Origin of the sequence: Coraliomargarita sinensis (assembly GCF_003185655.1) — a bacterium.
GTDB lineage: Bacteria > Verrucomicrobiota > Verrucomicrobiia > Opitutales > Coraliomargaritaceae > Coraliomargarita_B > Coraliomargarita_B sinensis.
In genome coordinates, this window is sequence record NZ_QHJQ01000002.1 from 56,812 (window position 1) to 111,697 (window position 54,886).

General features: G+C 55.9%; 60 protein-coding genes and 1 tRNA gene (2 of these 61 running past the window's edge). 40 read left to right on the plus strand and 21 right to left on the minus strand.

Features of this window, described 5'->3' with window-relative positions:
• Both DDZ13_RS02790 and DDZ13_RS02795 read right to left on the minus strand, forming a co-directional pair.
• Window positions 1-372, minus strand: the 5' portion of a protein-coding gene (locus DDZ13_RS02790; protein WP_110129910.1) for a hypothetical protein. It extends 666 nt beyond the left edge of the window; 372 of the gene's 1,038 nt are visible here — the first part of the coding sequence; the start codon lies at window positions 370-372; its stop codon lies off the left edge, out of view.
• A 163-nt stretch (window positions 373-535) separates the two neighbouring features.
• Window positions 536-1,966, minus strand: coding sequence for an alkaline phosphatase D family protein (locus DDZ13_RS02795; protein WP_110129911.1), 1,431 nt, complete (start codon window positions 1,964-1,966; stop codon window positions 536-538).
• Between the two features lie 392 nt (window positions 1,967-2,358).
• On the opposite strand from DDZ13_RS02795, the gene DDZ13_RS02800 reads away from it, so the two are divergent.
• The 3 genes from DDZ13_RS02800 (at window position 2,359) to DDZ13_RS02810 (ending at window position 6,127) form a co-directional block, all read left to right on the plus strand.
• Window positions 2,359-2,874: a transposase gene (locus DDZ13_RS02800; protein ID WP_110129912.1), complete on the plus strand. Its 516-nt coding sequence runs from the start codon at window positions 2,359-2,361 to the stop codon at window positions 2,872-2,874.
• A 366-nt stretch (window positions 2,875-3,240) separates the two neighbouring features.
• Window positions 3,241-4,689 (plus strand): S1C family serine protease, encoded by a 1,449-nt coding sequence (locus DDZ13_RS02805; protein ID WP_110130264.1) that lies wholly within the window; start codon window positions 3,241-3,243, stop codon window positions 4,687-4,689.
• A 7-nt stretch (window positions 4,690-4,696) separates the two neighbouring features.
• A complete protein-coding gene (locus DDZ13_RS02810; RefSeq protein WP_110129913.1) occupies window positions 4,697-6,127 on the plus strand; it encodes a PDZ domain-containing protein in 1,431 nt (476 codons plus the stop codon).
• 95 nt (window positions 6,128-6,222) lie between these two features.
• On the opposite strand, the gene argS is transcribed toward DDZ13_RS02810, so the two are convergent.
• On the minus strand, window positions 6,223-8,004 hold the full coding sequence (gene argS / locus DDZ13_RS02815; protein ID WP_110129914.1) for an arginine--tRNA ligase: 1,782 nt from the start codon (window positions 8,002-8,004) through the stop codon (window positions 6,223-6,225).
• Window positions 8,005-8,274: 270 nt separating this feature from the next.
• On the opposite strand from argS, the gene DDZ13_RS02820 reads away from it, so the two are divergent.
• Window positions 8,275-9,609, plus strand: coding sequence for a thymidine phosphorylase (locus DDZ13_RS02820; RefSeq protein ID WP_110130265.1), 1,335 nt, complete (start codon window positions 8,275-8,277; stop codon window positions 9,607-9,609).
• A 1,293-nt stretch (window positions 9,610-10,902) separates the two neighbouring features.
• Here DDZ13_RS02820 and DDZ13_RS02830 read toward each other — a convergent pair.
• From DDZ13_RS02830 to DDZ13_RS02860, 7 genes are read right to left on the minus strand one after another with little or no spacing between them, the layout of a single operon-like run.
• Entirely contained in the window at window positions 10,903-11,637 is a 735-nt protein-coding gene (locus tag DDZ13_RS02830) for an SH3 domain-containing protein (RefSeq protein WP_110129916.1), read from the minus strand.
• A complete protein-coding gene (locus DDZ13_RS02835; RefSeq protein ID WP_110129917.1) occupies window positions 11,634-13,433 on the minus strand; it encodes a BatD family protein in 1,800 nt (599 codons plus the stop codon). The genes DDZ13_RS02830 and DDZ13_RS02835 overlap by 4 nt, the downstream gene beginning before the upstream one ends.
• 7 nt (window positions 13,434-13,440) lie before the next feature.
• Entirely contained in the window at window positions 13,441-15,423 is a 1,983-nt protein-coding gene (locus DDZ13_RS02840; RefSeq protein WP_110129918.1) for a VWA domain-containing protein, read from the minus strand.
• On the minus strand, window positions 15,420-16,457 hold the full coding sequence (locus DDZ13_RS02845) for a vWA domain-containing protein (RefSeq protein WP_110129919.1): 1,038 nt from the start codon (window positions 16,455-16,457) through the stop codon (window positions 15,420-15,422). The genes DDZ13_RS02840 and DDZ13_RS02845 overlap by 4 nt, the downstream gene beginning before the upstream one ends.
• On the minus strand, window positions 16,454-16,987 hold the full coding sequence (locus DDZ13_RS02850) for a DUF4381 family protein (protein WP_110129920.1): 534 nt from the start codon (window positions 16,985-16,987) through the stop codon (window positions 16,454-16,456). Before DDZ13_RS02850 ends, DDZ13_RS02845 begins: the two co-directional genes overlap by 4 nt.
• On the minus strand, window positions 16,988-17,890 hold the full coding sequence (locus DDZ13_RS02855; RefSeq protein ID WP_110129921.1) for a DUF58 domain-containing protein: 903 nt from the start codon (window positions 17,888-17,890) through the stop codon (window positions 16,988-16,990). It abuts the gene before it with no gap.
• 42 nt (window positions 17,891-17,932) lie between these two features.
• A complete protein-coding gene (locus tag DDZ13_RS02860; protein ID WP_110129922.1) occupies window positions 17,933-18,928 on the minus strand; it encodes an AAA family ATPase in 996 nt (331 codons plus the stop codon).
• A 117-nt stretch (window positions 18,929-19,045) separates the two neighbouring features.
• Between DDZ13_RS02860 and DDZ13_RS02865 the strand changes: the two genes are divergently transcribed.
• From DDZ13_RS02865 to DDZ13_RS02875, 3 genes are all read left to right on the plus strand, one after another.
• On the plus strand, window positions 19,046-20,413 hold the full coding sequence (locus DDZ13_RS02865) for a sigma-54-dependent transcriptional regulator (RefSeq protein ID WP_110129923.1): 1,368 nt from the start codon (window positions 19,046-19,048) through the stop codon (window positions 20,411-20,413).
• Between the two features lie 112 nt (window positions 20,414-20,525).
• On the plus strand, window positions 20,526-21,398 hold the full coding sequence (locus DDZ13_RS02870; RefSeq protein ID WP_110129924.1) for a PstS family phosphate ABC transporter substrate-binding protein: 873 nt from the start codon (window positions 20,526-20,528) through the stop codon (window positions 21,396-21,398).
• 74 nt (window positions 21,399-21,472) lie between these two features.
• Window positions 21,473-21,548, plus strand: a tRNA-Gly gene (locus DDZ13_RS02875).
• Window positions 21,549-22,169: 621 nt separating this feature from the next.
• On the opposite strand, the gene DDZ13_RS02880 is transcribed toward DDZ13_RS02875, so the two are convergent.
• Window positions 22,170-22,796, minus strand: a complete 627-nt coding sequence (locus DDZ13_RS02880) for a superoxide dismutase (RefSeq protein ID WP_110129925.1) — start codon at window positions 22,794-22,796, stop codon at window positions 22,170-22,172.
• Window positions 22,797-22,885: 89 nt separating this feature from the next.
• Window positions 22,886-23,416: a nucleoside deaminase gene (locus DDZ13_RS02885; RefSeq protein WP_110129926.1), complete on the minus strand. Its 531-nt coding sequence runs from the start codon at window positions 23,414-23,416 to the stop codon at window positions 22,886-22,888.
• A gap of 164 nt (window positions 23,417-23,580) precedes the next feature.
• On the opposite strand from DDZ13_RS02885, the gene infA reads away from it, so the two are divergent.
• The 3 genes from infA (at window position 23,581) to DDZ13_RS02900 (ending at window position 26,066) form a co-directional block, all read left to right on the plus strand.
• Window positions 23,581-23,862 (plus strand): translation initiation factor IF-1, encoded by a 282-nt coding sequence (gene infA / locus DDZ13_RS02890; RefSeq protein ID WP_110129927.1) that lies wholly within the window; start codon window positions 23,581-23,583, stop codon window positions 23,860-23,862.
• 152 nt (window positions 23,863-24,014) lie between these two features.
• Window positions 24,015-24,974: a cysteine synthase A gene (cysK, locus tag DDZ13_RS02895; protein WP_110129928.1), complete on the plus strand. Its 960-nt coding sequence runs from the start codon at window positions 24,015-24,017 to the stop codon at window positions 24,972-24,974.
• A gap of 81 nt (window positions 24,975-25,055) precedes the next feature.
• Complete coding sequence (locus tag DDZ13_RS02900) at window positions 25,056-26,066, plus strand: hypothetical protein (RefSeq protein WP_110129929.1); 1,011 nt, start codon at window positions 25,056-25,058, stop codon at window positions 26,064-26,066.
• Between the two features lie 207 nt (window positions 26,067-26,273).
• Here DDZ13_RS02900 and proC read toward each other — a convergent pair whose 3' ends face one another.
• The 4 genes from proC to folD all read right to left on the minus strand — a co-directional run bounded on the left by proC (window position 26,274) and on the right by folD (window position 29,912).
• Entirely contained in the window at window positions 26,274-27,080 is an 807-nt protein-coding gene (proC, locus tag DDZ13_RS02905; protein ID WP_110129930.1) for a pyrroline-5-carboxylate reductase, read from the minus strand.
• Between the two features lie 117 nt (window positions 27,081-27,197).
• Window positions 27,198-28,310, minus strand: a complete 1,113-nt coding sequence (locus DDZ13_RS02910; protein ID WP_110129931.1) for an ATP-binding response regulator — start codon at window positions 28,308-28,310, stop codon at window positions 27,198-27,200.
• 97 nt (window positions 28,311-28,407) lie between these two features.
• Window positions 28,408-29,046 (minus strand): RDD family protein, encoded by a 639-nt coding sequence (locus tag DDZ13_RS02915; protein ID WP_110129932.1) that lies wholly within the window; start codon window positions 29,044-29,046, stop codon window positions 28,408-28,410.
• Complete coding sequence (folD, locus tag DDZ13_RS02920) at window positions 29,043-29,912, minus strand: bifunctional methylenetetrahydrofolate dehydrogenase/methenyltetrahydrofolate cyclohydrolase FolD (RefSeq protein WP_110129933.1); 870 nt, start codon at window positions 29,910-29,912, stop codon at window positions 29,043-29,045. Before folD ends, DDZ13_RS02915 begins: the two co-directional genes overlap by 4 nt.
• Window positions 29,913-30,061: 149 nt before the next feature.
• Here folD and DDZ13_RS02925 point away from each other — a divergent pair, with 149 nt between their 5' ends.
• From DDZ13_RS02925 to rpsJ, 5 genes are all read left to right on the plus strand, one after another.
• On the plus strand, window positions 30,062-30,937 hold the full coding sequence (locus DDZ13_RS02925) for a TraB/GumN family protein (RefSeq protein WP_158279759.1): 876 nt from the start codon (window positions 30,062-30,064) through the stop codon (window positions 30,935-30,937).
• Window positions 30,938-31,147: 210 nt separating this feature from the next.
• Window positions 31,148-31,522, plus strand: a complete 375-nt coding sequence (rpsL, locus tag DDZ13_RS02930) for a 30S ribosomal protein S12 (protein ID WP_110129935.1) — start codon at window positions 31,148-31,150, stop codon at window positions 31,520-31,522.
• A 42-nt stretch (window positions 31,523-31,564) separates the two neighbouring features.
• A complete protein-coding gene (gene rpsG / locus DDZ13_RS02935) occupies window positions 31,565-32,038 on the plus strand; it encodes a 30S ribosomal protein S7 (RefSeq protein WP_110129936.1) in 474 nt (157 codons plus the stop codon).
• Between the two features lie 69 nt (window positions 32,039-32,107).
• Window positions 32,108-34,255: an elongation factor G gene (fusA, locus tag DDZ13_RS02940; RefSeq protein WP_110129937.1), complete on the plus strand. Its 2,148-nt coding sequence runs from the start codon at window positions 32,108-32,110 to the stop codon at window positions 34,253-34,255.
• Window positions 34,256-34,329: 74 nt separating this feature from the next.
• A complete protein-coding gene (gene rpsJ / locus DDZ13_RS02945) occupies window positions 34,330-34,638 on the plus strand; it encodes a 30S ribosomal protein S10 (protein ID WP_110129938.1) in 309 nt (102 codons plus the stop codon).
• Here the strand turns inward: rpsJ and DDZ13_RS15670 are convergent.
• Entirely contained in the window at window positions 34,635-34,811 is a 177-nt protein-coding gene (locus tag DDZ13_RS15670; protein ID WP_233246063.1) for a hypothetical protein, read from the minus strand. The two genes, rpsJ and DDZ13_RS15670, sit on opposite strands and share 4 nt — an antisense overlap.
• A gap of 146 nt (window positions 34,812-34,957) precedes the next feature.
• Here DDZ13_RS15670 and DDZ13_RS02950 point away from each other — a divergent pair, with 146 nt between their 5' ends.
• Window positions 34,958-35,311, plus strand: a complete 354-nt coding sequence (locus tag DDZ13_RS02950) for a single-stranded DNA-binding protein (protein ID WP_110129939.1) — start codon at window positions 34,958-34,960, stop codon at window positions 35,309-35,311.
• 469 nt (window positions 35,312-35,780) lie between these two features.
• On the opposite strand, the gene DDZ13_RS02955 is transcribed toward DDZ13_RS02950, so the two are convergent.
• Window positions 35,781-36,851, minus strand: coding sequence for a GntR family transcriptional regulator (locus DDZ13_RS02955; protein ID WP_110129940.1), 1,071 nt, complete (start codon window positions 36,849-36,851; stop codon window positions 35,781-35,783).
• 152 nt (window positions 36,852-37,003) lie between these two features.
• Between DDZ13_RS02955 and DDZ13_RS02960 the strand changes: the two genes are divergently transcribed.
• Window positions 37,004-37,729, plus strand: coding sequence for a hypothetical protein (locus tag DDZ13_RS02960; RefSeq protein WP_110129941.1), 726 nt, complete (start codon window positions 37,004-37,006; stop codon window positions 37,727-37,729).
• A gap of 44 nt (window positions 37,730-37,773) precedes the next feature.
• Window positions 37,774-38,565, plus strand: a complete 792-nt coding sequence (locus DDZ13_RS02965) for a hypothetical protein (protein WP_158279760.1) — start codon at window positions 37,774-37,776, stop codon at window positions 38,563-38,565.
• A gap of 117 nt (window positions 38,566-38,682) precedes the next feature.
• Here the strand turns inward: DDZ13_RS02965 and DDZ13_RS02970 are convergent, their stop codons facing one another.
• The 3 genes from DDZ13_RS02970 to DDZ13_RS02980 all read right to left on the minus strand — a co-directional run bounded on the left by DDZ13_RS02970 (window position 38,683) and on the right by DDZ13_RS02980 (window position 41,570).
• Window positions 38,683-39,345: an esterase/lipase family protein gene (locus DDZ13_RS02970; RefSeq protein WP_110130266.1), complete on the minus strand. Its 663-nt coding sequence runs from the start codon at window positions 39,343-39,345 to the stop codon at window positions 38,683-38,685.
• A gap of 174 nt (window positions 39,346-39,519) precedes the next feature.
• Window positions 39,520-40,998: an FAD-binding oxidoreductase gene (locus DDZ13_RS02975; RefSeq protein ID WP_110129943.1), complete on the minus strand. Its 1,479-nt coding sequence runs from the start codon at window positions 40,996-40,998 to the stop codon at window positions 39,520-39,522.
• Window positions 40,995-41,570 (minus strand): TetR/AcrR family transcriptional regulator, encoded by a 576-nt coding sequence (locus DDZ13_RS02980; RefSeq protein ID WP_110129944.1) that lies wholly within the window; start codon window positions 41,568-41,570, stop codon window positions 40,995-40,997. The genes DDZ13_RS02975 and DDZ13_RS02980 overlap by 4 nt, the downstream gene beginning before the upstream one ends.
• A gap of 513 nt (window positions 41,571-42,083) precedes the next feature.
• Between DDZ13_RS02980 and DDZ13_RS02990 the strand changes: the two genes are divergently transcribed.
• From DDZ13_RS02990 to secY, 22 genes are all read left to right on the plus strand, one after another.
• Window positions 42,084-44,738, plus strand: a complete 2,655-nt coding sequence (locus tag DDZ13_RS02990; protein ID WP_110129946.1) for a DUF2339 domain-containing protein — start codon at window positions 42,084-42,086, stop codon at window positions 44,736-44,738.
• A gap of 158 nt (window positions 44,739-44,896) precedes the next feature.
• A complete protein-coding gene (gene rplC / locus DDZ13_RS02995) occupies window positions 44,897-45,541 on the plus strand; it encodes a 50S ribosomal protein L3 (protein WP_110129947.1) in 645 nt (214 codons plus the stop codon).
• A 26-nt stretch (window positions 45,542-45,567) separates the two neighbouring features.
• Entirely contained in the window at window positions 45,568-46,203 is a 636-nt protein-coding gene (gene rplD, locus DDZ13_RS03000; RefSeq protein ID WP_110129948.1) for a 50S ribosomal protein L4, read from the plus strand.
• A gap of 2 nt (window positions 46,204-46,205) precedes the next feature.
• A complete protein-coding gene (rplW, locus tag DDZ13_RS03005; RefSeq protein ID WP_110129949.1) occupies window positions 46,206-46,496 on the plus strand; it encodes a 50S ribosomal protein L23 in 291 nt (96 codons plus the stop codon).
• Between the two features lie 21 nt (window positions 46,497-46,517).
• Complete coding sequence (rplB, locus tag DDZ13_RS03010) at window positions 46,518-47,363, plus strand: 50S ribosomal protein L2 (RefSeq protein WP_110129950.1); 846 nt, start codon at window positions 46,518-46,520, stop codon at window positions 47,361-47,363.
• A gap of 13 nt (window positions 47,364-47,376) precedes the next feature.
• Window positions 47,377-47,640, plus strand: a complete 264-nt coding sequence (rpsS, locus tag DDZ13_RS03015) for a 30S ribosomal protein S19 (RefSeq protein WP_110129951.1) — start codon at window positions 47,377-47,379, stop codon at window positions 47,638-47,640.
• Between the two features lie 19 nt (window positions 47,641-47,659).
• The gene (locus DDZ13_RS03020) at window positions 47,660-48,031 is read left to right on the plus strand and encodes a hypothetical protein (protein WP_110129952.1); all 372 of its coding nucleotides are present in this window, start codon (window positions 47,660-47,662) and stop codon (window positions 48,029-48,031) included.
• 5 nt (window positions 48,032-48,036) lie between these two features.
• Window positions 48,037-48,372 carry a 50S ribosomal protein L22 gene (rplV, locus tag DDZ13_RS03025; protein ID WP_110129953.1) on the plus strand — a complete coding sequence of 112 codons (336 nt, stop codon included), beginning with the start codon at window positions 48,037-48,039 and terminating at the stop codon, window positions 48,370-48,372.
• Between the two features lie 21 nt (window positions 48,373-48,393).
• Window positions 48,394-49,026, plus strand: a complete 633-nt coding sequence (gene rpsC, locus DDZ13_RS03030; RefSeq protein ID WP_110129954.1) for a 30S ribosomal protein S3 — start codon at window positions 48,394-48,396, stop codon at window positions 49,024-49,026.
• Window positions 49,027-49,064: 38 nt separating this feature from the next.
• Window positions 49,065-49,484, plus strand: a complete 420-nt coding sequence (gene rplP / locus DDZ13_RS03035) for a 50S ribosomal protein L16 (protein ID WP_110129955.1) — start codon at window positions 49,065-49,067, stop codon at window positions 49,482-49,484.
• A gap of 25 nt (window positions 49,485-49,509) precedes the next feature.
• Complete coding sequence (gene rpmC / locus DDZ13_RS03040; RefSeq protein ID WP_110129956.1) at window positions 49,510-49,713, plus strand: 50S ribosomal protein L29; 204 nt, start codon at window positions 49,510-49,512, stop codon at window positions 49,711-49,713.
• A 20-nt stretch (window positions 49,714-49,733) separates the two neighbouring features.
• The gene (gene rpsQ / locus DDZ13_RS03045; protein WP_110129957.1) at window positions 49,734-50,018 is read left to right on the plus strand and encodes a 30S ribosomal protein S17; all 285 of its coding nucleotides are present in this window, start codon (window positions 49,734-49,736) and stop codon (window positions 50,016-50,018) included.
• A gap of 34 nt (window positions 50,019-50,052) precedes the next feature.
• Window positions 50,053-50,415, plus strand: coding sequence for a 50S ribosomal protein L14 (gene rplN / locus DDZ13_RS03050; protein ID WP_110129958.1), 363 nt, complete (start codon window positions 50,053-50,055; stop codon window positions 50,413-50,415).
• A 1-nt stretch (window position 50,416) separates the two neighbouring features.
• The gene (rplX, locus tag DDZ13_RS03055; RefSeq protein WP_110129959.1) at window positions 50,417-50,659 is read left to right on the plus strand and encodes a 50S ribosomal protein L24; all 243 of its coding nucleotides are present in this window, start codon (window positions 50,417-50,419) and stop codon (window positions 50,657-50,659) included.
• Between the two features lie 100 nt (window positions 50,660-50,759).
• Window positions 50,760-51,359: a 50S ribosomal protein L5 gene (rplE, locus tag DDZ13_RS03060; protein ID WP_110129960.1), complete on the plus strand. Its 600-nt coding sequence runs from the start codon at window positions 50,760-50,762 to the stop codon at window positions 51,357-51,359.
• Window positions 51,360-51,380: 21 nt separating this feature from the next.
• Window positions 51,381-51,686 (plus strand): 30S ribosomal protein S14, encoded by a 306-nt coding sequence (gene rpsN / locus DDZ13_RS03065; protein ID WP_110129961.1) that lies wholly within the window; start codon window positions 51,381-51,383, stop codon window positions 51,684-51,686.
• A gap of 45 nt (window positions 51,687-51,731) precedes the next feature.
• The gene (rpsH, locus tag DDZ13_RS03070; RefSeq protein WP_110129962.1) at window positions 51,732-52,130 is read left to right on the plus strand and encodes a 30S ribosomal protein S8; all 399 of its coding nucleotides are present in this window, start codon (window positions 51,732-51,734) and stop codon (window positions 52,128-52,130) included.
• 15 nt (window positions 52,131-52,145) lie between these two features.
• Window positions 52,146-52,682: a 50S ribosomal protein L6 gene (rplF, locus tag DDZ13_RS03075; RefSeq protein WP_110129963.1), complete on the plus strand. Its 537-nt coding sequence runs from the start codon at window positions 52,146-52,148 to the stop codon at window positions 52,680-52,682.
• A gap of 20 nt (window positions 52,683-52,702) precedes the next feature.
• Complete coding sequence (gene rplR / locus DDZ13_RS03080) at window positions 52,703-53,059, plus strand: 50S ribosomal protein L18 (RefSeq protein WP_110129964.1); 357 nt, start codon at window positions 52,703-52,705, stop codon at window positions 53,057-53,059.
• A gap of 8 nt (window positions 53,060-53,067) precedes the next feature.
• A complete protein-coding gene (rpsE, locus tag DDZ13_RS03085; protein ID WP_110129965.1) occupies window positions 53,068-53,595 on the plus strand; it encodes a 30S ribosomal protein S5 in 528 nt (175 codons plus the stop codon).
• A gap of 13 nt (window positions 53,596-53,608) precedes the next feature.
• Complete coding sequence (gene rplO, locus DDZ13_RS03090; RefSeq protein ID WP_110129966.1) at window positions 53,609-54,106, plus strand: 50S ribosomal protein L15; 498 nt, start codon at window positions 53,609-53,611, stop codon at window positions 54,104-54,106.
• Between the two features lie 38 nt (window positions 54,107-54,144).
• Window positions 54,145-54,886, plus strand: the 5' end (the start) of a protein-coding gene (secY, locus tag DDZ13_RS03095) for a preprotein translocase subunit SecY (protein WP_110129967.1). It continues 770 nt past the right edge of the window; 742 of the gene's 1,512 nt are visible here — the first part of the coding sequence; it begins with the start codon at window positions 54,145-54,147; the stop codon falls past the right edge of the window.

Here is a 54,886-nt window from a genome sequence, read left to right on the forward strand (position 1 = left end):
AACATGGATTAAGAGGATGCGCTCGTTCGTGAAGATGAATGCATTGTGATTGTAGTAATACATCAACCAGCCGATGAAAAGTTGCTCGGCGCTGTGTACCTTGACCCCGTCGGTTAGATAGATGACTTCTTCTCCCTCGTGCAGCATGCCACGAATTACAGGGTCGAGTACCTTGAGTTGCTTCAGTTTCTTTTTTGCCAGGCTGCGCTGTCCGCGTTTCTCGATCGGTAGCATTTGTTCGAAATCGTACGGGCTCCCCTCGATCGTCATATCGAAGAGTTCGTCTGCCTTTTTGATTTCCTCAATTTGAAAAGGAATTGCGTTGTCGGGGTAGTTTAATGACGTGGCTTCTTCGGGGGTCGGGGTGTGCATTAGCTACATTGATGTTGCGGTAAGTTGTGGTGTCACGCTTAAAAGCATAGACAAAGTAAGTCAGTCTTTCCCCGAGTGCTTCTTGCGCGCTGTTTCTAATCTTACAGCCTTGCGATGTTCAAGGTAGGGCAATGAGACAGTCGCCAGCAGCCTGCCCTGAGGCTTAAAGAACTTCCCGGTGGCGAACGACAGGCACGGGGCTATTGGGGTAGTCCGGATCGTCGCCGAACCATTCGGCGCGGGCTTTGCCGTCCTCGACTGTGATGCCGAGGAAGCCACCCTTTTCGCTGAAGAAGCGGTGAAACTTCGCCTTGTAACCGGTATTGCCGCCGTAGCTGTGCTGGTCGTTGATCGGGCCGCAGCCCATTTCGACAAGGCCGGTCTTCGGATCTTCCGAGCAATACTGCCAGTGGCGGTCCCCGCAGATAACGTAAGTATTGTCCAGTTGGCTGAGGAAGTCGCGAAGCTCCCGGCCCTCGTGCGAAAAACCGGCATTGGAGTGGTTGTCGTTTTTACCCCGCTTGTCCGGGCCGACTATTGGGCCCGGTGTAATCACAAATTTGTAAGTCGCGTCCGACTCTTCCAGGGTACGCTTCAGCCATGCTTTTTGTGCTTCACCCAGAATGGTTTTTTGGGGGCCGTCGGGCATGTTGTTGGGCGAACGGAAGTCGCGGTTTTCCGTCATCCAAATCTGCACGTCCTTGCCCCAGCGGAAGGTGCGGTAGGTTTTTTCTTTCATCGGCACCTGTTCGCGAAAAAGAGCGAGCCCTTCTTCCCAGGTGAGATCGCCGTAGGTCTGCCCCGGCCAGCAGTCGTTTTTGAGGGTGTCGTGGTCGTCCTTCATGAAGTACGAGGTCACGTTCTGGTGAAAGCGGCGGTTGTGGCCATAAGCAAACATGAGGTTCCACTTGGCGCGGGCCTCGGCCGCGTTCTTCGCCAGCGGTGCCCTGTCGTAGTAAATAATGTCGCCCGTGTGGACGAAGAAATGGGGATCAAAGCCCAGCATCTGATGGTAGCTGTGGTGCCCTTCCGGGCCTGAATCGATACTGCGCACCGCCTGGCAAGTGGTGACGACGAACCTGACCGGCGCTGCATCCTCATGCTTTGGTGCGGTATGGAAGCTCCCGTTGATAACCGCGCTGCATGTTGACGAGGCCTCCGGTCGCGCCTGGACCCGGTAGGCATATCTGGTGTTTGCAGACAGCCCGTTGAGTTCGACTTGTTTGATAAAATCGCGCTCAAGATCTACGCGGTGCCAGCCCGTGTGGTGTGTTTGATTCGAATCAGCATTCTCGGCCCAATACTCGATCATGACCTCGCCCGTCTGGCCGGGAAGAATGTCGGTGGGCATATGGCTGTTGTCCCTTGTTCTCTTCTCCAGACCTCCCGTCAGGATCGGCAGGCGGTCAAAGTCCGCCGCCGGTTTTGCGGTCAGTCGTATCCAGACCAGGGCACTGTCCTGATCAACTTCACCCACCTTGACGCCGTTGCCGAGGTAGGGGCCTGCCGCAGAGCAACAATGAGCGAGCAAAAGAAGAAGGATAGATCGATGCAGCATATCGAGCAATACATCATCCGTGTGGTCGGATGACAATGTGATATGATCGGTACAGGGTGAATCAAACGGAAGATCTTTGGTCGAAAACTTGAATGTAGCCGAAGCCCTTCGGCTTTGGACGGTAGGCCTTGCGGTTAAGAAGTGGTCGAGGACCAAACTACGAAACTAGAGTATGGACCAAACGCGAAGACGTTCGCCTACGTGGGTAGGTTAGCGATTACTTAGGAAAAAGTCGCCCCCGGTAGAAACTTGAATTTAGCCGAAGCCCTTCGGCTTTGGGCGGTGGGCCTTGCGGTTAAGAAGTGGTCGAGGACCAAACGCGAAGGCGTTCGGCTACGGCATGGAAATTTCAGACTATACTACGGGTTTCATGCTCTTCAAAATATCCGAGCCTTGCTCGTGGCTGCTTTTTTCCTTTTGTCCACTCTATGAAGCGTAAACTTCCCAGGCTGGCTCCGGAATATTATCGTGGAAAAGCCTATGTTTTTTGGACGCATACCACGGAAAAGCGGGAACAGTTTGGTTTGAATCGGGAATTTCATTTGAACTTCCGAGAGGTTTTATTGCACGCCTGTATTCGCTATCAGCTGGCGACTCCGGCTTACTGTATTATGCCGGATCATATTCATCTTTTTTGGGTGGGCACACGTTCCGAGAGTGATCAAATCAAAGCATGCTCATTTTTTAGAAAGTACCTTGGGGAGCGTATCCGTCCGGTGCGCTGGCAACGGCAGGCACACGATCATGTGGTTCGTGAAGATGAACGTACGACGGGCCGCTACGCGGATTCGGTCAATTATATCCTGATGAACCCCGTGCGAGCCGGATTGGTCGAGCATTGGCAGGATTATGCCTACTTGGGCGCGCTATTGCCCGGTTATCCGGATCTGGACCGCAGAGATCCGGCCTTTAACGATCTTTTTTGGAAATTGCTGGCCCAGTAGTCAGTTGCCTGTCTGCCAATGGCTGAAACGCTCGAAGTGAGTATCTGAATGTAGCCGAAGCCCTTCGGCTTTGGACGGTAGGCCTTGCGGTTAAGAAGTGGTCGAGGACCAAACTACGAAACTAGAGTATGGACCAAACGCGAAGGCGTTCGGCTACGTGGATAGGATGGGCCGGACCAAACGCGAAGGCGTACGGTTGCGCAGTTGGATTCAGCAAAGAGAATTTCTTCTTGGTTTGACGGAGATTGGGCCTCCGCGTTCTTTAGGGGATGCAAATAGAGATCACGGTCTACTTATGACTTTTGAACATAGCCCATCCGTGTGTGTCGATTGAGCGCAGACGAAGAAAATTTTTTGAGATACGATATGCATCAAAAACCTATACTTTTAATAATATTCTTCTGGGCCTTTATTCATATCGCATCGGCGGGGCCGGAGCAGTCGGTCGTCCAGATTACCAACTACACGCAACAGCCGGACTGGGTGGAGCCCTGGCGCTTTTCTCCCGTCAGTGGAGGCCTGGGCAGCGGGTTCGTCATCGAAGGCCAGCGTATTATGACGAATGCTCATGTTGTCAGTTGGTCGAAACAGCTCATCGTTTACCGTTTTCAGGATCCCCAGCCCTATCGGGCGACGGTGGAATACATCGGGCACGACTGCGACCTGGCGGTGTTGCGGGTGGACGATCCCACTTTTTTTGAGGGCATCCCCGCTCTTGAGATCGGCGAACTCCCCGGTGTGCGTTCGGTGGTCACCACCTACGGCTATCCTTCGGGCGGTCGCCAGATTTCCTACACAAGCGGTGTGGTTTCACGCATTGAGGTGCAGCGCTACATGCAGCCGAGTAACCGTAATCTGCTTACGGTGCAGACCGATGCTGCGATCAATCCCGGCAACAGTGGTGGCCCCGTCATCCAGGACGGCAAAGTGGTCGGTGTCTCTTTTCAGGGGAAACCGGGTCTGGAGAATGCCGGATTTTTTATACCCCCGGTTATTATCAGCCATTTTCTGGAAGACATTGCGGACGAAAGGTATGACGGCTTTCCCGACGCGGGGATCAGTATCGTCAAGCTGACAAATCCGGCATTTCGCGAGGCGCTCGGTCTGCCGCAGTCGAACACCGGGGCACGAATCGACAGTCTGCTGCACCCATTCCCTAAGACGCACGAATTGATTCGGGAAAACGACGTACTGCTGGAGGTTTCCGGCTACGAGGTCGGCAGTGACGGCACAATTCTTTATCAGGGGAATCGAGTGCACTGCTCCATCCTCTTTGACGAAGTGCAGCACGGTGAATCGATCGAGCTCAAAGTCTGGCGCAAGAATGAAGCCCTCGATATCGAGCTACCACTCTACGTGAACCGCGAAGACCGTATTTCGGGGAACCAGTACGAACCACCGCCCTACATTATCGTCGGTGGGCTGGTCTTTACCGAACTCAGTAGTAACTACCTCGGCTCGCTGGGCCGTAACTGGCGCAACAAGATCAGTCCGGAAATTCTCTACGAGCTGATCTACCGGAACCGGTTGGGGGAGGACGAGGCCCGCGAGAAACCCATCGTGCTGTCGAAAATCCTGAAGCATCCCAGCAACGTGGATTTTGCCGTGGGCTCGCGCTCTATTCTCACCGAACTGAACGGCAGCGAGATTACCAACATGGCGGATTTCAAGGCAGCCCTCGAAAATACCGAGGATGAATTTTATCGTTTCCGTTTCCTTTCCGGGGCCGAGGAGGCGCTGAACCGGGCCGATGCCTTGGCAGCCGACCGGCAACTCATCCAGCAATACAACATTCCATCCGCACAACGCCTTTAAGATCACTATGAAGCAAATCGCTGGAATTATTCTTTTCTCTCTCTCATTGGCTCCGCTGGCAGCCTTCGCGGCGTTGAATCCGGAAACGTCGCTTGTCGAAATCGAAGTCACCAGGAAGGATTACGATTACAGAACGCCCTGGATCACACGGAATGATCAGGTCCGCAAGAATGGCATCCTGATCGGGGCCAATCGAATTCTCACCACGGCCGACGGTCTCTCGGGGCAGTATCTCTGCCGGATCAAGAAGGGTGGTGTGAGCCGGCAATACACCGCCGATCTGGTCTGGGTCGACTATTACGCCAATGTGGCCATTCTCGATGTGCCGGAGCCGGACTTCTGGAAGGGTATGGAGCCGGTTGCACTGGCCAAAACCATTCCCCAGAGCGGTGAACTGCAAATCTACCGTTGGCGCGGGGGACGGATCGAGGAACGGGTCGCCGAGATTATCCGTCTCTTCAGCGGAACCAGTAAAATGAGCTATTTGCAGCATTTGGTGCTGACGGTCTCTTCCACCATCAGCTCTGCCGGTTGGTCCGAAGTTGTTTTCGATGACAACCAACTGGTGGGCCTGACGGCATCCGCATCCAAGGACACCCTGACGATTCTACCCGCGCAGTTTATCGCCAAAGTGATTGAGCGCCACAATCGCGAAAATGATCCCGGGCTGGGTTATTTTGATTTTAAATACATAAGGGGCAAAAATCCGGCCTTGCTGGCATCGAAGGGCTTAGAGCGTCGTGATGTCGGTGTGGTGGTCACCGAAATCGGAGGCAAGGGCTTGTCTTCGGATGCGCTGCAGGTCGGCGACGTGATTTTAGAGATCGATGGATTCGAGATTGATAGTGAGGGGAAATACATCGATCCCGATTACGGCCGGCTTTCCATGAGTGGTCTGGCTACGCGGGCGCATGCGGCCGGTGAGAGCATTGCCTTCAAGATCTGGCGTGACGGTAAAGAACAGCGCGTGGACTACACTCTGCCGCGGGCCGACTTCGAGAAGGGCCTGATCCCGGATCGTCGCTACGATGCCCCGCCGCAATATCTGATTGAAGGAGGTCTGGTTTTCCAGCCGCTTAACGGGCCTTTGCTTGAAGCGCTGGGTAAGAACATCCCGCCTTTGCTCGACTACTACAGCCAGCAAAAAGGAGTCAACGGGCGCAAGGGGCTGGTTGTCCTGAGCGGTGTCCTGCCCGATGATTATAACCTTGGCTACGAAGACCTCCGCTACGTGCTGGTCGACGAGATTAATGGTCGAACAATCAACAATCTGAATGATATCCAGACTGCTCTGGAAGAACCCGAAACCGCCTACCACAACATCCGTTTCATGCCCGAGGAGCGCATCCAGCATATTGTGCTCGATGCCCGGGAGATGGAGGACGCCACCAACCGGATTTTACAAAATTACCGGATTCCGAGTGGGAGTCAGTTGTAGCTTTACGGGATACGTGATGCGGGATACGTGATGCGGGATACGTGATGCGGGATATGCGATGTGGGTGATTGATCGCGGGCTAGCTTCCGGTCGCATTACATCTTTTCCAGCGTGCGGATACCCAGTAATTCGAGGCCGGTTTTCAGAACTGTGCGTGTTCGGGCACAGAGTAGCAGCCGGCGTGCTTTAATCTCCGGCTCATCCACCAGAACACGGTCGGCGTTGTTGAAACTGCTGTAGGCGCTGGCCAGTTCGTACAGGTAAGTGCAGAGGAAGTGGGGGCGCAAGTCGTTCAGCGTCAGTTCCAGCGCGTTGACAAAGCCCATCAGCTTCCGGGCGAGCGCATGCTCGGGCTCGGTTTCAAGCGGACTGGCCTCGGCAAAGCTGTCTTCGGGGCTCGCTCCCCCTTTCCGGAAGATGCTGTTGATCCGGGCGACCGCATAAAGAAGGTAGGGTGCGGTGTTCCCTTCAAAGCTGAGCATACGGTTCCAGTCGAAGACATAATCCTGCGTGCGATTGCTGCAAAGGTCGGCGTATTTGAGTGCGCCGATGCCGACGGCATCGGCGATATCGCGCCGCTCGTCTTCCGAGAGGTCGGCATTCTTTTCCGTGACCACGGAATAAGCGCGTTCGCGGGCCTCATCCAGGAGGGCCTGGAGTTTGATCGATTCCCCGGACTTGGTTTTGAAGGGTTTTTTATCCTCGCCCAGAATCGTGCCCCACCAGACGTGGCTCATCTCGGGCAATGGATAGCCCTTGGCCTTAAACCATTTCTCCGTGGTCAGAAAGAGCTGCTGGAAGTGGTCCTGCTGACGCGCGTCGGTCAGGTAGATCACCTCGTCGGCCTTGAATTCTTCCACGCGGTAGAGAATGGTGGCGAGGTCGGTGGTGGCGTAGTTGGAGGCGCCGTCTTTCTTGCGAATATTGAAGGGGTAGGGGCGTTCGTTGTCGCGGGCAAATTTTTTTACCTCGTCGTGCCAGACCACCAGTGCGCCTTCACTCTCTTCGGCCAGACCGGCATCGGTGAGCTCCTCGTAGATGCGCTCGACTTTGTCGCGGTAGAAGGACTCGCCCAGGGCCATGTCCACGTGTACCCCCATCTGCTCGAAGAGCTTGTCAAAGGCCGCCATTGAGATGTCGACGATCTGCTGCCAGAGCGCGGTGTTGTCCGGGTCGCCGTTCTGCAGCTTGACCAGCTCGTCGCGCGAGACGTCGCGCAGTTCGGGCTGTTCCTTTTCCAGGGCCGAACCGTCCTTGTAGAGCTGGTCCAGTGTGGCCAGCGCACTTTCGCCCTCAAGCGTATCCAGGTCGATGTTGTCGCGCTTGATCTTCATGATCAGGGTGCCGAAGTTCGTGCCCCAGTCGCCGATATGGTTGTCGCGGATGGTGTCGGCGCCGCAGAAGTCGAGTAGACGGGCGATGGCCTCTCCGATCACCATGGGGCGGAGGTGCCCGATGTGGGCCTGCTTGGCGGTATTGGCACTCGGGTAGTCGATGACCACTTTGCGGCCGTGTTTCAGTTCGCGCGCGCCGGACTGGTAGTCGTCCGGGGTGGAGTAGGCCTGCAGCCATTGCCAGAGGAAGGCACTGCTCAGCTTGAAATTGATGAATCCGGGGCCAGCCAACGAAAGCTCGACCATCTCAGGATCGAATACTCCGGAGGCTAGCAGCGCGTCGATTAATTTTTGCCCGAGTTCGCGCGGATTGGCTTTCTGCCGCTTGGCATGACCCAATACGCCGTTGACCTGAAAGTCACCGAACTTGGGATCGGCCGGGCGTACCACCGGGTCGAATTCGGGACCGAAGTCTTCGAGCTCGGCAGCGATGCTGCGAACGTGTTGATCAATAACGAGCGATGGGTTGAACCAAACCTGCATCTGGCCAAGCAAGAATGCAAATGCCGGGGGTCAAGCCTGAAGGTGGTTGGGTGGTGGGTTGTTGGGGAGTGGATCTCTTGTTGTTGAGTGATTTGGCGCGATCGGGAATCAAAAATCGGTCCTTAGTGGCTCTTTGCGGGGCAGTCATGGACCGCGGCTGATTCAACCGGCTGGTCACTTTAGGCTCGACAATGAGCGCAGAATCCTATGCAAAAAAAGGCTTATGCCGTCTCGAACGGCTTTCACCAACATACATACACAACTCATTCAATGAGAAAAAAGATCATTAGCGCGCGTAAGTTTATCAAGCCGTCCTACAGCTATCTTCTGGAGAAGAAGCGTGACGGCGGCGAGTTTTCCGACGAGGAAATCCGTTATATCGTCGATTCCATTCTCGACGAGGAAATGCCGGAATATCAACAAGCTGCCTTTGCCATGGCGGTTTATTTCCAGGGCATGTCGGCTCAGGAAACCGCAGTTTTTGCCGAAGAAATGATGCTCTCCGGCGAAGTAATCGATTTGACACGGATTACCCGTCCTAAGATCGACAAATATTCCACCGGCGGTGTCGGGGACAAGACGACACTGGTTCTGGCCCCGCTTGCCGCGGCCGCAGGTGTGGTGATGCCCACCATGAACGGGGTCGACGAAGAGCATGTCATCAGCAATCTCGACAAGCTCTCCGCCATTCCGAAATTCAACCCGGTTCTGGACCTCAAGGGTTTTAAGGCTCAGCTTAAGAAAGTCGGCTGCACCTTTATCCAGCAGGATGAGGAGATCGCACCCGTGGACAGTATTCTCTACAAGATGCGCCTGCAGACCGGTACGATCCCGAGCTTGCCGCTCATCACCGGTTCGGTGCTCAGCCGTAAGCTGGCGGAAGGGGCCGAAGGGCTCGTCATCGACGTGAAGTGGGGCAACGGTTCCTTCATCAAAGATGTGGAGCAGGCCAAACAGCTCGCCCGTTCCATTACCCGCGTCGGCCGCTCGATGAAGCGCCGCTGCGTGGCACTGGTGACGGATATGAATCAACCGCTTGGCGACACCGTAGGCACCGCCCTCGAACTGAAGGAGGCAATCGACCTTCTCAAGGGCGAAGGTCCGGAAGATTTGCAGGAGCTTGTGCTCAAGCTCGGCATGGAAATCGTCCGTCTCGCCGGTGTGGCCGGGTCCACTCTCTCGGCCAAGCAAACCGTCCAGCGTCACCTCAAGGACGGCTCCGCCCTCGAAAAGTTCAAGGAGATGGTCGAAGCACAGGGAGGTGATACTTCCGTGATTGATGATCCGGACAAGTTCCCGACCGCGAAGCACATCCGTAAACTGCCCGCACCGAAGCGCGGCTACGTGCACACCATTAATGCCGGGCTCATCGCCGAAGGTGTGGCCAAGCTGGCCAAGAAGAAGAACGGCAAGTACGATCCGGCCGTCGGTGTTTCCGAAATCAAGAAGGTGGGTACGCAGGTCAAGCAGGGTGAGCCACTCATGATGATCCACTACAACGATGAAGCCAAGATGGAAGAGGCCCTCGAGTTCCTCAAGACCGCCTACCGCCTGGCACCGAAGCGCCCGAACCCACCGGAGCTCATCGTCGAGCGCGTGGCTTAATCAGTCCCGGAACATTTTTTCAAAACCCCGTCTTCGGACGGGGTTTTTTGTTTGCTCGATAAGCAGGCCAGTTAAGGCTCCTGAATAATACCGCGACCGACCCGTACCACGTAGCATTCGCTCGTCAGAGGAATGACGCATTCGCTGTTTTGTTATCAAACTGCTAACACACACGAAAAATCCTCAAGTCGCTGTACATTAGTCTCTTGTGAATAAAAATCACATCACGGAACCCGGGGATCTTTCCTGATATTGCGTCATTCGTCCCGAAATGGGCTTCTGAACGACGTATTTCGTGGAAATACCAAGGCTGAGAAAAAAGTTTTGCTAGTCCCGGGCAACCGGATAAAAATCGCGCGAAACTCGATTTTTGCTGACCATACTAGCTATAGTCCGTAAAGTTTAACGGTTTATCGCTTATGTATTCCGCAAAAACGCCCCCATGATATGCGTCATTCAATGACGCTGTTAACACTGTTGGCAGAATGAAATGAATTTCGACAAACCGCTAGCCAGACCGATCCGGGTTCTGCTGAAGCCAAGTCTATATGCTTTGCCAGCTTCGGCAGCCTGCCTAATAATTAGCCGTTTTCTCCCCTACGAATATTCAGAAATAGTCTTTCCTTCTGCGTTTGCAGTATTCTCGTGCTGCATCGTCCTTTGGACTCCCTACCTGATAGCAACCGGAGCTTGCTTCTACATGATGAGCCAATTGGAGTTTCCAATGTCTTTGGCAATCGAAGAATGGAGTTTGCACGTATTATTGCTTTCCGTGATCGCGATTATGCTATGGCGAACCTACAGGCATTGGCCTTTCGATAAGAAAAAGAAAGGGAAGACAGCTCCATGGTGGGCATTTCTTTTAGGTGGCTCCGCAGCACTCGGTCTATTTGCTCTAATGGCATATTTCCTACATTACCAAGATCTATGAAAATAATGGTGCCAACCAGTCGAGGTAGTCAATGCGAGTGCCGCCGCTGGAAACCCCGGGAACCACTTGCACGATTGACCCGTTAGGCTCGCATCGACTACTCTTAACGTTCGGTCGATGGTATCAAATGGCGTTACGCAACCTTGGGATTTATACCTGGACTGGTGTTTTCAGTAGCTATTACTGCGATATTTTTCAGTTTTAAGACAACCCGCAGCTTAAAATTCGGCTCTTTGATGTGTCCTGAGAAAAGTGGACATGGGGTTCTCTTAGCCGAAGGATCGGGAAAAATAGTGGCACCCGGCCCTGACGGGCCGTATCATGGTGAAGTGTTATGGGGCTGAGCTGCTGGTAATGGTGGCTCAATCGCGGGAAATAGAAGCCAGGACCCGTCGGTAGTTTTGTTTACGGACCCATCCTTGAGCGCCGCCTTCGGTTTTGATTTCGACGTAGTCGCCGTGTTGGTCGACTTTTTGTCCGCGTTCACCGGGGCGGGCGAGTCCGACCTGCGGGGCCGCGCTGGCCGGTGCGGCGTGCAGGGTAACTTGGGACGGTCCGAGCACGATACCCTGGGTGGGCAGCTGCCGGCTTTGATACAGAGCACCGGCGGCAACGATCAGTCCGATGAGGCCGAGGGTGCGGGCTGCCTTAATCTGCAGGCTGATGCGGCAACCGCCGGCCGTGGGCAACCAGATAGCGGCCAGGGTGAGCCAGAAACAGGTACTGAGAAGGATGATCCAGCCCTGCTGGCTGAGTATTCTGCTGGCGAGCTCGTGCCATTCGGGCCTGGCATTGGGCAGCCCAAGCTGTTGTCGCAGGGCACCGAGTTTGAACTGGTATTCCACGTTCTCGGGTGCGAGCAGGGTGGCCCGCTCCAGATGCCAGACCGATTCGCTGACCTTACCTTCCCGGTAGAGGGCAAGTGCCAGATTGTGTTGTGCGGCTGCGGTTTCCTTGTCGGCCACGGCTTCCGTGAAGGCACGGCTGGCCTCCGCGTATTCGGAATCGTGATAGGCATCGATGCCTTGCTGGAAGGCGTCTTCAGCTAATGCCGCGGCACCGCTGAGGAAAAAGAATAGCAGGATTCGAATCTTCATAGCGCTTTGAGGATCCTTTCGATTTGTTGTTGGGCATCGGTGTAAGCTTTTTCTGCGTTTCCCCCGAAGCGGTGGGCATTGGCAGTTTCAAAGAATGCCCGGCAGTCCTCTGCGGCCTGCCCGGAGAGAAGAGCTTCGATTTGAGCGCTTTCGGCACTCTGCATGGATCGACCGGTTTTCACCGTAGCGGCATGGCGGACGGCCAGCTCCCCCTGTTTGTAGAACGTTTCCGCATCATCCGCCCGAAGCGCTTCGAGGTAGCCCTGTCGGGCGGCTTTGAGCGCCTGCTTTGCCTCGGCCCGCAGGGCATAGCGGGGGTCCTGGCGGTGGCGTCGGTTGCGGTAGAGCAGGGTCGCACCAGCGGCGATGAGAAGCCCCGCAAGGATGTTGAGCCCAATGAAGACGGGGCTTCGTAGGATGCCGTAGCCGACCGGACGCGGCTCTTTCGGGCGGTAGTCGAGGGTGAGCAGCGCTTCCTCCGAACTCAGGGCTTTTGAAAGTTGCAGGTCCGGTTCGGGCGTCCCGCGGGTGGGTGGAGGCGGTGTGGGGCTGAAGTTGTTTTTAGCTGGCGAAACCTCCACCGGGATGGGCGGAGCGGTTAATTCGACGTATTCCTCCTGCTCCGGGTCGAAATAGCTGAACCTGGTTTCCGGGATACTGAGCTTGCCCGGGCGCTGCGGCACGAAGACGTAATCGAAGCGCTGGCTGCCGGTCAGGCCGAGGCTGTCGGCAGGTTCAAATTGTGTTTCCGGATCGTAGTGCTTCCAGTCGTCTGAATCGGCAAAGCTTGGACCGGTGATACGCTCGAAGTTGCCGCTCCCCTTTAGGACAACGGAGAGCATGATCGGTTCACCCTGTGCGGTCGTATCGCTATCGGTTCCGACTTCCATGGCGATATCGCCAATCGCACCGGAAAAGCTCTCCGGTTGCCCTTCTTCGGGGAGTGGCAGAACGTCGATGGAGAGCGCATCCGTGTAGACATTGATCCGCTCGGAGCGGCCGAAGAAATCGTCGAAGAGGCTGCTGCCAAGGGGACTGCGGCCGAAGCGGTCCCGGTTGTTGTTTTGTCCGGGCAAGCGGGCGGTGAGGGCGAACTGAAAACTCAGTGCCTGCTCGCCGGTTTGAATCGGTGTGAGTGTGAGGGGCCAGGTGAGGGTTCGGTAGCGGCGTCCTTTCACCATTTCCACACCCTCGCGGTAATCCTCCGGGAGTTCACTGATGGTAAATCCGTCAGCACTGCGATCAAATGAGTTCAGGCCTCGGAGTTGGGCCTCCTCCCCGACGTAGAGCTTCAGGTCTAGTGCCACCATCTGTCCGACGTAGAGCTTCTCCGGAAGATCGGCCTTAAGAAAAATCAGTTCGTCGCGGGAGGGGCCGGCATCCGCAGAGCGCTCCAGTACTTTCAAGGTGGCGGCGGGCACTCGCAAGCGCTGTCCTTTGTATTCAAAGGTGTATGCCGGAATCGTAAAGTCGCCCACGCCGGGAGCCGAGGCGTCGATGATCAGGCTTTGGGTCACACTGTATTCTGCGGCACCGTTGACGATCCGGGTCTGCTGGCTTTTCGAGGTGCGACCGTTGCGCAATTCCAGTTTGTTGGATTCGGGAATCGGCAGCGAGGTAATGCGCTCGACTTCCGGTTGGCTCCGGTCGCTCGTCTCTGAAACTTCGATGACGTATTGCGTCCGATCGCCCAAAGCGATGCGGGGCGGATTGAAGCGCGCCGTCACCTGAATCTCGGCAAGCAGAGCGGCCGGAAACGTGGCTAGTATAATTGTGAATATGCTGAGTAAACGCATGGTGAAATTACCAATCCTGAATGGGTCGGCCCTTGCCGGGTGTCGGTTTGGCAAAGGGTAAAATCTCTTCTTTTCCGCGCAGGCTGTCGAGCAGGTCTTGGGCCTCCTTGATGGTCATGCCTTCGATCTGTGCATTTGCGGACGACTGGGCTGCGCCGCTGGCCTGCTCGCCGCTTTCGCTTTCTTCCGGTTCGCCAACCTGAGGCACCGGTTCCGTGGACTCGCCGGTTTCCTCGTTTTCCTCCTGTGACTCGCCGGGAGTGGGCTCTGGGGTGTCCTGCTCATCGGATTCGCCCGGCTCGGACTGGTTGCTGCCGGACGGCTCGTCCGAAGGCTCCTCCTGGCCGGAAGGAGACTCGCTATCCTGCTCACCCTCCTGTTGTTCGCCGGACTGGCTCTCTTCGTTTTGTGGCTGCCCGGATTGCTCCTCCCCGCTTTGTTCTTGCTCGCCCGATTCGCCTTCCTGCGATTGCTGCTGCTTTTGTTCGTTCTCCTGTTCCGAGCCTTCCTCTTTCTGGTCTTCAGAGGCCTCGCTGTCCGAGGCATCCTGCTCATCGGATTGCTCTGAGTCCTGCTGCTCTTGTTCCTCCTGCTGCTGGTTTTCCTGCTCTTTTTGTTGCTCGAGGAATTGTTCGATGGTTTCGCGGACTTTGCGGGTCCGTTCCAAATCCTGGCGGATCGTGTTGTCGTTCGGATCGAGTTCGAGCGCGGATTCAAAAAGTTTTTCCGCGGAGCGAATTCGTTTCAACGCGCCCTCGGCGTCGCCCTGATCGTAATCGGCGCGCCCGAGTTGGTAGGTGGCGTGGCCCATGTTGTAGAGCGCGTCGCGCTGGAGCGAGCGGTCGTTGGTTTGCCGCATGGCCTCGGTGTAAAGTTCGTTGGCGGTGGCGTAATCACCCTCGGTGAGCGCGGTGTGGGCTTCGTTGTAGGGGGTGGCTTCGGCCGGGTTCGGCGAAACCATGAGAAGGGAGAGCAGTAGGAGTGCGGCCTGGCTGGCCCGGGGGCGGCGACTGCGGATGACAATCTCCAGAATCAGGAAGGCCAGGGCGGTGGTCAGGAGCCACTGAAAGCGCTCGATACGCACTTCCTGTAATTCCGATTCGCGCTCCTCGCGTGGTAAGGTGGCCAGCACGGAATCGTAGAGTGCTTCGAGCGAACTACCGCCCAGGCGGCTGTAGCTCCCCCCGGTGAGCTGGGCAATCTGCTGCAGGGTCGCTTCGTCAAGCTGGCTGCGCACAGGCTGGTCGTTGCGGTCACGGACGAACTCCTCGATCCCCTGCTCGTTGCGTATACGCAGGTATTCGCCCTGCGGGGTGCCGATACCGATGGTGAAAATTTGAATGCCATCTTCGGCGGCGGTACGGGCCGCTTCCAGGGCTTGCCCGCCGAGGTCTTCACCGTCGGTGAGCAGTACGACGACTTTGACATTGGTTTCCGAGGGGAAGGCTTTGGCGGCTTCCTCGATCGCTCTGCCAAGATCGCTGCCCCCGCGCGAAAGAATGGAAGGGTCGGTCGCATTCAGGCTCTCGCGGAAGGCGCCATAGTCCAAGGTGGGCGGCGTTTGTAGGAAGGCTTGGCCGGCAAAGGCCACCAGCCCGATGCGGTCGCTCTCCAGGCGGTCGATCAAATCGAGGATGGCGAGCTTGCCCCGCTCCAGTCGGGTCGGGCGCAGGTCGGTGGCCAGCATACTTTTCGAGCTGTCGAGGGCGAAGACGATGTCGAGGCCCCGGGCCTTGCGCTCTGACCATTCGACGCCATATTGCGGACGGGCGAGAGCCAGCCCGAGCAGGGATACGGCAGCCACGATAAGTGCCGACTTGAGCAAGCGCCGCTGGACGCTGGCTTTCTCCGTGAGCCGGTCGAGCAGGCGGGCTGCCGCGAACCGGCCGAGCAGTTGGCTGCGCTTGCGCCAGCCCAGCAGCACCAGGCTGATGCTGATCAGGGTAAGTACAGGCGTGAGTGCCAACCAGATGGGAGCTTCAAAGGTCATGGCAGGCGGTGATAGCGGGTGTTGCGGAGAATTTGTTCAAGTCCGAGTAGCACCAGCCCGGCGAGCGCGGGCCAAATGAAGAGTTCGGTAAAGCTGGCGTAGGAGCGCAACTCGATCTCGGTCGTTTCCAATTCGTCGATCTCATCGTAGATGCGTTCGAGGTCGCCATCTTCCGTGGCGCTGAAGAATTTGCCCCCGGTCATGGTGGCAATTTCGCGGAGCTCGGTTTCGTCAAAATTCGAGATGTCGCTGCGGCCGCGGTAAACCGGCTTGCCTTCCGCGTCGCGAACAACGCGGCCACTGCGATCGGTTTGTGGAACAGGGACACGGCCTTTCTTGCCGGTGGCGATCGTGTAGACTTTGACGCCGTAGGTCTTTGCTGCTTCCGCAGCGCCAATAGGCGAGAGGGTGCCGGCGTTGTTTTCGCCGTCCGTCAGTAGAATGACAATTCGGCTGCGGGCCTGATGATCCCGCAGGCGATTCACGCTGGCACCGAGGGCGGTGCCGATCGCGGTGCCACTGCCGTCGATCTCGCCCAGTTCCAGCCGCTCCAGGTTTCGCTTCAACCAGTCGTGGTTCAGTGTCAGCGGGCTGACCACGTAGGCATCCGCGGCAAAGGCCACCAGGCCGATGCGATCGTACTCCCGCTTACCGATGAAGTCGTCGACCACCCGCTTGGCGGCATCGAGGCGGGTGACGATATCATCCTGGGTCGAGAGATCGAGTGCGCGCATGGAGCCCGAGAGGTCGAGCGTGACCACGATGTCGATGCCTTCGGCTTCGGAGCTTTCATTCATCTTGCCGAACTGCGGTCGGGCCAGTGCAACAACCAAGGTGGCCAGCGCCAGCAGACGGAGCCCGAAAAGGAACTTGCCCGGGCGGCTTCGGCGATCGCGACTGACGGATCGGGCCAGTGCGGTGCTGGAAAAGCGCACGGCCGCCTCCGGGCCCATGCGCCCCGCCCACCATGCGAGGACGGGAATCAGCAAGAGGAGTAAGAGGAAGGTCGGATCCTGGAACTGAAAAAAGGTCATGGCTGGTCGGTCGCCTCCTTTTTCTTCAGGTTATCAACGAGATGTTTGGCCGTATCCATAAGTTCGATACGTTGCTCATCGCTCAATGTGCGTCGGGCAAATTTGACTCCGTCGCAGTTTTCCAGAAAGTCATGAAGGGTGGTCTTCTCTTCCGGAGGCATTGGTAAGCGGGCGATGGCTTCCGCACTCGTTTTCGAGGTGACGGGCAGGCCCAGGCAGGCTTCCATGTAGCGGCGAACCGCGTTGGCGCAGAGCATGGCGTAGCGCTCATCGTCGGCTGCCTGGGAAGCGGCATCCAGTTCGGCCAGAGCCGCTGTATGTGGATCGACGGGGGTGGGTGCCCTGTTTTTTGAGCGCCGGTACAGCCAGATGAAGCCGCCGACAATGACCAGTATCGCAACTGCGGCCAAGACGATCTGCCAGATCTCGTAGCCACCGTTGACCTCGATCGGGCCGCGCACGTTTTCAAGGCCCGGGCCGTCTGGGAGCGCGGGAAGTTGCGGAGCGGTCGACTGTGCGATTGGAAACATTCAGTGTCGGTTGGAGCGGCGGGCGAAGAGTTGGCGCAGGGCAGGCAGGTAGGGGCCTTCCGTGCTGGCTTCAATCCAATCGAGGCCTTTCTTGCGCATGCCGGAATCGAATGCAGCCTGACGCTCGTCGGCCCGTTTCTGATAGCTTTCACGCACAGCGCGGCTGCCGGTGTCGAGTTCGACCATTTCGCCGGTTTCAGCATCCTCCAGAGTGATCAGGCCCACATTGGGAAGTTCACGCTCGCGCGGATCGGTCAGGGCAATGCTGATCAGGTCGTGGCGTTGGTTGGTCAGGGCCAGCGTGTTGAAGAGTTGCGCATCAACAGCTGAGTCGGAGGCCTGGCTTTCGAGAAAGTCGGAAATGAGGAAAACAACGGCCTTTCGGCGCTGGACCCGGTTGAGGTAATCCAGGGCGGCTTTATGATTGGTGGCCCGGCCGGCCGGTTCATAAAAGAGGATATCCCGAATGACGCGTAGGATGTGCCGCCGACCTTTTTTGGGCGGGATGTAGTGTTCCACATCATCGGTGTAGAGCAGCAGGCCGACCTTGTCGTTGTTTCGGGTGGCGGAGAAAGCGAGCACACTGGCAATCTCGGCGGCGCGTTCACGTTTACTTTGCTCGACCGATCCGAAGATTCCGGAGGCGCTCAAGTCGATCAGCAGCATGAGAGTGAGCTCCCGTTCCTCCCGATAAACCTTGATGAACGGCTTATCCATTTTGGCCGAGACGTTCCAGTCGATGGTACGCACGTCATCGCCGATGGCATACTCCCGCACTTCTTCAAAGTCCATGCCGCGCCCCTTGAACGAGCTGTGGTAGGCACCGGTGACGGAATCCGTAACAAGCTTTCGCGTACGGATCTCGAGGTGGCGGACCTTTTTAATGATGTCGGAGGTATTCACGAGTTGCGGGATACGTGTTGCGGGATTTTTTCACGGATCTCATTACGGCACCGGGACGGCATCGAAAATGGCGCCGACGAGGTCTTCACTGGTCATTTCCTCGGCTTCGGCTTCGTAGCTGGGGATGACGCGGTGGCGGAGCACGTCCATGCCGATATCCTTGATGTCCTGCGGGATGACGTAGGCCCGCCCCTGCATCAGCGCCCAGGCCTTGGCCGCCAGTGTCAGGCTGATGGTGGCCCGGGGGCTAGCGCCGAATTGAATGTACTGCCCGATATCGAGCTTGAATTGGGCGGGCTCACGACTGGCCAGAACGAGATCCACGATGTAGTCGCGAATCTTAGGATCGGTATAGACCTCGTTGACATGCTGGCGCGCGTTGCAAATGGCCTCGAGCGAGGTAACGGCGTTGACATCTAGCTTCGGAGCGGTCGAGGCCATGCGGTCGAGAATCTCCCGCTCGTCCGTTTTGCCGGGATAGCCGACTTTAAGCTTAAGCATAAAACGGTCGACCTGCGCTTCGGGCAATGGGTAGGTACCTTCCTGGTCGATGGGGTTTTCGGTCGCGAGCACGAGGAAAGGCTCGGGCAAGGGATAGGTCTCGTCGCCGAGCGTGACCTGCCGCTCCTGCATGGCTTCAAGGAGCGCGCTTTGCACCTTGGCGGGCGCACGGTTGATCTCGTCGGCCAAAATCAGGTTGGCAAAGATCGGGCCCTTGCGGGTGTGAAAGCTTTCCTCTTTAGGACTGTAGATGAGGGTGCCGATGATATCGGCCGGGAGCAGATCCGGTGTGAACTGGATGCGCTTGAACTCCGCGTTAGTGGCTGAGGCGAGGGTGCGGATGCTTAGGGTCTTGGCCAGGCCGGGCACGCCTTCGAGCAAGACGTGGCCATTTGCAAGCAAGCCAACGAGCAAGCGGTCCACAAGATAATGCTGGCCCACGATGACCCGGCCAATCTCTTCACGGAGGGCCGGAATCCAGCTCGTGGCCTTCTTGAGTTTTTCTTCGGTTTCGGGGGAAGTTAAATCCTGATTCATATTGTTCGGTTAATAACGGAGTAAAGTTTTGAGGAGATAGAGACAGTCGGGAAAACACCTGGTTTCATGTCAATCGGATGATTGATCTTTAAAATAAAATGTGCCTTATTGGCACACATGCCCGCAACTATTTTAATTGTAGATGATGAGAAAAATACCCGGGAGGGTCTGGGACTTGCCTTGGAAGAGGACTACGAAGTCTACATGGCCTCCAGCGCGGAAGAAGCCTTTAACCTGATGGAGGCGGAGACCTTTGATGTGGTACTGACGGATTTGCGCATGGCCGGCAAATCGGGTCTTACGGTGATCGACAAAGCGATCAAGTTGCCGAACCACCCGATCTGTATCATGATGACGGCATACGGTAACGTCGAGACTGCGGTCGAAGCGATGCGCCGTGGGGCCTTTGATTTTCTGACCAAACCGGTGAGTCTGGAGAAGCTGGATCTCCTGATCAAACGCGCCCTGAAATCCCGCACCATCGAGGAGGAGAATGTCGTGCTGCACACACGGCTGGACAAAAAATACAAATTCGGCGGCATTGTGGGCAATTCCCCCGGCCTGACGGATGTACTCGACAAGGTCCGTCTGGTTGCGCCCTCCAAGGCGACCGTTCTGCTGGAGGGGGAAACCGGTACCGGTAAGGAACTGATCGCCCAGGCCATCCACCAAAACAGCGAACGTTCGCGCCAGGCATTCGTACCGGTGCACTGTGCGGCGCTGGCGGCCAATCTGCTGGAAAGTGAATTATTCGGGCACGAGAAAGGTGCTTACACCGGCGCGACCGAGCGGCGTATCGGCCGCTTCGAGGCGGCCGATGGAGGGACGCTTTTCCTCGATGAGATCGGGGAAATTGATGCTTCCACCCAGGTCAAACTCCTTCGCTTTCTGGAAACGCGCAGCTTTGAGCGACTCGGTAGCTCAAAGCCGATTAAGGTGGATGTGCGTCTTGTCTTCGCGACCAACCGCAATCTGACCGAGATGGCGCAGCGCGGTGAGTTTCGGGAGGACTTGCTCTATCGCCTGAACGTGATCACGATCAACCTGCCGCCGCTGCGGGACAGGACGGAAGACCTGCCGGTTCTGCTCAATCACTACATCACCCATTTCAGCGAAGAAAACGGTCTGGAGCCCATCCGCATAACCGACGGAGCGCTCAAGATTCTCAACGCATACCATTGGCCCGGCAATATCCGGGAGTTGCGCAACTTTTGTGAGAACACGGTGGTCCTCAAACGGGGGAGCGAGCTCACCGAATATGATCTCGATCCCAAATACAGCGCCACGACACCCGATCATTCCAACTCGGAAACGGCTGCGCTGCCCAGTAGTCCGACCTTGAGTCGCGAGGATAACGAAAAACGACTCTTGCGCAGTGCACTGATCAAATCGAACGGCAACCGCACCCGGGCCGCCGAGCTGATGGGGATCAGCCGCCGAACCTTGCACCGGAAGCTGGCCCAGTGGCCCGAGCTGGATGTTTAGGCGGCGGAATTCGATTCACGTTACGCTGCGGCTTATAGTTTGACTCAACCGCATAAGTCTCACTTTCTGAAGTTCTCAATTGGCTTACCCTCCTGCCTTACGAATTTGCTGCATGAACACACGTATTAGCATTATTCTGTTTACTCTTTTCTGTACTGCCGCATCGCACGCGGAAGAAATCCGCATGGCGGCTTCCGACTTGCTGGCCGAATTTATTTCTCCCGAGCTAACGACCTTTGCAAAAGAGAACAAGCTGGACCTTAAGTTCGAGGGGATGGGGAGCCTTCCGACACTGGACCGCTTGAGGTCGGATGAAATCGATCTTGCCATCATCGCGATTCCCGAGGGTGAAGAAATTCCCCGCGACGAATTCAGCGTTTATCCATTTGCCTATGATACGGCGGTCATAGCCGTGAATAACAGCAATCCCATGGATGAAATAAGTATCCCAAGACTGGGGGGGATCTTCGGGACGAACGAGGAGCTTAATTTCAACACTTGGGGCGAACTCGGTCTGGCGGGCTGGGGCAGTCGTAATATCAAGCCGCTAGCCGGTCCCGCCGAGGGAAGTATCTCACTTGAGCTCTTTCGCTATTCCGTCTTTTCCGGCAGTGCGATGAAGCCAAGCGTAGCTGTCTTGCGGAGCACGGAAATCGAAAACGCACTGGCCGGTAACATTGCTTCGATCGGGATACTCTCCTCGCTGCCCGAAAGCAACAATGTCAAAGTATTGATGGTCTCCGAGGGAGATGGCCCCGATAACCCGGCCTACGGTCCCACGCCGGAGAATATTCACCGTGGTGATTACCCGATACGCCTGGCTTTCTATATCGCATTCAACCCGCGCGACGAATCGAAAGTTGAGCCATTGGTGCGCGTCTTACTTGAAGACAAGGTAGCGGAGGTTCTGAATAAAAACGATCTTTTTGCCCTTCCGGATACCGTGCGAAGCCAGTTTCTGCTCGATCTGAATCTCCAGCAGTAGCACAGATTTCGGATTTCTTAAAAAACGCATTGACAGAAACTAGTCACTGTAGCTTCTTACCCATTCTTCAATAAGCGAGCGTAGCTCAGTTGGTAGAGCACCACCTTGCCAAGGTGGATGTCGAGAGTTCGAACCTCTTCGCTCGCTCCACTTTTTAAGCCCCCTTCCGGAAACGGGAGGGGGCTTTTTTGTGTCTGAACCTATCGTAGATGAGAAGCGAAGAGGTGAGAACTCGATCAGAGAGTTTGACGGAGCGACGTAGGAGCGGAGATGGCCCGATCCCGTCTGGCGGGATCGCCGCGGAGCGGTGCGGCGGAGCCGCAGGCAACCTCTTCGCTCGCTCCACTTTTTAAGCCCCCTTCCGGAAACGGGAGGGGGTTTTTTGTGAACCGTTAATTAACGGTTCTCTCTCTCCATTTGGAAGTTATCCCCGAAAATAGATACTGAAGCATCTTGCCGGGCATAGGCGGAGACATGGGAATATGTCTCATCACCTTTAGGATTCATTCCTGCAGGGTGTCACTTTCCTTCCTTCGCCCGAAGCTACGGCGGGACATGCAGCCGGCACCCGCGAGGCTGGCAGGACGCTGCGAAGGCTAGGGGATTGCTGTCGAACGGTCGTGGGCTTGCGCGAGGAAAGCCGCTACGGGCAGCAGCATCGAAAATTCGTCCATAACTTTTCCGGTAGTGAATGGCGGGTACAAAAAAAGCCGCCTCATCGAGGCGGCTTTTGAAATAGATGAACCGAAAAGAAATAGATGAACCGAAAACTTACGCTTTAGCTTTCTGGTAGTTTTCCTCGGCGGCGTTCCAGTCGACGATGTTCCAGAAAGCGTCGATGTATTTCGGACGCGCGTTCTGGTAGTTCAGATAATAGGCGTGTTCCCAAACATCGAGACCGATGACCGGTGTGCCCTCAACTTCAGCGATTCCCTTCATGCAGGGGCTATCCTGATTCGGGGTCGATGTGACTGCGAGCTTGCCGTCCGGCTTGACCACGAGCCATGCCCAACCGGAACCGAAGCGAGTGGCGCCTGCATTGGCGAAGGCTTCCTTGAAGGCGTCAAATCCGCCCAGCTCGGCATCAATCGCAGCTGCCAGATCGCCAGTGGGCGCGCCACCTCCGTTCGGGCTGAGAATCTTCCAGAAGAAGGTGTGGTTGGCATGGCCGCCGCCGTTGTTACGGACGGCAGTTTGCTTGTCGGCAGGCAGTGAAGGGATGTCGGCGATCAATTCACAAATGGACTTGCTTTCCATATCTGTGCCTTCAATCGCACCGTTCAACTTGGTGATGTAGGTGTTGTGATGCTTGGTATGGTGGATCTCCATCGTGCGCGCATCAATGTGTGGTTCGAGCGCGTCATAAGCGTAATCTAGTTTTGGTAATTCGTGTGCCATAATATGGTTTGGTTTCGTAGTTGGTAGGTGAAAACAGAAGACTGAACAGAGTGCGGGTAAGTGTCAAACGGCAGATCGGAAATTGTTCCCTAGCTCTCCGGTAATTCAGCGGCCTTTTTCTCTGCGTTGAGTCGCCGCTTCTCTTCAAAGAATGCTTTTAGCAGACCGTGGTTGAGCTCCTCCAGGACGCCGCCCGTGGATTCAAAGTGGTGGTTGCTGCGGGGGAGGGCTCCGAGGTCGACCGCACCGCCGACGCAGCCCATTTTTTCGTCGGGTAAACCGTAGAAGACTTTTCCGATGCGGGCGATGACGAGCGCGCCCGAACACATCGGGCAGGGCTCTTTGGTGACGTAGAGCGCGCAATCGTTCAGCCGCCAGTCGCCGAGGCTGTTGGCGGCCTGTGAGATGGCGAGGATCTCGGCGTGAGCCGTCGGATCGTTCGTGGATCGTGACAAATTGTGAGCGCTGCCAATGATCTGCCCTTTGTGTTCAATAACCGCCCCGATAGGCACCTCGTCCTTGTTCCAGGCGTTGATTGCTTCGTTGTAGGCATGTGTCATGAAATAGACCGCATCGCGTACCAGTTCCGAGGGATAGATTTTTTCAAACGGGCAGTTCATTCTGAAGTTGTCTCATGTTGGGAGTGAAAGTGTCAGTCTGGCAAATTATATATTGCCACTACGATTCGTACGTACCTTCTGTAGCCGGCAAACGCTGTGTCCCGGTCTAGACGGACCTTGACATTCGCCTTCAATCCGCTTCGCTCTGCGGTTCTTTATTATTTATGGCAAAAGCACAAAGCGAAGAATACGTCGAAGTCGAAGGTAAGATCGTGGCAGTTCTACCGGGCACCATGTTCCGTGTCGAACTGGCAAACGGTCACAGGGTGCTGGCCCATATCTCCGGCAAGCTTCGCAAGCACTTCATCAAGATTACGGTAGGGGATACCGTGAAGATGGAAATGAGCCCATACGATTTGGAAAAGGCACGTATCGTATATCGTTTGCGCAATGCGGCCGTGCAGCGCAACGCGCCGATTCGCAGCTACGGCCCGAAAAAGCGATAAGCTGCCGGCAAGGTGTGCAGGGTGTTGTCCTCCTGCACTTATCAAAAAGTTCATGAACGTGACAGATTGATTTCTGTGGACTGGGCTTGCTTCGGCGATAAATTCAGTTGTGCTTGAATATTCGTCCAAGTTTATCTCAACCCTGTTTATTTATGAGCAAACTATTCGCTTCTATTGTCGATACCGTAGGCAACACGCCACTTGTTAAAGTGAACCGCACGGCTGCTGATGTCGGCGCCGATATCTACCTGAAGTGCGAGTTCTTCAATCCACTCGCCAGCGTCAAGGACCGTATTGGCCGCGCCATGATTGAAGCGGCCGAGCGCGAGGGCAAGCTCAGTGCCGACAGCATTGTTATCGAGCCGACTTCGGGAAATACCGGTATTGCGCTTGCCTTTGTTTGTGCCGCCAAAGGTTACAAGTTGATTTTAACCATGCCGGAAACCATGTCGGTGGAACGCCGCGTGCTGCTTCGTATGCTGGGAGCTGAGATTGTGCTCACACCCGGGCCCAAGGGCATGCCCGGCGCGATCGCCCGAGCGGGCGAACTGGTCGAAGAATACGGCGAAAAGGCCTTCATGCCACAGCAATTTGAAAACCCGGCCAACCCCGAGATACACCGCCAGACGACAGCGGAGGAAATTTGGGCGGCGACGGATGGTAAAATCGATGCCTTCGTGGCTGGCGTCGGCACGGGTGGTACCATCACCGGCGTATCCGAGGTGATCAAATCACGCAAAGAACTTTACTCCGTCGCGGTCGAGCCCGAGGCCAGCCCTGTTATCTCCGGCGGTGATCCCGGTCCCCACAAGATTCAGGGGATCGGTGCCGGGTTTATCCCGAAAAACTGCAACATCGATGTGATTGATGACGTGATCAAAGTGTCCAATGAGGATGCATTTGCCACGGCCCGGTCGCTTGCGGAAAAGGACGGAATTCTTGGTGGTATCTCAACCGGAGCCAACGTCTGGGCCGCCATGCAACTGGCTCAGCGCCCCGAAATGTCCGGGAAGACGATTGTTACCGTGGGATGCAGCTTCGGTGAACGCTATCTCAGCACGCCTCTGGCTGAAAAGGCCCGGGAGGAGATGTTGGCGGCGACAGCCGGCTAAGACCTTTTCGGCGGCGTGATGGCGACAAACCACCACGCCGCTTCTTTATATTAACACGACGCGAATAGACTCAATCGACACATGATGAAACCATCCCCTAAAATTCTGGCACTGCCACTACTTGCCGGTGCACTTTGCTTTACGGCTTGCGGCGAAAAGTCCGATGCTACCGAGGGCGCTGCCGCCTCTTCCGACGAGATCAACATACCGGACGCACCGGATGCGGCTCTCCAATTTGTCCTCTCCGAAATCGCCGAAGGTAAAGGTGGGGTACTATGGGAAGCGATGCCTGCCAGCTATCAGGACGAAGTTAATGCGATCGCCCAGCTAGCCGGTAGCAAGATTGATGCGGAAATCTACGACAAGGCCTTCTCGACGATCAAACGCGTGGCCTCGGTGCTCGATAAACAGAAAGAATTTGTCTTCAATACCAGCCTGGTCGGTGAAGCACCTGATGAGGAAGAAATTGCCAAGGTGCGCGCCTCCTGGCCCTCGGTTATGGATTTGGTCAACGCGCTGACCACGAGTTCCATTTCCAGTGCCGCCGGTCTGCAAAGCTTCAAGGGTGAGGCATTCTTCAAAGACACTGTCTCCGCCGTGCTGACAGACATGGATGCCCTGGCCAGGTTACAGCCGGAAAATGAAGGCCCGTTTCTTTCCGATATGAAGGATGCCCAAGTCGAGTACGTCGAGGGCACGGATTCGGAAGCAACGCTTAATATTACGATTCCTGGTCAGGAAACCGAAACCAAGACCGTGGTAAAAGTGGAAGACCGCTGGGTGCCTCAGGAAATGGCTGCATCCTGGGAGGCGCAAACTACCGAAGCTCGTACGAAACTGGAGGCGATCGACCCGGCTCAACTAACCAAGCAAAAGCCCCAAATTATGAGCGTGTTCGCCATGATCGAAGGCGTGTTGACTCAAATCGAGGCGGCTGAATCCCAGCAGCAATTCGATCAGGCTGTGCAAAGTGCCATGATGCCGATTATGGGTCTGATGATGATGGGGCAGGGCATGGGAGGTGGTCGTGCGCCTGACATGCCGGCTGCGCCCGAGATACCTGAAATGCCTTCGGCGCCAAGCGCACCGTAAAGACATCCGAACTTTGAATACAAAAACGCCTGCTCGATCGAGCAGGCGTTTTTTCTTTCTCAAGTTAAATTGGAGGGTTAAAAGGATCCGTAGGTTAACGCTTTCGGCGTTCTAATCGAGTTTTGCAACGAGAGGGCGTGGGTAGTTCTGCGGCCCCGCTGGTGAACGTGGGCTCATTTAGCCAAGCAGGCTGAGTTTTCGGAGGCGTTATTCTCCGGCCAGTTCGATGGAGCGGGCTTTGGCGGCGGCGACGGCGTCATTGATAAGCGCACGAAAATCGGCCTCTTCCAGTACTTTCAAGGCGGCGGCGGTGGTGCCCCCGGGCGAAGTGACAGCATCGCGCAGACTCTCTGCGGACGCTTCACTTTCGGCGAGCAACATGGCGGCACCGAGCAAAGTATCCACACTAAGGGACTCAGCCAGCTCAGGCGGCAGACCGGCATTGACGCCGGCATCCCGCAAAGCCGCGGCAAACTCAAAAACGTAGGCGGGACCGCTGCCACTGACCGCGGTGACGGCGTCGATATCTTCTTCCTCGACCTCGTGGAAGTTGCCCAGGGAGCTGAGGGTTTTTTCCACGATGCTGCTGTCTTTTTCCGAGAGCTCGCGCAGGGGGCTGTAGGCCGTCACGCCGGCACCGATCTGACCCGGCGTGTTCGGCATGGTGCGCACGAGATTGCGCGCTTTGGAAAACTTTTCGCCAAGTCGCGCGAGAGTCGTGCCAGCGAGGATGGAAAGGATGAGTTTGCCTCCCGCAGCGTCGGCGAGCTGCGGGTCGATTGCATTGAACTGCTGCGGCTTGCAGGCGAGCACGACCGCTTCTGCCTCGCAGATTGCCTGCGTGATGTCGGGGTGGTAGTGTATGCCGGTGGCTTCCGCGAGGGCGGGGCCAGTCGGGTCGTCACCACAGGTGCATGCGATTTCTTCGGGGGTGTAGTGTTCTTTTTCGAGCAGGCCTTGGACGATGGCGGAGGCCATTCGGCCCGCTCCGATGAAGACAATTTTAATACTCATGGAAATAGGATCAGCGATTGGTTGCTAATTCGGAGTCAGGTCCGGTCGTGAAATCGGGGAATGCGTTTATCCCCTGAATACCTTCATACTTTCGCACCTTCAAACCTGACCACCTGCTTAGATCGGGTGGGTCAACGTAGCAATGGCCCCGCCATTCGGGTTGGGCTTGATCTGAACGTCGCCTTCCAGGTTCCGGGCGGTGTGCCGGGCAATCGTCAGGCCCATGCCGCGGCCCACGGATGTCTTGGTCGTGATGAAGGGCTCGAAGAGTGTGTCGGTCACCTCGGGGGCAATGCCTTCTCCGGCATCGATTACCTGGAGTTCGAGCATGGCCGGACCTTTCTCCCGGGCGATTCGTGCCTTGAGCGTGATCTTTCGCTCTTCGTCTGGCGTATCCTTTTTGTAGCTTTCCCAGGCGTTGATCAGGAGTTTGCCCAGAACGATTTCAAAGGTTTCGGCGTTGGCCGAGATGGTGGGGTTTTCGGCAAAGTCCGTCTCGATGTCGATTTTGGCATCGATTTCATACTCGGCATTCAGCCGTTCGATGGAGCTGTCGAGCAGTTCGGTCACGGGAAGCGTGGTCAGCTCAATGCGCTCGTTATTGGCGATGGTGCCGAGTTGACGGATAATATTAACCATGCGGTTGATGGCATGATCCATGAGCCCGACGCTGCGTTTGACCATGTCGGGGCTGTCGTAGCCGTTCTTGATCAGGTCGAGATAGCCGACGACCACACCGAGAAGGTTGTTCAGGTTGTGGGCAATCCCTTGGGTGATGGCGCCAACCGCAGCGGCTTTTCGGGCATCACCGAGTCGTTCCTGCAGCTCAATATTCTCGCGGAACATTTCCTGAAGACGCAGTTGAGTGCGGACGCGGGCGAGCGTTTCGTCCAGATCGATCGGCTTGGTGATGTAGTCGACCGCACCGGCATCGAGGCCTTCGAGCTTTCCTTCTTTGGATGCTTTGGCAGTGATGAAAATAATAGGGATGGTTTCGGTCTCCGGATCTGCTTTGAGCTGCTGGCAGGTCTCGATGCCATCGATCTCCGGCATCATAATATCGAGAAGGATGAGCTCGGGCTCGACTTCCTTGACGATATCGAGGCATTCGCGGCCGCTGTAGGCGACGGAAACGTCCATGCCCTGGCGCTCTAGTTTGCGCTGTAGCAGCTTGATGTTGATCGGCTGGTCGTCGACGACGAGGATCTTTGGTTTGTGTTTGGTGCTCAAAACGAATCTGGGCGCGTTGCCTGTAAGGTAGAGTTATGTTGTGGTGCTGTTTGAAAAAGGAAAACAGAAAATAAGCGAGGTCCTTGTGGCAATGTCCTTATGATTTCGGCTGCAAATTGACATATTTTTCGTCAACGACGGTGGTTCGGGCACAAAGGTCATGGCCGAGCTGGCGGCGTTTATTGAAAAACAGAGCGATAAAGGTGGCGCCGAATGCGAGTGGGAAGAGCCAGAATAGCGTGACGGTTTTCAATCCGCCGCGGATGATGCCGGCGAGAAATTGTGGCGGACCCAGATTGACGGTGCTGACGCTGCGAATGCGGCAGATGCGTTTTCCCAGTGAGCTGCCTTTGAAGAAAGCTTCACCGACTGCGAAATAAATCCAGAAGAGAAGCAGCTGCAGCTCGTTGGCGACGGCGAGGGCACGGGCCAGTTCTTGGCTGGGTTCCGGTAGTGGGGTATCGGGCTCCTGTTTTTCGACCCAGGTCACAACTTCCTGCGACCATTGCATCAATTCACCGAAAGCTGCGGGATGTGACTGGGGCAGGGCGATCTTCCAGATAATGATAGAGGCCACGGCGGTCATGAGAATGCAGTCCAGAACAAGGGCTACGGCTCTCAGGGAGAAACGTGCTGTCGGCATGGGACCGCCCTCGCTGAAGATCGAGTCCAGGACGTTGTCCGGCTTGATCGGCGGTAAGGGTTCCTGCTCGTGATTGTCCGGTTCCTGGCTCATTGCGCGGCTTTGAAGGCTCGCAGTGTATTGTGCATGAGCATGGCCACAGTCATGGGACCAACCCCGCCGGGGACCGGAGTGATCTGTGAGGCCTTGGGAGAAACGGCCTCGAACTCGACATCGCCGACGAGGCGGTAGCCGCGTTTCTTGCTGGCATCTTCCACGCGGTTGATGCCGACGTCGATGACGGCCACGCCGTCTTTTACCATGTCGCCGGTAACAAAATTCGGCCGCCCGATGGCAGCGATCAGAATGTCGGCCTGCCGCGTGACCTCGGGAAGATTCTTCGTGCGGGAGTGGCAGACGGTCACGGTGGCATTGCCCGGGACAGCTTTACGCATCATCAGAAGCGCGGCCGGCTTACCCACGATCTGGCTGCGGCCAAGCACGACGACGTGTTTGCCCTCGGTTTCGATGCCGCTGCGATCGATCAGCTCGACGATACCGGCCGGCGTGCAGGCCACGAAGCCGCTGCCATCCTCCTGGCAGAGTTTGCCGATATTCACGGTGTTGAACCCGTCGACATCCTTGCCCGGGGCCACCCGGTTAAACGTCTCGGTTTCATCAATGTGCTTCGGGAGCGGTGCCTGAATGAGGATGCCATTTACATCCGGGTCGCCGTTGAGTGCGTCGATCTGAGCGAAAAGTTCCTCTTTGGAAACATTTTCCGGGAAGAGATGCAGGCGGCTCTCGATGCCGATGCGCTCGGCGGTTCTCTCTTTCTTGCGAACGTAGGAGACAGAGGCGGGGTCGTCGCCGACGCGGATGAAGGCCACGGTGGGCTTCTTGCCTTCCAGTGCACCGACCTCTGCGGTGAGTTCTTCAATAATGGATTCTGCGATGGCGTTACCGTCGATGAGTTGCATGGGTGCAAGGAACGCGAAAGAGCATTCGGTTGGCAATCCAAATTCTGATCGATGCATTCCGGATTGTTTTCGGAAGCAAAACTGGCGGCTACTTCAAGGGGGAGCTCAAAAGCTTGCCCGGAAAGCAGATGATCTGTTTTTTGAGAATCATGCATCCATCCCTGCGTCTCTTGCTTTGTTTTTTTGCCCTTCAAATCGTGGTCTTCGGTCAGAGCCCGGTTTGGAAGATCAGCAAGAATGAACAAACACTCTACGTCGGTGGCACCTGCCACATTTTGAGGCAATCGGACTTTCCGCTGCCAGAGGCATTCGATGCCGCCTACAACGAATCGGACTTGCTGGTCTTCGAGGTCGACCCGGCCCGGATGCAGGATCCGGCGGTTGCCACGCAATTGATGCGGAAGGCCCGCTATACCGATGGACGCACATTAAAGACGGTGCTTTCAAAAGAAGTATATGATGAACTGGCAGCGCAGGCCAAGAAATCCGAAATGCCGATCGAGGTGCTGAACGGCTTGAAGCCCGGTATGGCAGTCATGATGTTGACGATTCAGGAATTGATGAAGGCGGGTGTGACGCAGGACGGCGTCGACATGGTTTTTGCCAAGCGCGCCAAAGCGGACGGTAAACCGGTGCGGTCACTGGAAACCGCGGAGTTTCAGATTGATCTGATTACGTCGATGGGGGAGGGGCTCGAAGACGAGTTGGTCCGCTACAGTTTGCGCGACCTGAACCAGATCGAAAAATTTTTCGGCGTGATGATTCGCGCCTGGCGTGAGGGGGACAACCAGGCGTTGGAGCGACTGTTCGTTGATGATATGCGCAAGTTCCCCGGTCTCTACGAAGCATTGCTGGCCGAGCGAAATGAGAACTGGATGAACGACCTGGAAAAGATGCTGGCGACGCCCGAAGTCGAATTTGTTCTCGTCGGGGCGGGGCACCTGGTGGGCGAAGATGGCCTTCTGGCAAGTTTTCAGAAAATGGGCTGCCAGGTCCAGGTCTTGGGGTCGGAATCGGTTCAATAGGAGGCTAGGGAGATTCCTTGCATCAAGCGGTCAGGGCATCTGTCTGGCGGCCGGGTTTCGATTCGTGGAACCACTTCGGCTGTCAATACTGGGCTCAGGGCCTGAAAAACGCTGATTTTCCGCCCCCTAAAAAAGTCCAACAAAATCCTTGCACCGAAAAAGTGAAACGCTACTTTCCCCATCTTTCTCTAAATCAGACGACTCAATTTAATGCCTACAATTAACCAACTTGTCCGCGCACCACGTGTAGTGCAGAAGGAAAAATCCAAGTCCCGCGCTCTGGATCGCAACCCGTTTCGCCGTGGCGTTTGCGTGCAGGTCATGACCCGCACGCCCAAGAAGCCAAACTCGGCGATCCGTAAGGTGGCCAAAGTCCGCTTGACCAATGGTATCGAAGTGATCGCCTACATCCCAGACGAGGGCCACAACCTGCAGGAGCACAGCATCGTTCTTGTTCGTGGCGGTCGTGTGAAGGACCTTCCCGGTGTCCGTTACCACATCGTCCGTGGCACGCTTGACTGTGTCGGGGTCGAGAAACGTCGCCGCAGCCGCTCCAAGTATGGTGTGAAAAAGCCCAAGGAGTAATCAGAATTTACAGTCACCAGTCATTTTTAATTAGCATTTACTATGTCACGTCGCCGCCAAGCTGTTAAACGTCCGCTCATTCCGGACCCGCGCTACAATAGCACTCTCGTCACCAATCTTGTGAACATGATCATGGAGCGCGGTAAGCGCACCGTCGCGCAACGTATCGTTTACACCGCATTTCAGCGCGTGAGCGAGAAGCTCGGCAAGGGTGATCCTGTCGATCTCGTCATGGGGGCCCTCGAGAATGCACGTCCCAAGCTTGAAGTGAAGAGCCGCCGTGTCGGTGGTGCCACCTATCAGGTACCGGTTGAAGTTTCTTTTGAGCGCCAGCAAAGCCTCGCTTTCCGTTGGATGGTATCGACCGCCCGCAACCGCAAGGGTGTTCCCATGGACGAAGCTCTGGCTGATGAAATCGTGGATGCCTACAACAACACCGGTGCTGTGGTTAAGAAAAAAGAAGAGATGCACCGCATGGCCCAGGCCAACCGTGCCTTTGCGCATTTGCGCTGGTAGTGCATCCGCACCTGTGTGATGGTTTGCGAACTGTCACACGCCCCCTGTTCTTTCCCAGTCTTCCCTTTTATGTCCGCTAATAATACAGCGTCTGCTAACTCGCCGAAACGTAAGTTCCCTCTGGAGCATACGCGTAACATCGGTATAGCTGCGCATATCGACGCCGGGAAGACGACGACAACGGAAAGAATTCTATTTTACGCAGGTGTTGTCCACAAGATGGGCGAAGTGCACGAAGGCAGTGCCGTCACCGATTGGATGGAGCAGGAGCGTGAGCGTGGCATCACGATCACATCCGCAGCCATCTCCTGCAACTGGACGAACCAGCAGGGACCGTTTGCCGGGATCAATAACCAGATCAATATCATTGATACGCCCGGCCACGTGGATTTCACGGCGGAGGTGGAGCGTTCGCTCCGCGTGCTCGATGGGGCGGTCGGTGTTTTTTGTGCGGTGGCCGGTGTGCAGCCCCAGTCCGAGACGGTCTGGCGCCAAATGGGAAAATACCACGTCCCACGTATTGCTTTCATCAACAAGATGGACCGCACGGGGGCGGATTTTTTCGCCGCGATTGAATCCATGCGGGATCGCCTGAAAGCAAACGCGCATCCCATCTTTCTGCCAATTGGGGCGGAGGAAGACTTTATCGGGCTGATCGATCTTGCGTCGATGGAAGCCCGGATCTATGACAAGGCCGACGCAACTGGGCTGACTTACGAGATCACGGAAATTCCCACGGAATATCAGGACCAGGCCAGGGAATATCGGGAGAAGCTGATTGAAGCGCTCGCTGATTTCGATGACGGAATGGCCGAGAAATACCTCGAGGGCGAGGAGCTTTCGGCTGACGATGTGCGTGCCGCGATCCGCAAGGCGACGGTCTCGCTCGGCTTCTGTGGCGTGATTCCGGGGAGCGCTTTTAAAAATAAAGGCGTCCAAGCGGTTCTCGATTGCATCGTCAATTACCTGCCTTGTCCGCTCGACTTGCCCCCAATGAAAGGCGAGACCGAAAAGGGCGCGGATGTGGAAGTGGCTCCCGATGACAATGCCAAGTTTGCCGGACTCGCTTTCAAGCTGATGAACGATAGACATGTCGGAAAGCTCGTCTTCATGCGTGTTTACTCCGGCTCACTGGCCAAGGGCACTGCACTTTACAATCCCCGGACGGGTAAGACCGAGCGTATCTCGCGCTTGCTCATTATGAAGGCAGACTCCCGCGAGGATATTGATGTCGCCTACTCGGGTGACATTTGTGCCATCGTCGGTGGCCGTGATATCGTAACCGGAGACACCCTTTGCACCAAGGGCTTCGACGTGCGTTTGGAGCCGCCCACATTTCCTGAACCGGTCATTTCGATGTCGATTGAGCCGAAGACCACGGCGGACCAAGAGAAAATGGCGACTGGTCTGCAACGGCTCGCTGAAGAAGATCCGACTTTTGTTGTCAGTTCCGACGAAGAAACCGGCCAGACAATCATCGCCGGGATGGGTGAACTGCATCTGGAGATTATTAAAGACCGTCTCTTCCGCGAATTTAAAGTCGGCGCTGAAGCCGGGCGTCCACAAATCGCTTATCGTGAGACCATCACCACTGAAGGTGAAGGAGAGGGTAAATTCGTCCGCCAGACCGGAGGTAGTGGTCAATACGGCCACGCCCGTATCAAAATTGAGCCGCTCGATCGGGGCGAAGGTATTGAGATCGTCGATAAGATTGTCGGCGGTGCGATTCCCAAAGAATTCATCAAGCCGACTCTTGATGGCATTCGCGAAGCAGCAAACAACGGTGCGGTCTGCGGTTATCCTGTCATCGATTTCAAGGTCACACTTTTCGACGGTAGTTTCCACGATGTGGATTCCTCTGAAATGTCCTTCAAAATGGCTGGGATATTTGCCTTCCGAGATGCGATGGAAAAAGCAAGTCCCGTTCTCCTGGAGCCGATGATGCGGGTCGAGGTGGAATCTCCCGAAGATTACCAGGGCGATATCATGGGCGATCTGAATCGTCGCCGCGGTCAGATTCTGAATGTTGCCGCGAAGACTGCCTTTGTCTCCATCTCTGCTCTCGTGCCATTGCAGGAGATGTTTGGTTATGCTACGACAGTGCGCTCGCTCAGTAAGGGAAGAGCCTCCTACAGTATGGAGCCCGAGCGCTTCGAACCCGTTCCGCAAAATGTCCTCAACACCATTTTAGAAACTTCCACCCGGGGAAGATATTAATCAGAAGACAGCAATTTGAATATTTTACCTTAAACAAACTGAAAAATTAAACCAACTTAACCAAACACAAAATCATGAGTGCACCACGTATCCGTATCCGCCTGAAAGGCTTTGATTACCGCGTTATCGACCAGTCCGCTGCCGATATCGTTGAAACCGCGAAGCGTTCCGGCGCCCGCGTTGCCGGTCCGGTTCCGCTTCCGACCAAGATCGAGAAGTTTACCGTGAACCGCTCCGTTCACGTCAACAAGAAGTCCATGGACCAGTTCGAAGTGCGCACACACAAGCGCCTGATCGACATTGTCGAGCCTACCGCCGACACCGTTGACGAGCTCAAGAAGCTCAACCTGCCCGCCGGTGTGGATATCTCGATTAACGTCTAGCTCAAGAAGTTGGAATTCAGTAGATAGAAGTCAGATATTTCGAAAGCCCCGTCGCTGGAAAGCGCGGGGCTTTTTTTATGGATGGGCGGAACGATGCGACATGCGGGTGCCGGGTCATCGTCGTTGTGGTTCTGCCGGTATTTCACGCCACTGTGGCAACTGAACTGCGCCATGATTATTTAGAGTGAAAATTAGTTCACTATTTTATTGACAGCCAGATTTCGTGTCTGCATATAAGTAGTCGTTCTTCACTTCGAGGGGCACACGAAACACGATTCATTCGTAGCAAGCTAATAACACGCAACTGAAAGGAAATATCATGAATCAGACCATAATGACAGGAAACCTCACCGCCGATATCGAAACCCGCCAGGTTGGGGAACAACACCTCAGCAAGTTCACCCTCGCCTGTAACGAAGGGGAACGCGTGGTCTTCATTCCCGTGGAAGCTTGGAATATGGCGCACCTGCCCGATTGTCTGGCTAAAGGTGCCAAGGTGCTCGTTTCCGGATCCCTCAAGCAGAATAACTGGGAAACCGAAGACGGTGAGAAGCGCAGTCGCATCGTCCTGACCGCCTACAAGGTCGAGTTCCTCGATCCGGCACCGGAAAAACCGTCCGTACGTTCGGACCGCCCGAAGGGTAAAAACGACGCTTGCAGCCGTGCGGCCTAGTAATTGGCAACACAACAAATTTCGGAACGGAACCTAGTGGTTCGTCCAAAAAGTTTTTTCATGCTTCGACCAAAGCCGAAGGGCTTCGGCTACATAAAAAAAACTTATTTGCTGAAGCACTCGTCGCCCGACCTCGGCTTGGGATAGCTGTAATACCTCTTCGCTTTAATCTTGGTAGTTATGTGCTGCGAGCTTTTGGAGCAGCGCTAGGCGGCCGGGCAGGAGTGCGCCGAGGCGCTTGACTGCCCGGGCAACGCCGCGACCTCCAAAAGCTCGCGCATCCATTATAGACAGGCCCAAACGGCTCGCTGGCCGCGTTGGTCGCCCCCTTGCAGGGCCTCGCCCAACAGGGGACACCCGCCTTGCCAGTGAGCCTTTTGGGCTCTGCATAACTGCCAATCTTAAATCGAAGTGGTATAAAGGCGTCGTCCTGTTTGTTGAACCGCAAGACGCATCCTATCTTACGGGCTCATGCCTTTACCGCCAGTGGGGCAATCGAATCGTGGCCCACCAATTTAGCGGGGAAGAGTTTTTGTCGTTGGTTTTCCTTGCCGCGGGCCACGCCGTTCACCCAGCGCACGACGTGGCGGATCACCGGCTGATGGTCGAAGCGCATGTGCGGGATGGCGGGCCAGCACCAAAACAGGCTGGGGTCCTGGTCGGCGCAGATCAGGGCGACCTGCCTGAGGGCCGCGCCCCGCTTCTCGGCCAGATAGTTCCGCACCGCCAGGCAGAGCACCGGGTCCTCCACGATGATGGCGGTCGGGGGTGTGACTTTGAAGATGGCATCCAGGCAGGCGCTCAATCCCTTTGGGGATTCCTCCCAGTCCGGAAGGTTGTAGGCACCGGGAGTGATCCCCCGGTCCTTAAGCGCGTCAAAAAACGTTTGCAGGAAGAGCCCGTGTTTCGCTTTGCGGACTTCTTCGCGGACCAGCATGACAATGCGCCGGTCACCCCGCCGCTTCAGGCAAAGAAGCGCCTCCCTCAAGGCCGGCAGCTTGTCCGGGCCGGTGCCGGCAATGGACAGACCGGTCATACTCCCGAAGAGGGCAAAGGCGGGGACCACGGCTTGGGCAAACCATTCCAAGACCGGCTTGGAGCCGCCGTTCACGATCCATACGTCAGAGGGATCTGCTCGCACCCATTTGGCCACCTTCCGAGGATCTTGCTTCAGGTCCTTCAAGGTTTTGGAGGCGAAACTGAGCCCGTGCCCCGCTGCTTCCAATTGCCGCCGCAGCTCGAGGATCAGCCGATGGCTGGAATCGTCACGCTCGTAGAGGATCATTTTGACCTGCAGGGCCGTGCGTCGGTGCTTGTTCGGCAACACGATCCGCCGTCGTCGACCCGCTCCCTGCGATTCCAGCAACCCCTCGCGTTCCAACTGTTCCAGAGCCGCCTGCACGGTATCCCCGCCTGCACTCAGCTGCTTTACCAGCGCATTGCGCCCCGGCATGGTCTCGGTCCAGGTGCCCCGAAGGATTTCCTCGCGAAGGAAGTCGCTTGTCTGCTCGGTGGCGGATCGGATCGTTAGGCTGCGCATGTCTTCAAGCTGAGGAATTTCGGCAGGGTTGTGAATAAAAAAACGTTTGTCTGCCCAAGTAAGCAGCTCTTTATCACCACTGTTGTGAACCCGAAACTACGGTTTGTCTAAAACAGGCAAAAATTAAGTCTCATAACCCAAGAAAATTAGAAATGACACAATTTAAAACCATCACGTTCTTTGCCGCATGTTTGGCTGTGACGACAGCCGCAAACGCCTCGATGCAGCTCACATTCGGGGCTCCGGGCGGGGTCAGCTCACAAGATGGGTCGGTAACCAGTCTGACCGATAATTCACCGGAAGCCTCTTCAGATCCTCCAAATGCTCTCAGTGCCAGCGGCTTTCTTACAGGCGTCAACAACACCGACACAATCAGCTTCACGGCCACTGCATTCTCCGATTCATCCCTGGTCGGTAACGATCTGACCACCTCTACCTCTGATTCGACTGATCTCGCGCGTAACGGTGATGACGGGTGGGGGGCTCGCGATGGCGGCGGTGCAGAATCCAACATCGAATCCGATGACGGTTTTTTCGACGCCGTGCTACTTGCTTTTGATCTTTCCGGTTTGTCGGGCAATACGGGGCTAAGGATTACAGACGTCCTTGGCGTGGATACGGGTGGCAGTGGTAGTCCAAGCATGCAGGTCATTGTGGACGGTGTCTCGACGACCACCGTGGGCGGTCTTATCGGCAGCGGGCTATCTATCGATTTGACCGACGGCGATACGCTTGCCTTCCGCGAAGACAGCGGCACAGGTAATTACCGCATTCGATCAATCACGTTTGATACTTACGCGATTCCCGAACCTTCCACCTTCGGGCTCCTCGCCGGTTGCTTCGGCCTGACGTGGGTGATGCTGCGTCGACGCACCTAATTATACAAAAAACCAGCTATAAATTATCAACGAATAACGTCGTCATGATGAAAAATAACTTATCATCTACTGGGCCTGTAATTAGCACTGCTTTGTTCGTTTTTTTCAACACTGCTCCAATGAAGGCTGCTACTTTGGTCAACTCCTCCTTTGATCTGAACCCGAACACGGCGGTCGATACGACCGGCACAGCTGATTGGGGGTATTTTGTTGAAGGTGTTGGATTTACCGATGGTATGACGACAGGCGTCGCTGTTAACTTTGATGATTTAACTTTTGATGATGGTCCGGGTCCGAGTGCCGCGACCGTCTCGGAGTCCTCGCCCGGTATCGGCGAGGTCTTATATACCCCTACCGATACGAGTGACGGGACTGGCACTGCGGATACTATTGGCTTCACTTTCGATGGCAACAACGCTGGGCAGCGTCTGCATAATATCGGTGGTGACGAAGAAATCTTTTCGATGAAATTCAATGATCTGGGTGCGGGTACACACACCATGACCTTCTATGCGGGCCACGATAACAACTCGAGGGAAATGGATATCGACTATTTCGTTTATGAGGAAGACGATGCCGAAACGAGTGCCACGCTTTCAGGTACTGGCCTCCAGTCGGGTGGTCTGGTTAATGGTAGAGGCACATACACTCTCGAATTCAGTACGGCGACTGCCAACACCGACATTGTTTTTAATCTGGGTTCAGCGGGGAGTGGAGTCGGCGCTTGGACTCTGTCGGGATATACTTTAACGACCGTTGCTGTCCCAGAACCCTCAAGTTTCGCCTTGCTCGCCGGTTGCTTCGGCCTGACTTGGGTGATGCTACGTCGCCGGTAATTCTGTAATCGCATACTTTTACCATTGCGCCCTGCTTCTACTGGATAGGGCGCTTTTTTATGGGCCCGAAAAAGTGTTCTGTTGAACCACGCGCTGTGGTATTAGTAGGCTGACACGCTAAGATTCGTCTGTGAATCGACCGACTTGTAGGAAATGAATCACGTCTTTCATGACGGATTGTTTTTTCATGATCATGGGGTGGGTGGCGTGGACGACTTTGAAGGCTTTGAGCTCTTCGGTCTTGGTGCTTTCGATCGAGACTTTGCCATCGTCTTTCCCCGGAATCATGCAGGAGTTGATCCAGTTGATGCTGCGGTCGCCGGTGATTACGCCGCACTCGAAGTCGATGGGGGGGAGCTTGTTGACAAAGCTCTCGGAGGCGGTGCCGAGTTGCTGTCCGGCGGGGCCGTTGATCATCTTGAAGAGTTTCCAGTGGCCAATGCAGTCAACGACTTCGCTGCCCCGATTGGGCGGGCTGAGCATGACGACCCGCGCTAGATTGGTTAATGGATCCGTGGCCTGGATGTGCCGGACGACAATGCCGCCCAGGGAGTGGGTGACGAAGTGGATGCGTTCGGCGTCTTGGGTCTCGGTCTGAATGCGGGGGCGTAAGTCTATTGCCAGTTTCTCGATATCGTGGTGACGGGAATCGTAGCCGAAGTTGACCACGCGATAGCCTTCAGCTTCGAGGGCCTTTGCCATCTTCTGCATGGAGGCCGGTTGTCTGGCGAGTCCATGGAGGAGGACGACGGTTTCACTGGCGGGGAGCTGGGTAGTCATGGTGAGGAGGATTGGGATGAGTCGGGCAAGGTGCATCATAGGCTGTAACAAAACATACGTTCATCCGTAGCAGGGTTGGCTTTGCCGCCCCGCCCCGAATGTGCGCAATGCTAAGCAAGTTGCGGGTCGGGCGATGAATCAACCCGACTACGAAAGAAAACGTGTGAGAAGATACTAGGATTGAAGGAGCTTTTTATTGTGACGATACCAGTCGCTCTGGAAACGCTCCTCCGGGTCGTAAACCTTCTTCTCACTAAGAAATTGGGTAAACTGGGGGTAGCAGCGGAGCAACTGCGCTTTGGTGGCCCAGCGGTGGTAGGTCAGGTAATAGCTGCCGCCGAGCGAGATGGCGATGTCGATGAGACGGCGGAAGGCTTCGGCTGAATGGGCGATGTGCTGCTCCGTATGATTGATGTGCAGATTGAAGATGATGCAGGCGTAGTCCTGCCTGGCCCAGGCAAGGTAGCTTTCGTCGTCTTTTTCGATGAGACGAATGGTGCCGTAGATGACATCGACGTCGTTGGCGCGAAAATCGGCCGCGGCATTTGTCATGAATTCAGCGAGGCGGTGGCGGGGCACGTAGATTTCGGTGATCATCTCCGAGCCGGGATGCTTGCAGCCCATCTGCTCATCAATGTGGATATGATAATCGTCCGAGTAGCTGTTCATCTGGTGTTCGTCGGACCAGTAGAGCTGGCCGTCGGTCTGGCGGTAGAAGTCGGAATAAAGCTGAAAGGCCTTCGACTTGTCCGTGTGAGCCAGCAGGAGGAGCTGGTTCCAGATGTCGGCATCGAGTTGCTGCCGGGTTGCGTTCATCGGGGTGTCGAAGTCAGCGGGATAATAAACCGAGAGAATGCCGCTTCGGAGAAAATCCTCGTTTGCCGGGTCGATGGAAAACTGGAAGTCACCGTAGAGTGCCCCTTCGTTGATGGCCGTTTCGAAGCGGTTCATCAGGCCGTCGACGGAACTCAGTTCAACACGTCGCTGGAGTTTCTTGCGGCGCACCAGTTGGAGGCGCACGGTGGTGATAATACCGAAGAGACCGTAACCGCCGATGGCCAGTTTGAAGAGTTCGGTGTTTTCGCTACGGCTGCAGCGTTTGACCTCGCCGTTGGCGAGCAGGATTTCGAACGATGCCACATTTGAGATGATCGGCTGCATGGTCAGACCGCGGCTGTGAATATTGGCGGCCAGAGCCCCACCTACGGTGAGCCGATCGGCTCCGGTTTGTTTCTGGGCGATGGTCCAGGGGACGGACTCATCCTGCTGTAACTCAAGCAGCTGCTCGATCAGTTCCGGCCACTGGATACCTGCCTCGACTTCCAGCAGGCCCTCTTTCCGGTTGAACATGCGTATGCGGTTGAGGGCATTAACGTCAATCAGTTGGGTGCCGGTGCCGAACTGCTGGCCGCCCATGGCGTGGCGACCGCCGCAGATAGAGATCTTTTGTCCCTGGGCCGAAGCTTGCTGAACGATGCAGCGAAGTTCATATAGTGACCTTGGCTGGTGGATCCGGGCCACCCGGGTGCGGTTGAGCTTCGAGTGGATGTCGTTGACCCAGCGCGCGGTGGTATCTCTGGCCCAGGTCGCGCAGCCGGAGGCGGCCAGCGGGATAAGGGATAAGCATTTCAGAAAGTGGCGTCGTGTTTTCATTGTTTGAGAAACTGTTCGAGGAAAGTAGCCACCAGTACGGAGGCAGCGTCGTTTTCACGGACGTTGAGCTTGCCGCTTTGATTGAGCAGACAAATGCCGTGAAGGCCCGACCAGAGCACCTTGGCTTTGCGGCGGGCGGTGCCCTTATCCGAACTGAGGGGGCGGACGGCCTGGACGACTTGGTCAAAAATACGGTGGATCGCCTGATGGTAGGCTTCGGAATGATGGTCCACCGGAACCGCGAAGAGAAGCGACCAGAGGTGAGGGGAGTCGCGGTGGAAATCGAGGTAGGCTTGGGAAATTTTGCGTAGACGGACCTCGGCACCCGGATTCTCGGAGGCGATGCCTTCCAGTGTTTCCGCAAAGGACGTCATGCTGCCGATGTTGATGGCAGCGGCGAGTCCATCGATATTGTCGAAGAGGTTGTAGAGCGTGCCCGGGGTGTAGCCGATAGCCTTGGCCACGTTGCGCGCGGTCAGCGCGGCCGGCCCCCTATCCATGACAAGCTTCCTCCCGGCATCGATGGTCAAGCGGGTGAGTTCTTCGCGGGTGTGATCTTTGCGTCGTGCCATGTTTTTGTGAGGAGAGGTGTGTGACGTGGCTAGTCTTGATGCGGCGTCGCCTCGGGCTTAATCGTTTCGCCCGGTTCTGCCTCCGCTTCCCGGATCGATCGAATTATTTCATGCAGAGGGCTTCGCATGAATGAGCCGTCTTCTGTCTTTTCCAAATAATCCTTCGCTAGATGCTTCGCATCATTCATCCGCTCGTCTGCCAACAATCTTTCGATTTCGCTAATGATTTGCCGGTGATATCGGTTTTCGACTTCGCGATGGTCTTGTGTGTAGAACCCTGGAACGCTGCTGAGGATGGTGGTAAACCAGATTGCGAATACAACCCGCCGATGAGGCAGAGCGCTCTTACCCAGATGGGCTTCGCCAATAATAAGGCAACGAGAAGGCCCGCGCCGATTAATATAAGTGGGATCATCATTCCTGTCATAAATTGTCCTTTCTTTGGGTTAACATTCTGAACATCGTTTAAAATAAATATTGAACAATGTTCAAGTATATTTTTTAGTTTTTCGCATGATGGAACTCCTTGCTCTTCTTCTCGTCCTTCTCTTGGTTGCGGCTGCAATCCTACCGTGGGTGAATCTGGCCCGAATCAACCGTCAGCGCGATGAGCTGGAACGTCTTCAGCGGGAAGTGGACGGACTGCGCCGGCAGCGGCCGGAGCGTGCGCCGGTTCGAGATCAGGGGAGAGAGTTGCCCGACGCGCCGGCCCAACAATCGAAGCCGGGATTTCCGGATCGGGTATTCCCGAAGCAGCCCGTGGCGGGTACGGCCCCGAAGTCCGGGGGAGGGGAAAGCGCGAAAACGGTGAATGAGACTGCGCCTCCCCCCATCCCTGTGGTGGCTCAATCCGCTGCGGGGGCTAAGGAAAAGACGTCCGGGGACTCGCAGGACTGGTTCAGTAAAATTGCGATTTGGGTCGGCAGTGTCGCGCTGCTCATGGCGGGCTTTTACATGATTAAATATTCGATCGACGAGGGTCTGATGACTCCGGCCGTGCGAATCTGGCTGACGACCGGCTTTGGGGCTTTGCTTTGTGTTGCCGGATTCGTCATCGGAGTGAAGTCGACGCAAATTGCCAACGGACGGATCGGGCAGGCGCTGTCGGGGGCCGGCATCGCCTGTTTATATTTTGCCGCGTATGCCTCCGTGCATCTTTACAGCTTCCTTATTGCGGGGCAGGGCTTTGTCGCGATGTTGTCTGTCACCGTGCTGGCGGTGGTGCTTTCATTGAAAAACGGTGCACCGGTGGCGTTGATGGGTCTGGTTGGTGGCTTTCTCACCCCATGGCTCATGTCGACTGGGTCAAATGATACCGTCATGCTTTTCAGCTATCTCTTCCTGCTGTTCTGCGGCGCGCAGTTTCTCTGCATGCGCCGAGGTTGGTGGGCCTTGTTATTGGGTTCATTGGTAGGCACCTACCTTTGGTCGACGGTTGTTATCGTCGGCAACCTGACCGGGACGCTCGATAATCTTGAGGGGACTTTAATTTTCGTTCTCGGGATCTGTCTGGTCAACGCGGCCTGGGTTTTTCTCGCCAAGAATGGTGCCCAAGGCCCGGCTGGGGTTCGCCTATTGACGGGGATTCGTTGTCTGACCTGGGGTGGTGGCCTGGCGCAGGGCTTGGTGCTGGTGCTGATTGGTGGCTTTGCCGCCGTCGACATGGCGCTTTTCAGTTTATTGAGTTTGGCTGCGCTGCTATTGGCGGTCCTCAAGGAAGACGATTTTATCTGGGCGGCCTGGCTGGCATTATCGGCGGTGGCCGCCGCGACGGTTTCGAACGCGAGTGGGGAATGGGCCAGCTGGTTGGCGACACCGCTCGGACTGATGGCTTTGTTCTTCGCGGTGGGCCACTGGCGTGGACTTTCTTCAGAGCGGCCGCTTGCCTGGAGGAGTGTTTCCATGGCAGCCGCGCTGCTGGTGGTGCCTCTGCTTTATTTGAACCGCGAGATCATCGTGGTGGCGGTGGCCCCGAGTGCATCCGTTTGGCTGGCCATTTCTCTATTCTGGGCTGCTTTGCTGGCTGCTGCGGGGGAGCATCTCTTGCGGAGAGAGGGTGATAAGGTTGTCGCCGGGGGATACTCGGCCTTCGCTTTTTTCCTTTCTTTGTTCGGAATCTGGCTCTATCTGCCCGAGGAATATTTCGCGCATGCGGCTGCCGGCTTTTTATTTGCGGCAGCCCTCTACTGGAAGTGGCGAGGCTTCGGGCGTTCGAAATTTGTGCTGTCTGTTTTAGCGGGCATCTGGGCTCTCTGGATGCTTCCCTTCGCCGAATCGGCTGTCGGCTATTTCTTTCAGGAGGCAATCCATGGCGTGGTCGAGCCGGGTGGACGTTCCATCCTCGGCTGGGCTGCGGGCTTGCTCGGTCTCGTTTCCGTCTGGGGCTGTTTTCGCAGAGTATGGGAGAGGCCGTCGAACCAGGTGCTGGCTTGGGTGCTTGGCATCGTCTCGCTAGTGGCATTTGTCGCCGGGTATCAGTGGCTTCACGCTCAATATATGCCGGAGTCATGGACTCTGGCTTCTGCTCTGGGGGGATTGACCGCACTGCTGGCTCTGGCCGCGGTGGCTCTTTCCGTGCTGAAGTCCTCGTCCCTTCGTTGGGCAAGTCGGGTTACCGCAGGGCTCGCCGGACTGCGTGTCGTGTGGTTGCACCTGGGCGGCCCGGGTGCTGAGGGGGAGAGTTTTTTCTGGAATGCCCTCGTTTTGCAGTTCGGAGTTCCGTTCTCTGCCGCTTGCGCCCTGGCTTGGCGGAGTGATCGCGAGGCATTGAAGGGCGTACGGCAGATTTATCAATCGGCTACCATGTTGCTGGGCTTTGTCTGGATGACATTTTTGGTCCAGGACTATTATGGAGGCAGCCATCTTCTGGGTGGTCCGACTTCGAGCAGTGAGCTCTACACCTACTCCGTGGTCTGGCTGCTTCTGGCCGTGGCTTACCAGGCGGTCGGGTTGTGGCGCGATCAGGCCGCCATACACGTCGGCTCGCTCATCCTGTTGTTGGTTACGGTGGGTAAAGTGTTTCTTGTCGACGCCTCCGAACTGGAAGGACTCTTCCGTGTGCTCTCATTCCTTGGGCTGGGGCTTGCACTTATCGGAATCGGGTTTTTCTACAATAAAGTGGTCTTTGCCCGCCGCGTGAGAGCGGACGGAGAGAATTCGCCGGAATAAGAAAAAATAAAATTTCTTGAAATCTAGGGTTGACGGGGGTGAACAAGGACTCTTTTTTCCGTCGCTCGCTTCCCAACCGAGGCGATTCACCCACATTTTTTAAACCACTAAAGCAGGTCTAGGAAACGGAGCCTCTGCTCCACCTGCCAATTAGTATCATGAACGTAGCCCTACTTGGTAAAAAGATAGGAATGACACAGGTATTTGACGATGAGAATCGTCTCGTGCCTGTTACTGTCATTGAAGCAGGACCCTGCCCAGTCACGCAGGTGAAGTCCACGGAGAAGGACGGATACGATGCCGTGCAAATCGGATATCGTCCGCAAAAAGAGCACCGCCTCTCCAAGGCTGCATTGGGTCACTTTAAAAAGGCCGGTGTTGAACCGGTCGCTGAACTGCAGGAGTTCCGTACAAACGGAGACGCCGAATTGAGTGTCGGCGACATCCTCACGGTCGAGAAGTTCGAGGAAGGCCAGAAGATCGATGTGATCGGTACTTCCAAGGGACGCGGCTTCCAGGGTGTGGTCAAGCGCTACGGTTTTGCCGGTGGTCCGGCTTCCCACGGTTCCATGTTCCACCGTCGCGGTGGTTCTTACGGGATGTGCCAGTGGCCCGGTCACGTGATCAAGGGCAAGAAGATGCCCGGTCACATGGGTGATGTGCGCCGCACGGTCCAAAATCTGCAAATCGTGAAGGTTGTAGCGGACAAGAACCTGATCCTGATCAAGGGCAGTGTTCCCGGTTCCCGTGGCAGCCTCGTTACCGTCCGCACTGCGGTTAAGAACAAAGTCGCTAAGGCATAACCCTGAGCAGGAAAGGAAACGATACGATGAAACTTAAGGTATTTACAACTGACGGGAAAAAGAGCGAAGAAAAAGAATTCGCCAACTTCCCGGCATTCGAGGGGGACAAAGGCATTGCGGCGGTTCGTCAGGTTGTGATCGCACACCAGGCCAACAAACGCCAGGGCAACGCCTCCACCAAGACCCGTGCCGAAGTGGCCGGTTCCGGTAAGAAGCTTTTCCGCCAAAAGGGTAGCGGTACCGCCCGTCAGGGCACACGCCGCGTCCCACACCAACGTCACGGTGGTGTGGCCCACGGCCCGAAGCCCCGCGATTACTCGCAAAAGATCAATCGCAAGATGAAGGCCCTCGCTTTCCAGCGCGCGCTCTTTGACCGCGCTTCCGAAGGCGGTCTTTCCGTGATCGAGGCGCTCGAAGTAAAAGAGCCCAAGACCAAGCTCTTCAATCAGGTGCTGACATCCGTGCTTCCCGAGCGTGGTAAAGTTCTGATCGTTGACGACCAATTTGAAAACAATGCTGCCCTGGCCGCACGTAATATCGACGGCGTTTCGCTCTCGGAAGCTGGCGACCTCAGCACACTCGATGTCGTGCGTTACCGCCACATCATCGTGAGCTCCAAGGGTATCGAAACCATCATCGCACGCGCCAACGGAGGTGAGTAATCATGATTATTGCTGACAAAATTCTTCGCGAATACCGCATCACCGAGAAAGCCGCCGATCTCGCGGCCAACCTGAACCAATACACTTTCGAAGTCGCACCCGATGCGAACCGAAAGGAAGTCGCGCGCGCCGTGGCCAAAGTGTTCAACGTCGAGGTGACGAAGGTAAACATTCTCAACAAGAAGCCGAAACTGAAGGTCGACCGCATGCGTCGCGGCCGTCCCGGTACCAAGGGTGGCCACAAAAAGGCCATCGTAACACTTAAAGAGGGCGACGCCATCGAACTCGTTTAACACACGAAGGGACCAGACATCATGCCACTTACAGATTCCAGACCTTTGACTCCTGGTCAGCGCTTCCTGACACGTAACAAGCAGAACGTGTCCAAGAAGAAGCCTGAGCGCCGTCTTACCACCAAGATCCACGACAAGAAGGGCCGTAACTGCTATGGCCGCATCACTTCCCGTCGCCGTGGCGGTGGCCACAAGAAGGCATACCGTATCATCGACTTTCGTCGCGACAAGATCGACATCCCGGCCAAGGTACAGGCGATCGAATATGATCCGAACCGCACGGCCAACCTTGCGCTGCTTGCCTACGCTGACGGTGAAAAACGCTACATCCTTGCGCCTCGCGGCGTGAAGGAAGGCGATACACTCCTCAGCGTTAATGAGCGCGTTGAATTCAGCCCGGGTTACAGCCTGCCGCTCGCAATCGTCCCGCCTGCCACCAAGATCCATGCGATTGAACTTCACCCCGGTCGCGGGGCACAAATCGCCCGTTCCGCAGGGCAAGCCGCACAGCTTGTTTCCGTAGACGGGGATCGTGCCACCGTCAAAATGCCTTCCGGTGAAATCCGCTATCTCAACGCCCGCTGCCGCGCTACGATCGGTGAAGTCGGCAACCACGAGCATGAGAGCCAAAGCCTTGGTAAAGCAGGACGCCGCCGCTGGCTCGGACGTCGCCCACGTGTTCGTGGTGTGGCCATGAATCCCGTCGATCACCCAATGGGTGGTGGTGAAGGCCGCACCTCCGGTGGTGGTCACCCGCAATCTCCCTGGGGTCAGCTCTCCAAGGGCTTCCCCACCCGCAAGAAATCCAATCCGACCAATTCGCAGATCGTTGTCCGTCGCAACGGCCGTCAATTGAAGAAGAAGTAATTACTGATTAATCATGTCACGTTCCGTTAAAAAAGGTTTCTTCGTCGATCCCCACCTCGCCAAAAAGGTTGAGACGGCTCAGGCGAACAACGATCGCAAGCCGATCCAGACTTGGTCCCGCCGTTCGACGATCACTCCGGACTTCGTTGGTTTGAACTTCAATGTTCACAACGGCCGCAGTTTCCTCCCGGTTTACGTCACCGAAAATATGGTAGGCCACAAACTCGGCGAGTTCGCACCGACCCGCACTTTCAAGGGGCACCCGACCGGCAAGTAATTTTTCGACCCACCCAGCCATGCAAACAAACGCACAACGCACATCCAAACTGCTGAGCCTGTTCCTTCTCGGAGCGGTGCTGCTTGCGGGTGTTGCGCGTGCGGATGTGCCCGGCTTCGTTAAGGAAAGCCTCTACAGCCCAAATGCTGCGCCCGTTTCCGAGGTTATTCCCTCGCTTGCTGCCGATGTCGTGATTCTCGACGGCGGCCTGGAGCAGGGGATACGCCTGGGCATGGTCTGCCGTGTCTCCCGCGGTTTCCAGGAAATTGGCGAGCTTATCATCATCAAATCCCAAAGCGACCGTTCTGCAGGCCTTATCCTCGAACTGTCCGAAGACTCTTTCATTCAAGCGGGTGACATCGCCCGAATCAAAACACTTCAAAACAGCTGATTACCATGCAGGTCCAAGCTTACACAAAATACGCACGCATGTCGCCGAAGAAAGTTCGCGACATTACCAAGGCTATCCAGGGTCGCAATGCTGCTGAGGCAGTCGAGATCTTGCGCTTTATCCCCCGCAAGTCGGCACGTCTCGTGAGCAAGACGCTCCAGTCTGCTATCGCGAATGCGGAGAATAATAACAACCTCTCCTCCGACTCGCTTACCATCGAGTCGGCTATCGTCGAGGAAGGTCCCGCCTTCCGTCGTTTCCGTCCCGCCGCCCGCGGTTCGGCTCACCCTTACAAGAAGCGCACCAGCAATATCCGCATTGTCCTCTCCGACGAGGCTTAAGAATCCAAGACCACTTTTATTATGGGACAAAAAGTTCATCCAATCGGCTTCCGCCTTGCAGTAACCCGCGACTGGGATTCCCGCTGGTATGCCTCCAAGAAGGATTTTCCGACCTTCATCAAAGAGGACCATACCATCCGTACATTCCTGACCGAGAAGCTTCGCTACGCTTCCGTGCCTCGTATTTTCATCGAGCGCGCCTCCGGTCGCGTCCGCGTTAAGATCTTTACCGCACGCCCCGGTGTCGTCATCGGTCGTAAGGGGCAGGAGCTCGACAAGATCAAGGCACAGCTGAACAAGAAAGTCGGCAAGGACATCATGCTGGACATCCAGGAGGTCAAGCGTCCCGACCTGTCCGCACAACTTGTTTCCGAGAATGTCGCTCTGCAACTTGAACGCCGTATCGCTTTCCGCCGCGCCATGAAGCGCGCTGTCCAGACCACTATGGCGATGGGTGCGGACGGTATCCGTATCCAGTGTTCCGGTCGTCTCGGCGGTGCCGACATTGCCCGCACCGAGCAACAGCGCCAGGGTCGAGTGCCTCTTCAGACACTCCGTGCGAAAATCGAATACGGCTTCACCGAAGCCAGCACGGTTTACGGCATTATCGGCGTCAAATGCTGGATCTGCCACCCGGACGAAGAAGAAGTCTAATTACGAACGAACATTTTAACCTTTTACTTTAGCGAACCATGGCACTTCTCCCATCACGCACAAAATACCGTAAAGTCCACAAGGGCCGCATCTACGGAACCGCCCAGAAGGGTAATTCCCTGGCTTTCGGCGATTTCGGTATACAATCACTCACCCGCGGTCGTATGACTTCGCAACAGATCGAAGCAGCTCGTGTTGCGATGACACGTAGCCTCAAGCGTAAGGGCAAGGTCTGGATCCGCGTTTTTCCACACAAACCGGTGACCAAAAAGCCCGCTGAAACCCGGATGGGTAAAGGCAAGGGCGGCGTCGAGAAGTGGGTCGCCGTGATCAAGCCCGGCACCATGCTTTTCGAAGTGGCCGGTTGTTCCGCCACGGCTGCCCGCGAGGCCCTGCGTCTGGCAGATACAAAGCTTCCTTTCCACTGCCGCTTCGTTTCCCGCGAAGAAGAGGTATAACACAAATACGTTTTAGAAATTTATCATGAGCACAAAAGATATTCGTGAAATGTCCGAGGCTGAAATAGAAAAGCAGCTGCGTGACACCCGTGACGCTCAAGTCGATCTCCGCATGCGTAAGCAGACCGGCCAGGTCGAACACCCGCACCAATTCAAGGAAATGCGCCGCCAGATCGCGCGCCTTGAAACCATCCTCAAGGAAAAGAAGTTGGCCTCCGCCAGCGCTTAAACATTTAGCCGATCACTCATATGGAAGCTGTCGCTACACGTAATTCCCGTAAGACCCTTGTCGGAACTGTCTCCAGTCGTTCCGGTGACAAAACCATCAAGGTCACTTACTCCTATAAAGTTCCGCACCCGCTCTACAAAAAGGAGATTCGGCGCAAGACCGTGGTCCACGCACACGACGAGAAAAACGAGTGCGGCCTTGGCGACAAGGTGGAGATCATGGAAACCCGCCCGCTGAGCAAGCTCAAGCGCTGGCGCGTCACCCGCGTGCTCGAAGTCGCTCCCAAACTCGGCGACGAGGAATAAAAATTTACAAATTTCCAATAAGGAGACCCTTACTATGATTCAGATGAACAGCCGCGTTTTCGTCGCGGACAACACAGGCGCCAAATCGGCAGAGATGATCCGTCGTCTCGGCCAAAGCAAGCGCAGCGCTGATGTTGGCGACGTCGTTGTTTGCACCGTGAAGGAAGCCGCCACCGATGCTTCCGTCAAAAAGGGCGAAGTCGTTCGCGCCGTGGTCGTCCGCACCAAGGCCCCCGTTCGCCGTGGTGATGGCAGCTACTTGCGTTTCGATAACAACGCAGTCGTTATCATTAATCCGGATGGAAATCCGAGAGGCACACGTATTTTTGGACCGGTTGCCCGTGAGCTCCGCGCCAAATACATGAAGATCATTTCACTTGCACCGGAGGTTCTCTAACATGGCTAAAGCAATCAAACGCGAACAGGAAGTTGTCGTTATCTCCGGCGCCCACAAGGGCAAGCGGGGTAAGGTCCTTGAAGTCCGGGCTCCGGAAAAGGTCCTTGTGGAAGGCGTCAACCTCGTCACGAAATACGAGCGCAAGTCTCAGGAGAATCCGGAAGGCGGCTCCGTCGAGAAGGAAGCTCCCATCCACTATTCCAACGTCATGCTGGCCGAGAAGTTTGATGCCAAGAGCAAATAATCATTGCCAGCTCAGCTAACTCAGGCACTTTCACGCACTTTTTCTTCACCATCATCGAAAACCATTAGCTAGTCGGGCCAGAAATCCGGCTAAACATACGATGTCAAAAGCACTCCTACAGAAACTCTACACCGAAACGGTTGTTCCCGGGCTTAAAAAGAAGTTCGGCTACGAAAACGCGCACCAAGTGCCCGCGGTTAAAAAGATCGTTATCAACTCCGGTTTTACTGCGACCGCAGACAAGAACCACATCAACTATGTGGCAGAAGAGATCGCCAAGATTACTGGACAGCGTCCGGTGACGACCAAGGCGAAGCTCAGTATCTCCAATTTCAAGCTTCGTGAAGGCCAACCGATCGGTTGCAAGGTCACGCTCCGCGGTGAGGCCATGTATGATTTCATGATGCGCCTGATCAACATCGCTCTGCCCTGCATTCGCGACTTTCGTGGCGTACCCTCCAAGCTGGACGGCCAGGGTAACTACACGCTTGGTATTTCCGACCACACCATCTTTCCGGAAGTGAGTGCCGAAGGTACGTCCGCTACGATCGGTATGGATATCTCTTTCGCAACCAGCGCGGGAACGGATGAAGAGGGGCGCGAACTGCTCCGCCTTTTCGGTATGCCTTTCCGCAAGTCCAGTTCCGAAGTGGCTGCTGAGGAAGCTGCCGCAGCAACCGCGGAACAGGCAAACGCATAACTTTACGATCCAGGACACAACATGGCAAAAAAATCTGCAATTCAACGCAATCTGAAGCGCGTGCGTATGATCGAAAAATACGCAAAGAAGCGTGCTGAGCTGAAGGCAATCCTCGCGGATCCCGAAACTCCGGACGAAGAGTTTTACAAGGCTCAGGCCAAGCTCTCGAAGCTGCCCAAGAACAGCTCCCCGATCCGTGCGCGCAACCGCTGCTCCGTCACCGGTCGTCCCCGCGCATTCATCCGCAAGTTCGGTCTCTCCCGTATCACATTCCGTGAGCTCGCCACCCAAGGCAAGATTCCCGGTGTGACTAAATCCTCCTGGTAAGCAAACGACTTACTTCACTTCTGAAAACCCAGCAGTTTCAAGACTATGGCAGTTCACGATACAATCGGCGATTTCCTCACCACCATCCGTAACGCAAGCGCGGCGCATAAGGACACCTGCACAATGCAGAGCTCCAAAATGCGCGCCGCAATCGCTGCGATCCTTAAGGATGAGGGCTACATTAACGACGTCAGCGAAGGCGAAAATGAAAAGGGTTTCAAAACCCTGACGCTTTCTCTCAAGTTTGTCGGTGACACACCGGCGATCACAGGCATCGAGCGTCACAGTACGCCCGGTCGTCGTCTCTACTATGGTTGCAAAGACATCCCCCGTGTACTCGGTGGACTTGGTGTCGCCATCCTGACAACCTCGAAAGGCGTGATGCGCGCCCGCGATGCCCGCGAAGCTGGCGTCGGCGGTGAGCTCGTCTGCAAAGTCTGGTAATAGAAAGGCACTACGATGAGCAGAATTGGTAAACTTCCCGTCCCCGTCCTCGACAAGGCAACCGTCGCTATCGATGGTCAAACCGTCCGTGTCGAAGGGCCTAAGGGCAAACTCGAAAAAACATTCGACCGCTCGGTCAACATCGAACTCGCCGACAGCGAGGTGCGTGTGACTCCGGCAGATAAGAGCCCGCACGCTTATGCGATGTACGGCACTGTCCGGTCCATCATCAACAACATGGTGATCGGCGTCGTCGAAGGCTACAAGAAAGAGCTTGAGCTCAAAGGTGTCGGTTTCCGCGGCGCGCTTAAGGGCAACGTTCTGGATATGGCCCTCGGCAAGTCACACCCGTGTGAGATCACAATTCCCGAAGGCATCACCGTCACTGTGAAGGAAAACACGAAGATCACAGTCGAAGGTGCCGACAAACAGATGGTGGGCGAAATTACCGCCTCCATTTATGCATTCTACCCGGCCGAGCCTTACAAGGGCAAGGGTGTCCACATCGTTGGCAAATACGTCCGCCGCAAGGAGGGTAAGAAGTCCGCTTAATTATTAGCTGAGGCCTAGTTATGAAACTTCAGAAGAAACAATCTCTCGCACAGAAGCGCCGCTGGCGCATTCGCAAGAAGGTCCAGGGCACCGCAGAGCGCCCGCGCCTTGCTGTGCATTTCTCCAACAAGCACATCTACGCGCAATGCATCGACGACGTAAAGGGCCACACCTTGGCCTACGTTACCTCCGTCGGTGGAAAAGATACCGATCTCAAAGCGAACAGCGAAGGCGCCAATGCCCTGGGCAAGGCTATCGCTGAAAAAGCCAAGACGGCCGGTATCGAAAGTGTTGTCTTCGACCGTGCCGGTCGTCGCTATCACGGTTGCGTTAAGTCATTCGCCGAAGCCGCCCGCGAAGGTGGACTCCAGTTCTAAGAATCTACATGAGCAAACAAAACAGATCATTTTCGCCGGCTGACCAAGCCGAAGAAGCTCCCGAGTTCGTCGAGAAAGTCGTGCACATCAACCGTTGTGCGAAAGTCGTGAAGGGTGGTCGCCGCTTCAGCTTCGCCGCGCTGGTTGTCGTGGGCGATCAGAAGGGCCAGGTCGGTGTCGGTTACGGCAAGGCCAAGGAAGTTCCCGAGTGTATCCGCAAAGGCACCGAACAAGCCAAGAAGAACCTCGTCGAAGTTAAACTCCGTGGCGACACCATCCCGCACCACGTGTTGGGTGAGGCCGACGGCGGTAAAGTGCTGCTTCGTCCCGCATCGGACGGTACGGGTGTTATCGCTGGCGGTGGTTGCCGTGCGGTTCTCGAATCCGTCGGTATTAAAAACATTCTCTCCAAATCACTCGGCTCGAACAATCACCTCGCCATGGTGAAGGCTACGATGGACGCACTCCAGCAGCTTCGTTCGAACGAGGAAATTCAAAACGTCCGCTTCGGTGACAAAGTCGCCGCCGAAGCCTAAGGATCCTTAAGTCATGAACCTTCAAAGCATTCCCACTATCAAAGGTGCCACTCACCCGACCAAGCGTCTTGGACGCGGCGAGGGCAGTGGACACGGCAAAACTTCTGGCAAGGGCCACAAGGGTCAGAAAGCACGCTCCGGTGGCGGTATCCGCATCGGTTTCGAGGGTGGTCAAATGCCGCTCTATCGTAAGCTTCCACGTCGTGGTTTTAACAACAAGAACTTCAAGACCACCTTCCAACTGGTGAATGTCGGTGACCTCGAAAAGCTCGAGGGCGATGCCGTCAACCGCGAGTCTCTTGTGAAGGCCGGCCTTATCCGTGACAACGATCAGGGGGTGAAGTTGCTCGGTGACGGTGAGCTCTCCAAGGCATTTACCGTCGAGGTCGATAAAGTTTCCGGTTCCGCCAAGTCGAAAATCGAAGCTGCCGGCGGCAAGATCGTCGAAGCTGCGGTTGAGAGTGCCGAACCGGCCGAGACGGCAGAAGCCGAAGAAAAGGACGACGCATAAGCCGGTTCTCCCCGAACCGGCAGTAAGGGCTATCATCAATGCTTTCTGCTTTTACCAATTCCCTGAAAATTCCCGAGCTGCGCCAGAAGATCTTCTTCACTCTGGCGCTTCTTTTCATTGCTCGTGTGGGTGCGAATATTCCGCTCCCCGGCATGAACATCGGGCCGATTGAGGACTTTTTTGCTTCCCAGGGCGGATCCAACGGAGTGGTCGGCATGTTCAACATGTTTACCGGCGGCGCGCTATTGAAAGGGGCCGTATTCGCTTTGGGGATTATGCCCTACATCAGTGCCTCGATTATTATGCAACTGGTAGGCGCGGTATTTCCCACAATTGCGCGTCTTCAGCAGGAAGGTGATGTCGGTCGTCAAAAGATCAACCAGTACACCCGCTATCTCACGATTGCCATTTGCATCGTGCAGGGCTTGTTGCTGCTCGTCGCTCTCTCGACAAACCCGGGTAGCTTGATCGGACAGGGTTTTAACCCGGCCGAATACGGTGAAGTCGTGATCGCCGGACAGGTGCCGTTTTTGATTACGGGTACGATCTTCCTGACCGCCGGCACCATGATCATGGTTTGGCTCGGCGAGCAGATTACCCAGAAGGGTATCGGTAATGGTATTTCGCTCTTGATTACGGTCAGTATTATTTCGGGTCTTCCGGGTGCAGTCGCCGCAGCTTATCAGATGTTTGTCGCTCCGGTCGGTTCTGAAGGTGCCGCCCTTGGTGTGCCGGAAGGCGTACTTATGCTGGCACTGCTCTTTGCCGTGACTGCGGGGC

Bases quoted from the DNA above. Each gene is read 5' to 3' on its own strand.
- rplN (WP_110129958.1), top strand. From the start codon at position 50,053: ATGATTCAGATGAACAGCCGCGTTTTCGTCGCGGACAACACAGGCGCC.
- rplC (WP_110129947.1), top strand. From the start codon at position 44,897: ATGAACGTAGCCCTACTTGGTAAAAAGATAGGAATGACACAGGTATTT.
- folD (WP_110129933.1), bottom strand. From the start codon at position 29,912: ATGCAACTCATCGACGGTAACGCCATCGCAGAATCCATTATTGAAGAA.
- rplR (WP_110129964.1), top strand. From the start codon at position 52,703: ATGAAACTTCAGAAGAAACAATCTCTCGCACAGAAGCGCCGCTGGCGC.
- DDZ13_RS02915 (WP_110129932.1), bottom strand. From the start codon at position 29,046: ATGAGCCAGGAACCGGACAATCACGAGCAGGAACCCTTACCGCCGATC.
- fusA (WP_110129937.1), top strand. From the start codon at position 32,108: ATGTCCGCTAATAATACAGCGTCTGCTAACTCGCCGAAACGTAAGTTC.
- DDZ13_RS02810 (WP_110129913.1), top strand. From the start codon at position 4,697: ATGAAGCAAATCGCTGGAATTATTCTTTTCTCTCTCTCATTGGCTCCG.
- DDZ13_RS02975 (WP_110129943.1), bottom strand. From the start codon at position 40,998: ATGAAAACACGACGCCACTTTCTGAAATGCTTATCCCTTATCCCGCTG.
- rplO (WP_110129966.1), top strand. From the start codon at position 53,609: ATGAACCTTCAAAGCATTCCCACTATCAAAGGTGCCACTCACCCGACC.
- argS (WP_110129914.1), bottom strand. From the start codon at position 8,004: ATGCAGGTTTGGTTCAACCCATCGCTCGTTATTGATCAACACGTTCGC.
- DDZ13_RS02870 (WP_110129924.1), top strand. From the start codon at position 20,526: ATGAACACACGTATTAGCATTATTCTGTTTACTCTTTTCTGTACTGCC.
- proC (WP_110129930.1), bottom strand. From the start codon at position 27,080: ATGAGTATTAAAATTGTCTTCATCGGAGCGGGCCGAATGGCCTCCGCC.
- rpmC (WP_110129956.1), top strand. From the start codon at position 49,510: ATGAGCACAAAAGATATTCGTGAAATGTCCGAGGCTGAAATAGAAAAG.
- cysK (WP_110129928.1), top strand. From the start codon at position 24,015: ATGAGCAAACTATTCGCTTCTATTGTCGATACCGTAGGCAACACGCCA.
- rplE (WP_110129960.1), top strand. From the start codon at position 50,760: ATGTCAAAAGCACTCCTACAGAAACTCTACACCGAAACGGTTGTTCCC.
- rpsN (WP_110129961.1), top strand. From the start codon at position 51,381: ATGGCAAAAAAATCTGCAATTCAACGCAATCTGAAGCGCGTGCGTATG.
- DDZ13_RS02865 (WP_110129923.1), top strand. From the start codon at position 19,046: ATGCCCGCAACTATTTTAATTGTAGATGATGAGAAAAATACCCGGGAG.
- DDZ13_RS02980 (WP_110129944.1), bottom strand. From the start codon at position 41,570: ATGGCACGACGCAAAGATCACACCCGCGAAGAACTCACCCGCTTGACC.
- rpsS (WP_110129951.1), top strand. From the start codon at position 47,377: ATGTCACGTTCCGTTAAAAAAGGTTTCTTCGTCGATCCCCACCTCGCC.
- DDZ13_RS02845 (WP_110129919.1), bottom strand. From the start codon at position 16,457: ATGACCTTTTTTCAGTTCCAGGATCCGACCTTCCTCTTACTCCTCTTG.
- DDZ13_RS02835 (WP_110129917.1), bottom strand. From the start codon at position 13,433: ATGCGTTTACTCAGCATATTCACAATTATACTAGCCACGTTTCCGGCC.
- rpsG (WP_110129936.1), top strand. From the start codon at position 31,565: ATGTCACGTCGCCGCCAAGCTGTTAAACGTCCGCTCATTCCGGACCCG.
- DDZ13_RS02800 (WP_110129912.1), top strand. From the start codon at position 2,359: ATGAAGCGTAAACTTCCCAGGCTGGCTCCGGAATATTATCGTGGAAAA.
- DDZ13_RS03020 (WP_110129952.1), top strand. From the start codon at position 47,660: ATGCAAACAAACGCACAACGCACATCCAAACTGCTGAGCCTGTTCCTT.
- DDZ13_RS02830 (WP_110129916.1), bottom strand. From the start codon at position 11,637: ATGAAGATTCGAATCCTGCTATTCTTTTTCCTCAGCGGTGCCGCGGCA.
- rplP (WP_110129955.1), top strand. From the start codon at position 49,065: ATGGCACTTCTCCCATCACGCACAAAATACCGTAAAGTCCACAAGGGC.
- DDZ13_RS02805 (WP_110130264.1), top strand. From the start codon at position 3,241: ATGCATCAAAAACCTATACTTTTAATAATATTCTTCTGGGCCTTTATT.
- rplX (WP_110129959.1), top strand. From the start codon at position 50,417: ATGGCTAAAGCAATCAAACGCGAACAGGAAGTTGTCGTTATCTCCGGC.
- rplW (WP_110129949.1), top strand. From the start codon at position 46,206: ATGATTATTGCTGACAAAATTCTTCGCGAATACCGCATCACCGAGAAA.
- infA (WP_110129927.1), top strand. From the start codon at position 23,581: ATGGCAAAAGCACAAAGCGAAGAATACGTCGAAGTCGAAGGTAAGATC.
- DDZ13_RS02900 (WP_110129929.1), top strand. From the start codon at position 25,056: ATGATGAAACCATCCCCTAAAATTCTGGCACTGCCACTACTTGCCGGT.
- rplD (WP_110129948.1), top strand. From the start codon at position 45,568: ATGAAACTTAAGGTATTTACAACTGACGGGAAAAAGAGCGAAGAAAAA.
- DDZ13_RS02960 (WP_110129941.1), top strand. From the start codon at position 37,004: ATGACACAATTTAAAACCATCACGTTCTTTGCCGCATGTTTGGCTGTG.
- rplF (WP_110129963.1), top strand. From the start codon at position 52,146: ATGAGCAGAATTGGTAAACTTCCCGTCCCCGTCCTCGACAAGGCAACC.
- DDZ13_RS02860 (WP_110129922.1), bottom strand. From the start codon at position 18,928: ATGAATCAGGATTTAACTTCCCCCGAAACCGAAGAAAAACTCAAGAAG.
- rpsE (WP_110129965.1), top strand. From the start codon at position 53,068: ATGAGCAAACAAAACAGATCATTTTCGCCGGCTGACCAAGCCGAAGAA.
- DDZ13_RS02880 (WP_110129925.1), bottom strand. From the start codon at position 22,796: ATGGCACACGAATTACCAAAACTAGATTACGCTTATGACGCGCTCGAA.
- rpsH (WP_110129962.1), top strand. From the start codon at position 51,732: ATGGCAGTTCACGATACAATCGGCGATTTCCTCACCACCATCCGTAAC.
- rpsQ (WP_110129957.1), top strand. From the start codon at position 49,734: ATGGAAGCTGTCGCTACACGTAATTCCCGTAAGACCCTTGTCGGAACT.
- DDZ13_RS02925 (WP_158279759.1), top strand. From the start codon at position 30,062: ATGCATCCATCCCTGCGTCTCTTGCTTTGTTTTTTTGCCCTTCAAATC.
- DDZ13_RS02840 (WP_110129918.1), bottom strand. From the start codon at position 15,423: ATGACCTTTGAAGCTCCCATCTGGTTGGCACTCACGCCTGTACTTACC.
- DDZ13_RS15670 (WP_233246063.1), bottom strand. From the start codon at position 34,811: ATGGCGCAGTTCAGTTGCCACAGTGGCGTGAAATACCGGCAGAACCAC.
- rpsC (WP_110129954.1), top strand. From the start codon at position 48,394: ATGGGACAAAAAGTTCATCCAATCGGCTTCCGCCTTGCAGTAACCCGC.
- DDZ13_RS02970 (WP_110130266.1), bottom strand. From the start codon at position 39,345: ATGACTACCCAGCTCCCCGCCAGTGAAACCGTCGTCCTCCTCCATGGA.
- DDZ13_RS02885 (WP_110129926.1), bottom strand. From the start codon at position 23,416: ATGAACTGCCCGTTTGAAAAAATCTATCCCTCGGAACTGGTACGCGAT.
- DDZ13_RS02965 (WP_158279760.1), top strand. From the start codon at position 37,774: ATGATGAAAAATAACTTATCATCTACTGGGCCTGTAATTAGCACTGCT.
- rpsJ (WP_110129938.1), top strand. From the start codon at position 34,330: ATGAGTGCACCACGTATCCGTATCCGCCTGAAAGGCTTTGATTACCGC.
- DDZ13_RS02850 (WP_110129920.1), bottom strand. From the start codon at position 16,987: ATGTTTCCAATCGCACAGTCGACCGCTCCGCAACTTCCCGCGCTCCCA.
- rplB (WP_110129950.1), top strand. From the start codon at position 46,518: ATGCCACTTACAGATTCCAGACCTTTGACTCCTGGTCAGCGCTTCCTG.
- DDZ13_RS02820 (WP_110130265.1), top strand. From the start codon at position 8,275: ATGAGAAAAAAGATCATTAGCGCGCGTAAGTTTATCAAGCCGTCCTAC.
- rplV (WP_110129953.1), top strand. From the start codon at position 48,037: ATGCAGGTCCAAGCTTACACAAAATACGCACGCATGTCGCCGAAGAAA.
- DDZ13_RS02950 (WP_110129939.1), top strand. From the start codon at position 34,958: ATGAATCAGACCATAATGACAGGAAACCTCACCGCCGATATCGAAACC.
- rpsL (WP_110129935.1), top strand. From the start codon at position 31,148: ATGCCTACAATTAACCAACTTGTCCGCGCACCACGTGTAGTGCAGAAG.
- DDZ13_RS02955 (WP_110129940.1), bottom strand. From the start codon at position 36,851: ATGCGCAGCCTAACGATCCGATCCGCCACCGAGCAGACAAGCGACTTC.
- DDZ13_RS02990 (WP_110129946.1), top strand. From the start codon at position 42,084: ATGATGGAACTCCTTGCTCTTCTTCTCGTCCTTCTCTTGGTTGCGGCT.